Raw genomic sequence first — 57671 nt, 5'->3', positions numbered from 1 at the left:
GCTCTAGACCCCACTCATGCGTTTGCGTTAGGGGGGCGTGGAAAGGTTTATCAGTTACAAGGGAATTATGAAAAGTCTTTATGCGACTTTAACGCAGCTCTAGCTATAAATCCTGCTTACTGGTTTGTTTTACTGTCACGCGGTGAAATTTATTGGACACAAGGTAATTTCGACTTGGCTTTAAATGACTTGAACCACGCTCTTACTTTGAATACCAATAATTCGAATATCTGGTATTTATTAAGAGTACGCGGAGATATTTATCGTCAGCAAGGTGAGCTTAGTCTTGCATTAAACGACTTGAATCAAGCAATTAAAGAACAACCAAATGATCTTTTAATATTGGCCATGCGTGGCGATGTGTATTGCAAACAAAAGAAATTTAAGCGCGCTTTGGCTGATTTAAATCAAGTATTAAACACCCTACCACGAAATTACATGGCCTTAGAAGCGCGAGGAGATCTTTACCGCAAACAAGAAAAATTTGCTGAAGCACTCACTGACTATGAAAAAATTAAAGATCCCAGTCCTTCAGTCTTATTCAAAAAGGCTAAAATTTATCGTATGCAAGAACATTTTGATGAAGCTATTCTACTCGAATATCAAGCCCATCAATTGCAATTAAAGAAAGGAAAACGGAGCGACGTTCCTTCCTTACGTGCATTCTGCAAATGGGCCTTTTTTGCAAATGAAGCAACTCTATATGCTAATAAAAAAGTATTGAAACGAGATGATCCCCATCAAGTTGATCATGTTTTACAAGCAAATCATATTAACCGTCAGACCTTAACTACGATGCGTCGCACACTACATACTGCACCACCAGAGTTCCCAACGGTTTTCGACCAATTAGATTTGCGTACAAATCAATTAAAACCATAAGAACAGTCATTGCTTCAGTATGTTCAAAATGAATTTGAGGCCCATCTGAAATGCGGGCGACTAGAGCATGGATTTTTACGTGTTCAATGCGAATCTTGTCATAATGAGCAGCTGGTTGCATTGAATAAAATTCAGCTTATCGATGAAATTCAATCTACAGAGACCCTGATTTCACTGCAAAATCCTATCATGTGCTCAGTAGTGCCTTAATCCTAGACACGATGCATGCGATTCATATCCTATTTAAATGAAATCAGTTGTTCCTCATTTCATGATGTTCTTCTTTAACCGTTTGGGTTGACTCTTTATCGGTGGTAGTAGAAGTTGTGCCGATTTGCGGAATATCTATTCTTTTATGCGTTGATTTTGGAGCACCCATTGGGAGCATCTCAATCTCGGTATCTGATTTTTTACCTAGAGCCGTAGAAAATTTTTCCATAAAAGTAGAAAAACCTTTTTCTACCGCATTGACGTATTTTTCTTTTAAATTGCCCCCCTCAAAGCCCTTCATGAACGCCGTTATTCCATCTCCTGCTGCACTGACATAAGCTTTAGTCATAGTCCATAGTTTTGATGGCATACTTTTCGATGAATCATCAAGGATTTGATTTATATTTCTGGTGATATTTAACGTGTCTTTTCCTAATTTTTCTACTAACTTGGGATCTAATTTTTTGTCATCACCAAGGACAAGACGATGCAGGAATGATAAGCCAGTACTTTGCAGCGAAGTACCGGCATTGCTTAATTGCAATATTTCTAAGGAGCCCACTGTCTTTGAGAGTTTTTCACCTTCACTTGAATTTAAATCTCTTTCAAGCCCATCTAAATATTCGGCCTCCTTGTCGGCAATTGCTTTTCGTGCTTTTTTCATGGGATTATCAGGATCATCCTTTAACTCCTGCGCTACTTTTTTATGTGCATCTCTAAGATCGGCTATAATTTGCTGGCCTCTTTCTTTCTCGTCCAGCAAACTCGTAGCAAGTGATTTATTATATCCTCCTATGCCATGTTCGAAGGTTCCTGCTTACGGTATCAAAAAAACCTTTACCTTCATCAAATCCCTTAAGCGCTCCTTGACACATTCCAATAACTCCTTGCATACAAGCTTTTGCAAAGCCTGTCATTTTTTCTTTCATCGATTTGGAATCATCAAAAGCGAAGCTAGTGGCCAAATTCCATGCTATTCTTATCGAATCGAAAGCTGTTGCTTGCACTGCTTTTGGATCAATCTTCTCATCTTTAGTTCGATTATACGTCGAAATTACCGCATTACTCAGCAGTTGAGTTGACGTAACATTCCTATTCAACTCCTCTAGTTTTTTATGAACTTTTCCTACTTCTTCAGGAGAATCAGCCTGCCCGAGACGTTCTGCCAAATCATTAACATAGCCAAGCGAACCATTTGCAAGCCCATTATGCGCGCCCTGTAATTGAGGAGGCATTTCAGTTTTCTTCAAAACTTCAATTTTTTGACGTATGCTTCCAATTAAATTTTCAGATTCACGTTTGTCAATCATAATCAATATTTTCTACTCTATATTCCATACAAAAAGTATAGTTTAATAAACAAGCCATGTGTTCATAATAACACCTTAAAACGCGTAATACACAATAAAATGCCAAAAGTTAACAATCTTGGGAAAAGTCAGATTTGAGTGTAGGTTGGGTAAAATGGTTCTCAAAAAGCGCAGCATAGATAACTATGTACGCTAAGTTTATGTGTTAGGTTGTGGTACGCAATGGAAAGCGAAGCAAGCCATGCCCCAAATGGGCTATTGGCGCGCGCATCTATGGAATATGCACTTAGACCTAACATCCTGGTTGATATGGTTTGCAAACATTGCTTTAGAAGCGCAACAAAGCACTTATTTGTATATTGATTTTATTATTAAGAAATCTGTAATTTTAAAGGAAGCGGAAGGGAAAATTAATCCAAGACAAGAAAAGGTTCTATTAAGATTATTTCATGCTGGGCCTGAAGGATTTGTAGAGGGTTTAAGTGCTAAAAATTATATGAGCATAACAGGTACGTCCATCGCTACAACAACCAGAGATCTGAATGACTTGGTTAAAAAAAATATTCTCAAACGAACTGGCGAACTTAAAGCGACTCGTTATTTTTTAAATCTCGATAATACATAAATGAAGCTTGTTGAATTTGATATGCATTGAGCACTCAATGTAAGTGCCCAGCAGTTAGTTCCAAAAATGGAACTGCTTTTCCAACTGACGAAGGCTTTATCTAATATATATTTGTAGTTATCTAGAGTTTTGGTTTAAGTTTCTTTCTGGTTTTTATGTAGTCTTTAAAGACTTGATTGAGGGTTATCTCTTGAATTTCTGCTGCCTTTTCTCAGCAACCGGATCAATGCCCATGCAATTTGCCCTAAAAGATGCAGGATTTGTTCTTTGCCATTTCAGCGGTTAATCCTGGGTAATGCTCAAAATTAATTCGGCAGCGTTTCTTATTGATGAATTTTTCAACGAAAAAAGCTTTTGCTCCTCCTGAAGTAATACGTATGCCAAATCTCTTTAGGTTGTCATCGTAATATCTTTTTTGTGCTGTTTTCCTTTTGCCGTTGCTTGAGGAGGAAGGAGGTTTTCTACGCTTGTTTTGTTTATTTTCATAGTCGACTTTTATGTTCGTTTTTTTATGTGTCGCACTTCTAGTTAGAATTTTCCTGCAATAAACCCTATCTATTTGACATTAAATTGTTCGATATTTATACTGACTCAAGCAATTTGCAAGAGAGTTCCATGCCAATAATTATCCGTTCCTTTTTCTATGCCCTTTTTAGAGCGTTAAAGTTATCTAGTAAACAAGTGTTCTTTTTGGGAATAACGGCGGCAACGTTAACTCCAAATGCTCTTTTTGCAGACACAAACTATCCGCAGGAGCGTTTAGAACTTGAAAACTTCTACAAAGCAACCAATGGGGCTGATTGGATTAGACAAGACAATTGGCTTTCTGATTCTATTTCATACTGTGAATGGCACGGAGTAATATGTGATACAAATGGGCATGTAACGGAACTGCAACTTTATGATAATGGGCTGGAAGGATCGCTGCCGGATACACTATGTAATTTAACAGAGCTGAAAACACTTTACCTAAGCTTTAATCACATAGGAGGGCGTCTTCCCGCGACGATTGGTCAGTGCAAAAAACTTGAAAATATTTGGCTTAAATCCAATCGGATAGACGGCGAGATTCCGGATAGTATTGGTGACGTTGAAAATTTGAAATGGCTTGATTTGCATGTCAATAAATTATCGGGAGTTATTCCGCCCTCCATCGGGAATTTACACCGACTTGAAATATTACGACTTGATGATAATGAACTGAATGGGGTTCTTCCTGACTCGCTTTACATGCTTAAAAATTTAAAAGAAATTTATTTATTTAACAACCACTTTTCAGGCTCTATAAGCCCTAAAATAGAACGATTAATGCAATTGGAACATATTTATCTTGGACACAATCAGTTTAGTGGGATTCTTCCGGATACAATCACAAAACTCCGCTTTCTTAAAACATTGCGTGTTGAACACAATGTGTTGAAAGATATACTTCCTGTTGACATTGGCAACATCGCTAACCTGCAAGTATTACGCCTTGATCATAATCAATTCACAGGCAAAATTCCTGACAGTCTATTAAATCGAGAATACGAACTTCAAGTTGTCGATTATTCAAATAATAATTTTGAGTGATTTTTCCTGGATCGATATGGTAACCGGAGATCTAAATGACTTGGTTAAAAAAATACTATCAAACGAATAGGCGAACTTAAAACAACTCGTTATTTTTTAAATCTCGATAAGGCTTAAGTGGCGTTTGTTGAGTTAGGTTTTGAAGTGGATGCTATAAATCATTTTTCAAGGTAGTTGACTACCTATCCGGAGCTCACAAGGTCATTGCTGGAGGGGGGTGTAAATCATTTAAGCGGTTTATCACGTTATTAATCGAGTTTTCATCAGTAGGGACAATATCCGCTAAGATATCGTATAGTTCATTTGTAAAATCATCCCTTCCTCTCAGTTTGGAAATAAAAACATCGAAATTGGAATGGGCATGTGTCGCACTACATATTTTTTGTATGCGCTCTAATTTTTGACAGGATGTCATCTCTGCATTAAGAGCTTCTTCAATTTCCATGATGCTTTTTGGCTTACTTCCTAATAGTGTAAGGGAATCCCAATCTTTATTTTGAATAATTCTATCAATCACAATCAACAATTCATCCGCTTTTGATGCTGAATCAATCTCTCTGAGTTCCACCAATGTACTTTTAAAGTGTTTCGTTTTATGAGAATGATCGTGTTCCATTTTATTTTGTAATACGGGATCATTTAAACATTTTAAATAATCTTGAAAAGCATAAAAAACTTTTTTATTTATGGGACTTGAAGCTTTTCCATTAAAAAAATCCATATTATTTTCCTTTTCACACACAGATTTAAAATTTTGATGTGCTTTTATTAATGCATTGGGAATTTGATATTCTCCTGATGATGAAAGTTTCATCGCTTTTTTAAAAAGGTTATGCGCTTCATTGACCAGCTCTGGAAATACATCTTTATATATTTGCATTTGTCGTTTCATTTGCTCGTCAGGGACATCACCATAACCATCTGCACGGTAAATATCTGCGCCTGCAGAAATGAGAGTTTTTACAATTTCTATTTTCCTATCATTTAACGCTGCGGATAACGGGGTTTCCTTAGTAGAACTTTTCCCAAAAGAATTAGCATCTAAATAATTTAATAGAACTCTAACAACCTCAATGGAGTCGCTATTTCTTTGGGTGATCGCCTGAAATAGTAAATTTTCGGGAGCGTTAATATGATTAGCTAATAAAAAATTTAATACCTTAGCATCATTCAGAGAAACATAATTGACAAATGAGCTATTCTGATACTTTTCTAACACCTGTGTTGTCATTGTAAAATCGAATAACTTTGCTTTTGTTGAAGTGCCTAATTGTTGGAGGTAGGTAGAAAAATTAGAATAGAAACTCCGTAGTTCTTTTACGAAAGAAGGTGCTTTTCCTCCTAAAACCAATTGATTGATAAAATCATGAAACAAATTATGTTGGTATTCACAAAGCTTTCTGGCGTCACGATATAATAATCTATCTGTTCTGCGTATCGTATGTGTTTCTACTGGGCTAGGGCGACCATTATCCTGATCTTCAGGTTGGTGGGCAAACACCATTGTGAGAGGAGCTGTTGTGATTGCATCTTTTACTACATCAACCAGAGGCACATTTCTATCGGATTTAATTTTTTTAACATAGATATCAATAATATTTAGACTATCTTCAATCATGGTAGGTTCATCATTATCTGAAGATACAAAAAAGCTTGTGCCTTCTAAAAGCTCACGTTGTGTGCTTTCTCGTAGTTGATCTACTACTTTTCCACCAAAACAAGAAGTCAAAACTATATTTTTTGCTCCAGTCTGTTTCTGAACTTTTTTAATTACATCAAGTGAATCTTTATCTGGATGACCTCCAAGAGCAATTTCATGCCTATTGGCTGATGGATTTATATGGCCATGCCCTGCAATTGCAACATGTTTTGCTTTAGGAAGTTGTTGTATATCATCTAAATTAATTGGTGATTTTCCATCACCCAAAATGGCATATTTTAGATTGTTTCTGTCACAATAGTCTTTAAATTGCTTGAAAAATTGGTGGGATTTCTCCTCGGGGCCTAAAACAAGGACAATATCTACTTCTTCATTTGCTCTTATATTTTTACTAAAGGACATTTTATTCGTCTCTTGTCTTCTGCATTCTTAGATAAACATTAGAAAGATTGATTAGCGCTCGATTTGAATAATATTATAGCACTTTGGTTGTGAATGATTGAGTTTTTGCCTACTACTTGCCGCTACAACCAACGTTATTGATTCGTCATGTTGTTTTCTAATTGAGAGGTATAGTCGGTGTTTTTATCAGAGAAGTGGATTTAAAGATTTGCTACATCTCAGCTGCAGTCCCATATATTGAATTGTATGGCATCAATTTTTAATGGTAATAGCCATATCATTTAGAGCATATTGGTCAATATCGTAAGCATGAAGAAGCAATGCAAATTGGTTCCGGGCCTGATTTTACATTTCTGAAACTTGGTTTTTTGGGATTAAATAATAACAATTCGGTTTGATCTTTGTTAATTCAACAAAAGAATCGAACATATGTTTATATTTGATTTTTTCCTTTTCATCTATAAATAATAGAGGTTTAAAATAATTAGAAATAGCTTTTAATTGAAGACATAACCATAAGAGATTAATTATTCTTGAATTATTTTCAAAGTGGTTAAAATCAACCATGACCCTTTTTACCAGGATCACGGCCGGGGGTCTATATTAAGGGAAAGTTGAGGAAGAATCTTGAGTTATGCTATCGCTACCAAGGCTTGTCAGAGTGAGTTCGTCAGTTCAATTTCCTTGGCCTCGGGCTTTTTACTATCCGAGGAAAATAATTGAAAAAAGCGACCATATTGCTGCATGCTTGTTGCCATTCTATTGGAGGCTACATGACAAAGAAGAGCAGTCAATAGGCAGATAGCCAAGCTGAGGTTGACCTTGCGACTCATTAGAAAAGCAAAGAAGCCAGTGAACATTCCTAGGACAATACAAGTAGATGCGCTCGTTTTTTTAATAGATTTAGCGGCGATCTGCTCCTGCCTAACAAGACTTGATTCTGTAGACTGTTGTCCATGAGGCTGGCCAATTAAATAACTCAGGTTGATTGCCATTAATGGGCTAGGTACCGTTTTGATTTCCCAATCAAAGTTATTATCTTTTAATTTAAAAATAATTTTTCTTAAATCCTTCTCGGAATAAGTACGTAAATTGGAGACCAAACCGTCCCAAAAATAAATAATTGGCACCACAGGAATGGCATAGGTCCAAAATAATCGAGTTAAAGAAAAAGGTTTAATAAAGGGAGTAACTGCCAATAGATGTAAGGTACCTGGGAGCATACAAAATACCCTAAACCAAGTTCGCTCGGTAAACTCCAGGGCTGCGATCGGCTGATTATTATCCAAAGCATTTTGGAGAATTGCCTGTACTTGTTGCGGCTTGAAATGATGTAAGGACGCAAATAAAGTTCTTAACCCCTTTAAGTCCTGCGGAAGCTCAGTTGCATCAATGGATTTAGTTAAATATTTTACCTCAGCTAAGTTCTTATTAACCCTTTGAGCATTAGCTTGATGAGGAAATTTATCCGTTAAATCTAGAGGAATAGGATAACCTTGCTCTTCTAGATACTCCCTCAGCAAGAGCGCCGGCACCCCGCTTCCTGTGCAGAGATCGACGATTTTTTCGCATTGATGGGTCTCTATTACGTCCTTAATGACAGGAAAACTGGGATTATAAATACCCATCCTGGCAATAAAACCTAAATAATCTCGCATAAGATCATGAAAAATATCAGGAATCGCTAAATCGCCAAATTCGAATAAATCAAGACGTGGAATGGAGATAAAATCCTCAAATTTGCTTCGCATTTATTTTTTCTCTCTGAGATTTGGTATGGGAGAAAAAATACAAGAAATAAGCAGGGAGCAATTAGGGGAATTATCCCCCTATTTTAATTGAGGATTCAAAGATTTTTTCTTTCAGCTGAGCAAGTGAATGACAATCTAATTTTTCGCGAACAGCTTCAAGATAATGTTCAACAGTACGCGGAGAAAGCTGTAAAACCCGAGCGATTTGTTTGATAGATAGTCCCTTCGATAAATAAAAAAGACATTCTTTCTGACGCTTTGTAAGCTGGGAAATATGAATGGAATTAGTTAATGAATCCGTGGAAATTTCCATTTGATTAAACTCAATGGCGATGCCAATAATCCCTGTAACTTCATGGGTTGATGCTGAGCGCAAGGGTAATTTATAACTAATTGCTTTACCTAGATCGCCATTAAGTAACTTACCCGTTTCGATAATTATTTTAGGTTTTTCATATTTAATAACCTGTAAATCATTTAAGCGAAAATCAGGGGCAGAATCGGACCAACATAAATCAAAATCGGTGCATCCAAGAACCTTTTGACTCTTATCAAAACCTACACGCTCAGCGAAAGAATCATTACATCCTAAATATTCACCTTTTTTGTCCTTCCAAAAAAAGAGAGTAGAGAAATTGCTTAGCCCCTCATATTTCCACTCATAAAGTTGTTCTGGATCAACGACTGACATAAATTGTTGAAACAGCATTAACATGATCTCTACCTCCTTATAGCCAAGGTCTAAATTTTTAATTTAAGATTGACAAATTTGCAAGCGAATAGCTAAGCCTGATTTGTTGTCATCCCTGCTTCAATAGCATACTCAGCTTAAATTTTTCTTACTGCTCGAGTTGTAAATGGTTTTTTCTATTTGATTCAGATAAATAGAGAGTACCATTTGCCAGAGGGCGTCAATATCTTTACTCATGGGGTTATAGCCTCTTGAAATTAATGAGGCTATAGGCTAACTAATGGCGCTGTCATTAGTCACGCATGTTTGCCGAAAGTCCAGGGCCTGATTACGATCGAAAAATCTATTTTGAAGCACCTCCCTCATTATCTGTTTCGGCAGACGGTCTTGGCAAAAATATTATTAAAAAAGAGAAAGGAATATTATCAACAATTGGGTTTAGCAAGTAAAAGCTTAATCAGTAGCAAGTATGTTCAAAGAAAAATTATTAGAAAAAGACACAATGTTGGCTACCATAGACACCTTTATGAAACCCTGCGATTACTTGTTTATCTACCAAAATTTCGTAGATAGAATCCATAACCCATTCAAGAAAATGAGCATTAAAGGTGATATTCATTGTAGATAAGTGACTTTTTAAAATATCAGGTAATAATTTTTCATTCTGGTCATATTCAGATCTTTTGCTGAATGGAACAAAATCTCTTCCAAAAATACTTTTTCTTATATTTAGTAATGATTTTGTTTTTAAATTATTTTCTTTCGCAAGAGCATATTGACATCTTTTTTTATTAAAAGCTAAAGACTCTTTAACTGCAATAGGAAAAAATTTGAATTTTAATAGCTCGATATTTTGAACACTATTATTCGCGACAAATTCATGGTCATCATCAGTTGTCTTTGGTGAAAAGGTATCGGTTGAATCGTTATATTTATTTTTCAAAAGATTAATAATTTCTTCTTCTAGAACAGGATTTGTATCGATTAACACATTAGCATTATTTGCGGTGATGTTATGGTAGTGTAGAAATCGTGCATGGGCTCCATAAATTTTATCAAAAAAAACAAGCATTTTTTCTTGGATATTTTCCAGCTCTTTTCTTTTTTTTAAAATATTCTTATCAAATCTCTCTATTTGCGCAATGATTTGGTTTAAATGATAAGGGAAAAATATCACAGCTCGTTTCCATCGTTCAAAAATCTGTTCATTGTTTTCGCAACTCAGCTCACTCTCAGAGTTGATGTAAAGAGATTTGACATCAATGAGACCAATTTTTCCGTAACCATGATCCAAATAAAGAAGTGCATTATCATATCGTGGAATTGCTGTAGAGGATAAACTACTCCAATACCCCCCTAATAGATCAGTAAAAGAGACAATTAATAGTAGCCGAGTGAATTCTTCGGCAGCTGCAGTAAAATTATCAATATGTTTAGTGTAAAGTTCAATTTGTTCCCGGATATCAAAAGCATTAACGGGCAATTTATCTTCAATTAGGTAATCTTCTTCTACCTTTGTTTGGGGAACAACTATATACTTAAATTTTTCTCTTTTTATAAATTGTTTAATCTGTTGTTGATGATTATGTCGGAACAGAGGTGACCATCGAGCGCACACGCCAGGATGTTTAATTAGGATTTTTGGCATATCAGGATTTACAAATATTAAAGACTTACCATCTGTTTCTTTTATAAAAAACCCTTTTGTAATAAATTTTTCTTCTAATTTTTTTAATTCGGGTGATTTGTTATTACTAATATCATTAGTGTAATAATTTGTGTTTAACTGTCTTAAATAACGATTAATTACATAGTCAACTAAAACAACTAATCCTATGGCTCCAATTGCAATAGCAATAAATGATGGAAAAGAATCCGCATCTTTAGGCTCAGACTCTTTTCGTAAAAAATTAGATATAAAATCAAACAATGATGCGAGCTCAATGAACACTTGGGAATATAAATTTACAAATTTTTCTGAAAATTACCCTTTATTTTCAATAATGTCAAAGAATAATTTAAAGATACAAGAGCGAGCTTCTGTTGTCATTGTAAAATCGAATTACTGTATCGTTTGCATTTCAATTTAAAAAGCACAATTAAATCATCTCCAAATGCACTCGCGCTAGGTATAGAAAAAGCATACCCGGGGTTACGCTTCGCTGCACCCCGGCTACGTCAGCCTCTTTACGTTAAGCATCTTTATTAATGCTGTTCAAAATAATCGGGTGTTACACCATAAATAGAACAGGCCAGAGCCTTATTCGATTTTTTTTCCCAGTCAGGTTTTTTAAGAACTTCCATTGCATTTTTATAACCTGTTTTCATCCGATAATTAATTGCTGAACGAACAAAATTGTAATCTTTAAACGAATGGGAAAAAGGCGTGCCGCGATAAATGATATGTACCACACTGAAATGTTTGCTATGTCCCAGCTCCAGTATTTGCTGAACAATAGGATCTTTTTTGGCTTCCGGGCTTAATTTTTCACCTAAAAACTGTATCGCTCCCTGCAGGTTTTGGCGACTGGTGTAAATATTAGTGAGCCGGCGTGAATGGCTGGCATAACGAATGTCTTTTTGCCGTTCGTCAAGTTCCTCCATGGTTTGTGGTAATCGTCCTTGTAGGCTGAAACAATCCACCACAAAACATAAAGTATCTTGTTCAGGCAATGCATCTAGCACGGTCACCAGAGGCGTATTGGCATAGATGCCACCATCCCAATAATAATCATCACCAATTTTAACTGCTGGAAAGCCTGGAGGAAGCGCTCCACTTGCCATCACATGCTCTGGCGTAATGGTAATTTTTTGATTATTAAAAAATTCCATTTCGCCAGACGACAAATTGACCGCACCCAGACATAGGGTGGTTTTTTTGTCATTGATACGGTCAAAATCAATCAAACTTTCCAATGTTGTTTTGAGATGGGAGGTATCATAATAACTCAGTTTATCCGGTGTATCATAAGTCATGGGCGTGGGAGGAAATAGGCGGGGTTTAAAAAAACCGTCCAGACCGTAAAAGACTGCATGCATAGCGCCCATTTGATTATGTAAATGATGTAAAAAATTTGAAACGTCGCTATCAAAAAGTGTATCGTTCCATATTTTTGGTACGATGGTATCCCAAAAAGAGGTTAATTTTTCAATTTGTTTGTCTCTTGAATTACCGGCAATAATCGCACAGTTAATGGAGCCGATAGAGACTCCCGCGAGGAAATTGGGATTGTATCCTTTTTCATGAATTGCACGAAATGCGCCTACTTGGTATGCCCCCAATGCACCACCGCCCTGAAATACACATGCAATTCGTTCATAAGTTTGTTTGCCATGGGAATGATCTGCAGGTTTGTTAATACGGCATAAAGGATTTTTATGACAAGTTGATGATTTGCTAATTTTCTTACCCATTTGATGACTCCTACAGTCCTTTTTAATAATTATAATCTATAGCCGCAGAGTTTATGTAAGTAACTCGTTTGCTTGCAAACAGACACTTATAGACTCATTATTATTGATGTTAGATCACCTATGCAAGCAAATGGGGTATTTGCATACTAAGGGGCTAATTTTGGAAGACTATAAAAAATAATAACTGCTGTGATGTAGATTAAAGGAATAACATGCTTACAAAAATTGAGCGAATCAAACAGAACGAAGATGCAATAATAAGTGCAATTAAAGGATTAGAAAATGTAACTTACCATACAGTTTCAACCAGTTTACCAAGAAGGCTCGCAGAGGGCTCATTAAAACTAGATCATAGTGTTTATAATCCTGCTGATTTCAATACGGTGATGCCAAATGGTATTGGCCGGTATCTTATTTATGATCATACTGATACATCTAATCCTTTCTCAATATGGGTATTTGCATTTGCACCAAGACAAAAAACAACAATTCATGATCATAAATATAAGGGTACAGTTACAGTCTTAGAGGGACCAATATCTGAGAAATACTATCAACCAACAGGTGAGCATACTGCTCGGTTAGTAGAGCGTGTTAACCGTTATCGGTTTCATAGCAATCATGATGATTTAAATGGAGTTTTTGTTCATCAGCTCAAGCGAAGAAAAGTTTTAGGGGCAGGGGTTAGTGTGACTTTGCATATATACAATATGGAAGCTTATTTAGTAAATTTTCAAGGTGAAAAAACAGATCAAAGAAATTTAAATATCATCTATTCCAAGGATAAAACAATAGATAAGGAGAATATCCCACCTTATTCAGATGCTTATCCTGAGCGAACTTGTGGTATGTAGCCATTTTTACTGTAGTTTAACTTTTGAATCTAAGGGCTTTACTAATGACAACAATGATAATTGCCTATTTAATGTCTGGTATTGTAGCCGGTGTGTTAGCAACCATGTTTGGTTTCGGCGGCGGTTTTGTTGTTGTTCCATTATTATTCTGGTTACTTCCTCTCCATGGGGAGCATATTTGGTGCAAAAATTGGTATGTATTTCACAAACAAAGTACCTGACCAGATATACGGTAAAATTTATGCGTTGTTATTAGTCGTTGTGATTGTCAGTATGGCAGCAAATTAGACCGTTGCAAGCAAACAGGGCTACGCTAAATTAATTGCATTTTCATAGTTTATAGAATGGTACAATTTCGACTTTTTTTCTGGGGGATTCCTATTTCCACATCGTCATCACCACGATTTTTCTTCACTTCAAAAAATCGATGACCTCCGCCAGTTGAAAATGTATCTTCTATTAGGGAAAAACGCTCTGTTGCATCTTCAAACTCATAGGGATGAATGACTTCTTCTTGGTTCGTGCACGCACTTAAGTTATGCGCTAGTCCATTAATGTATTTAATACTGTCGCCGACTAATATAATTGGTTTATTTTTAAGGGACTTATAACAAACGACTACACCATAAGAAGCGATATGATCTTGAATTTGAATATTTATAGCTGGTTGTGGCAGCTTGTTATTTTGGAAGTATTTTATAACGTTTTCAGTGAAGGCTTTCACCTTTTTGGAGTTCAACTGATGCCCTTTTTCAAATAATTCGATTTCTACAAGATCATCTCTGTTGAGCAAACTTTCAACTTTTGATATGTCTGCAGAGTTCCCATGCAATAATCCTATGTCACCATTTCTAAATTTAAAAATAACTGGAAAACAAGATTGCAAATCCGCAGTCCAAAGGCAACTTGTATCCGCAGCCCTTAAAATTTCCACCGCACCTATTCCAACTCGGATGGAATCGTTGCGTGCTTTTTTACTAAGAGCGATAGCCGAAGAATAATAAGTTCCTGGTTTTTTCACACTTGATGTAGGAGCTCCAGCGGCAGATAATTTGATATGTGGCATACACTCCTCAACAACATAAGTTTCATTTCCCGGGATAATTTAAAAAATAACCACCCCGTGTAATTATAATACATGTAAGTTAAGCCAATATTAGATGTAGCTAGATAAAAGTTAATGCTGATATCAATTAATTTATATTGATTGAGTCAGAGGAAATCATTTAGCAAACGTGAGTCTGGTTTTGGTCTGACCATTTATTGAGAGTTACTTAGCTCGTATTAGACAAAGCCGTAATATGGGATTTAACTTCAATCAGCAAATGCTATGAGACTGTTCAAGTTCTTGTTTGCAAGCAAACAGGCTATACAGAACATCCTCTTGCTACGTTTCATCTCTTTGCCTGTATATTAGGTGTTTCCCAAGCTATTTTGAGTTTGCTCAGTTTCGGTTTTGTCGATTTTTATTCTTTTATTAGATGTATTAGTGGCCTCTGCTTTTCTTTTTGAAAATAAAGTATTTGCATTTTCAGAGGGATGTACAACAACATTTTCATCTATTTCCAAAGGTTGTTCAGTAACGTTTATATTCATTTCTTCTTCAGCAGGCGGGGGTACTAATTCAGTTTGCTCTGGCATATTGATTTGTGCGCAGTATTCTTTATAGTCCTTTAACGTATTGGCACATTGAGAAAAAAGTGCGATCTTATTTCTTAATCCGTTTAGAAGGATTTCTATTTTATCATTGTATTTTTTATCAATGCAGCTTCTCAAAATTAATTCATATTCTTCTAGCGGGGTATTAATAATTTTATAAATTATTGCGAACTTTTCTAGATTGGCTGCTTCGGTGCTCATAAAACCGTTTACTACATCCCAATTGCATTCATCAATTTCCTCTATGCAAAAATTATCTGTAAAATTATCTAAAAAATCACGTGAATGATTACGAGCTATATCATTAAATGCCATAACTATACTTGTTGCATCTTGAGAAAAGAACCAATGATTAAAGCAGCATTCTGGATCAAGCTTAATCATATAATAATCATTTCCATATTTGACCAAACCAAAGTTTCCTGGGTTTGTGTCAATATCATTCAAAAAGAAACTGACAATAGCTGTACTAACGATTCTCTTTATTTCGCCTTTTTGTCCTCCTAATTCAAAGGTATTTGTACCTGTAACTAATTTGTTGCCTAGTACAGTATACTGCTTTGTTGTGTCTTCGCTGTCATCTCCATCTGAATCTTCAATTTCGTGGGTTGTATTTATGGCTTCGCTTTCTTTAATACAATTACCCCAAGTGGTGAACTCAGGAACTTTTTTTGATAGGCGATAATAAACTCCGTTTTCATCAATCCCACTATAAAATTTCGGTTGAGGCTCACCTAATAACATATGGTAAATATTGCCGGCAGCTACTGCCAGCTCAATATTAAATTGCTGATCTTTAGGGAGGTCTGCATAACTAATATCCATCAGGCCTAAAACGCCTCCTCCAATTAAATTACACACTGAATCGCTGCAATACCATATATCACCACCAGTAGTAGCGGTTAATGGTGGAGGGCTTGTCTCTAATATTAATTCCTCTCCATTTTTATCATTAGGTTTCTCAATTTTAATACGCATAGTTAAACCAAAAACAATTGATTTGTGTATATATATTATACAAAATTTATTGCTGTGGTTCAAAAAATGAGCGGTCATTATGGTGCATTGTTTGGGTTTCGGTAGCCGTTTACAACTCTATTATGTAGTCCAAATTGAATATCATTGCATTACCTGAGCGAATCAAGTTATAAAATATAAAAACACAAGGAGCGTGTTATGCCTAAAAAAATTTCTGAAACCGAATTTGCAGTCTTTAGTGCTGCATTATCGTTATTGGAGCATCTTGATAATCAAGACTCAGAGCATTTTCATTCTGCACAAAAGAAATTAGTACAATTGTGTTGTCCAGGAAAACTGGAAGGCAATGAACAAGAAGCGAATAATAAGGTCAATCAATTGATTGAAAAGTTTCGTCGAAAAAGCTCAAAACGTTATGGCGAAGAAGGTTTTGACTTGCGTGTAATATCTGAATCATTGAGAGGTGAGACAGCGCGACGGAGCTACTTATTACATAGCCGAAAATTTACGTACTTGAATCAGCGCCAATTAATTAATATCGTTACCAAAGTGATTAATCATTTTCAATTAGAAGAGCTTGCTGCACTTTTTCGAGAAAAATATTTTTCTGAAGTTGATTGCATTGCGGTGACGCAGTTTCTTGATCCTGAATACAAAAAGGGCGAACCCCATTTTCCTGCAACACGTTATCCCTCTTTATTAACTACAATGCACGATATAAAAATAGAGCAGGATAGTCCTCAGCCAAGCGAAAAATTGTTTCATACGAAAAAGGGATTTCGTTTAGTGCCAAAAAACAAAATGAATCCAAGATTACCTTTACTTCTTTCCGAAATAAGCGAAGAAACGCCGGCAGAGCTGAAGTATCACATTGGGGAAGAGGAGCGATTAATTACCGAAGGCGAAATCATTGGAACAGAACTAACACTGAAAAAGAATAAAAGTAAACACGCAAGCCTAGTACCAGGACCTTTATATTTAAGCTCATTTCCTGTAGTTAGCTCCATTAATAAAAATGCTGATAAGACAGAGACGGTTGACGATTTAGTCTCTAAAGGTGTTTGCTCTGTTCTTACTATTGAGGCAAACAATGTGCCACAAAGAATTTATAATGAAGAAAAAAAAGCGCTTCCTAGTGATTGGATTCAGCGTGGCGTGAGTGTTGCTCTGATTCAATGTCCTGATTTACACGCTATGAGAACATTTCATACATTATTAGCGGCACAATATTTATTTAGTGAAGTGTTAGGCTGTCTACCAGGACGCAAAAATTCCGAATGTAAGAATCTAATCGATAAATTGATGGGTAAAAAATTTGAAAAAACGGATGTTACCCTTGCGATAAATGAAAAATCGAAGCTTAAAGTAGTATACGATAACGTTATTTCCTTTTTTGCTTCTAGCAAAGAACATGATGAGGCAAAATATTGCCGCAGTTTTATCAGTCAATGTCAATCTGATAAGCAAACAGATAGTTCAGGCAGTGCATCGGAACAGAATCAAGGTCGGGTACTCGTCCATTGCAAAGCAGGAATGAGTCGAAGTGCTACGGCATTACTTTCAATGTATATTGTTTTTATTGACGTTATTTTACGTTGGTATGCTAAAGATTTTATTCAATCGGAGCAGGATGAAACATTTTTTGGGGCGATCATTAAAGCCATATATCATCCTAGTAAAGACCCCATAGAGGATGTAAACAATATTGCGCATATTTTTTCTAAAAATTATAGACACATTACTCCTCTTAATGAGCAAATTTTGGTATTAGCACAGCTCATTGAATATAAGCGTCAAATGCTAAAAACTTCAGACTTTCACTATGATGGTGTGCTATTAAAAGATGAAGCACAGGAAACAAGAATTTTGTCACCTGTTCTTAGTTGATCAGATAATTTATAGGTCGAGCTAAAGCCCGACCTATAAATTATCTGTCTTCTTTTAAAAACGCACTTAAACTTTTTTTATGTTCTTTTTCCAGTAAGATTTTAAGAGTTTCGTCTGAGCCATAATTTGGAGCGAAGTTCTTGCCATATAGATTGCGCAATGTTTTGATTTTTGTATCACTACGCTTTTTTCTGATGACTCCGCTCTTATCTCGACTTCGATTATCTAATCCTTTGTCCATGATTTTTTGCCCATTTTTAAATAAAAATAGTTCTTTATATTATAGTACTTTGAATTGTACTTGATTAATTAATGATCAATTTTGTTTGCAAGTTTTTATTTACTTCAAAAATAAACTTAGAAAAATTCCTCACCCAAAAGGGATAGGGGGGCGATCGAGTTGGTAGGTCGGGCCTTCAGGGAGGGGGCTTGGTGCGACAATTTCTTAAGTGTTAACTTAAAAGCAAATGTTTATGGAAATAAAAGATAGGTATTATGCTAGTCTTTACAATAATCAATAGAAAGAAATGAGTGAGCTATTACTCAAAATAGGTTTGTAGGAGGTACGCATTATGGAATATAAAAGGTCAAATTTAGGTGATTTCGAGCAAGTAGTTGCTCTGCAAAATAAAAATTTAGTTACTGCTTTAACCCCCTCAGAAAAAGCGGATGGCTTTCTTTCTGAAGGTTTATCCATCGAACAATTCAAATCGATGGATAAAGATATTTGTGTCTTTATTTGTAAAGATGAACAGGGCGTTTGTGGCTATATTTGTGTCGGTTCCGTTGAATACAATAAAAATATACCCTTAGTCTCAGCCATGCTGGATTGTTTCCCAGATATTTCTTATCGAGGCAAGCAATTATCTAGGTATAATATTGCAATTTCTGGTCCAGTTTGTATTGATAGGAACCATAGAGGACAAGGATTATTTTTTAATCTTTATGAAAAACTCTCTGCGTTTTTATTGAATGAACGTCCAGAGTTAGATTTATATGTGGTCTTGGTTTCTACTCAAAATGAACGCTCTATAAATGCCCATAAAAAAGTTGGTATGGAAATTGTCGGAACATTTTCTTTTAATAATAATGATTTTTTAATCATGGTAGTTCCCATCAATAAACGTAAAGATGATAATTTATAATGTAGGTCGGGCCTTGGCCCGATGTCGATTGGCTATTCCTAAAATAATATTTTATCGCCAAGGCTTAATAATTAATCTGGCCGAAACATAAATAACCCGCTGTTAGCATCAATAACAGTCCCATAATGAAATTAAACTGTCGTAGACGCGTATGATCTTTTAATAAATAAGATACCTTATCACCCAAAACTGCCCAAATACCCAGCGAAAGATAACATACGATAAAATAAATAAGGGTAAACGTTAAAAACGGATCATGATTGTTTGCACTGGAAAAAATTGAGGCTCCAGATACGCAGGCAATCCATGCTTTAGGATTTATCCATTGTAGTAAAAAACCTTCATAAAATTTAGGGGTATCCTTTTTAGTTACTTCCAACTCTGGTTTAGAAAAAGCTATTTTATATCCCATATAAATAATATATGACGAGCCTGCAATTGCTAAATAGGTTAGAAAAAATGGGTATGCATTAATAAATTGCGCGAATCCAAAGCCAATGAATATCAATAAGAAGGTAAACCCTATAGTCGCTCCTGATACATAAGGAATCGTTCTCTTGACTCCATAATTAATGCCAGAGGAAAGTATAATCATATTCACAGGTCCTGGTGTAATGGACATGACCAAAGAAAATGAAAACATTGCTAATAAAAGTGTCATCGTTATTCTCCACTGAGAAAATTATCCTAATAATTCTATGTTGCCAGTCAATTTTATTACTTGTTTAATAGCTTACCATCTGTGTGATGATTTTATTAGATGATATAATTAGAATTTACTGTTTGACTTGATGGTACAATGATTGATGAATTAAGAGCCTTGGCAATCTTCGCAAAAGTGGTTGAGGCGGGCTCATTTCGTTCCGCAGCGAAGACGTTAAAACTTTCACCTTCGGTTGTTAGTCACCATGTGGCACAGCTGGAGGAGCGACTGGGAGTGGCTTTGCTTTATCGTTCCACACGACGACTTTCTCTTACTTATGAAGGTGATAAATTATTTATAAGTGCGAAAGCAATGTTATCGGCAGCAGAAAAAGGGCTTAATGGTATTGCATATCACGCTCCTGAACCAACTGGCAAATTAAATCTGACCCTCCCTGCAATGCTCACAAAAAGTCCGCTTGTTGATGATATTGCTGCATTTGCCAAGGCTTTTCCAAAAGTAGCGCTTTCAATCAGTTTTAGCGACATACAACTGGATTTAATTCGAGAAAGCATCGATTTGGCGATTCGAATCGGTAATTTGCAAGACAGCACTTTAAAATCTAAACGGCTTTTTACGATGAAACGTAAAATTGTTATTGCTCCATCGGTAATGAATCGTCATAAGTCTCCACGCAAGCTTAAGGACTTACTCAAATGGGATTGGATTGGGCTCAAAATGCGTCCCAATACTAAGACGTTAATCAATCAAAAAGGACAAACTTATATAATTGATTTCGAGCCAAGAATTATCGTCGATAGCATGGATGCTGCTTGTCAATTGGCAATTGCTGGGCTAGGACTAGTGACCCCTCCTGCGTTTTTTGTGGCAGAGGATATCAATCAGGGGCGTCTTGTCGAACCTCTACCTGAATGGCAAGCAGAATCTCTTCCTATTTATGCTGTATGGCCACCTAATGCATCTAAAGAATCTCTGACGTATCGATTAATCACATTCCTAGAGATGAGAAAAAAGGCATACTTTGAATGAGCTTGATGCGATTAAAATGATGGCAATGACATCAATATTGTCCTCCGTAGATCACATGTTGGACCTTGGCCGCTCTCTTCCTAACCCTCTCCCCTTAGGGGTGAGGAGAACAAAAAAGTGAGAATATCTGCCCATTCATTCTCGTAAAAAAATAGTAAAACTTTTCACCATGTAGGCAGGAAAATTAAATTTTCACATATAATTGTTCCATTATTTATAAATTTTAAATTGGTTATTTCTCATGAAAAAAGACAATCATCAGCCAGATTCTGAACCAACAGGTGAACCGATAACCTCTTCTATGAGATTGGTTTTACAACAATTAAATAAAGAAGCAGAAAAAAAAGAAGCTGCTGCTGAATCAGCAAAAATACGTTGTCGAATTTGTTTTAAAGAAACTGCTCCAACTCCTCGTTGTTTTGGACATGGAGGTGGTGGCGGTGGCGGTGACGGAAGTGGTTCTGATAACTCATCAGAGGACAAAGCTGGCCATGGCGATGATAAATCTCTGATTAAGACAGACCATTTAGTCGATGATTCTGAAGAGTTGATAGGGGAGTTCAGTTTCATGGAAGATAGTGAAGAACTCATCGAAGATGGTGAAGAGCTTGACCCAGAGTCTCAGTCTGAGGAAAGAAGCTTTGATCCAGACGTAATTGCTGAGCTAGTTGCTGAAGAACTATTGGTTATTAATAATGACCGCAAATCCATGACTCTGACGATTGATTTACAGTGTGAGCCTGATTCATTATCCGAAAAACAAAGAGAAGAGTTAGAAAAATTCATGCAGGCTATTCTCAAGGAGTTCAATACGCTTAAAGAAAAGCATCATTTATCCGATGATTGCCTCAGCATGACTCGAGATGAAAAAGGCAATATAGTGTCACTTCGCGTTAGTCTACCCACATTAAAGCTATATGATGAATTTATCCAGAGGTTAGCAAATAATTTACTGCCCACACCAACTCCGAAATTACAAACAGAGGATAAGGACACTAAAAATTTAGCCCCAACCCCTTTGTCAATGAAGCCAAAGCCGACTGCCAAAAACAAGCCTATTGAGCAAGATGTAACTACTCAAGACGAAGAACTTTCTAAGGAAACTGCAGCTGAAGATGAGCAAGGAATCTTTAAGCTATCTCCTTTTTCAATCAAAATGGACCCGTGGTAAGAATGGATGTAAATAAGTCATGTAACTCTTTTATTCATACACATTAAAAACACCCTTGTAGGTCGGGCTTTGGCCCGAAAACTCCCTCGAGAAGCTAACTTAAAAATGTACCCTGTACCATTCATTTTTTTTGATTTAACGCCTCTCTTTAATCAAATTACTTACTATTTGAAGCATAAAAATCAAGAAAAGCTCTTATCTTTGGTAATTCACAACCATAGGGCTGGTAAAAGGTAAAAATTTCATATCGCTTAAATTTTATTTCTGGAAGAACGTGTATTAGTGTTTCGTCCTTAAGTGCCTGTTCAACCAATCTATCACCAGTTAAAAAGAGACCTATTCCATTTTTACATGCTTGATTTAGCGCATTAAAATCATTCATAAAAAGTATTGGTTTGGGACATGGTAGAAATGTTCCATTTTCTAGTGGTAGTTCTGTAGCCGGTTTTCTTAGACTATGAGAAATAAAAGGAAATGACATGAGATCGGATGCTTGAGTAGGCATGCCGTATTGATTCATTAAGCTTGGTGCCCCACAAAGAATATTGGCCACAGAGGGCATCTTTCTATATTTTAATTGATCGGTAAAAGGTGGAACTTCAGGAAAGCCGACCATTACATCGATGTCTTTACGTGCCAAATCGTTATCATGTTCTGAGAATAAAAACTCACATTCAATCAATGGATATTGAGCAACAAAGTCAACAAGTCTATTTAAAATAAGTTCTCGAGCAAGAATGTTTGAAACCAAAATAGTGATTTGACCTTGAGGATGAATTTGTCTTGATTCAATAAATTGCTCGATTTGTTGTGTCTCATGGAATAAGTTTCGGCATTTTTCGAGCAACATGAAACCAAAAGCAGTCAGCTGAACTTTGCGTGTATCCCGAATAAAGAGTTGTTCACCAAATTGTTGTTCCAGATTTTTAATTTGTTTGCTTACTGCAGTTGCAGTAACACTCAATTCTTCTGCCGCACGATTGTAATTGAGAAGTTCAGCAACTTTTATAAAACATCTTAATTGAGAAAAATTCAACATAATAAAGTTCTGTTCATCAAAAATTTATTTAATTATAAACTAAAAGTTGATAATTAAGGAAATAATGTTGATTAATATCAGAGCAACCAGTAGGTACAATGTAAATAAATAAAAACATTTTTAAGGTCTATTATGAACTATCAATATCATCATGTTGGCATCCCGATAACAGAACCTCGCCCGGGTGAGCGTTATAGTCCTGTTATGGATATGTATACTTCAGAAGGGGAGCTACCTGGACGCATTCAATATCATCGATTTGGTCCTAATTGTCCACTACATCCTCTGATTCAAACTCAACCGCATATAGCCTATAAAGTGATCTGTATTGATGAAGCCATACAAGGAAAACATGTTCTTCTCGAACCTTATTTTCCTTTAAAAAACTTTAGAGTTGCTATCATTGAGGAATACGGTGCTGTAATCGAGTTTATAGAAACGAGTTTATCTGAAGATGAAATATGGAATGAATCAAAACATCAAGACTCAATGCTCTATCCTCAAAGTTAATTCCTTTTTTGCATGGTGTGAAAGTGTCTCAATGGGATACAACTGATATCAGTCAATGCTCAAAGAGATATCTGCTCCAATGGAATGGATCATTTTAATATCAGCTTGAGATATTAACGGCCTGTTTGTTTGTGTATAATTCGCACTTCATAAAATTTAAGATGAGGAAAAACCATGGCCGCATCTTCTCCTAACATGCAGTTTCTCTTATTAAGTGAGCATTTTAATGTGCTCCATCTAGCATTAGAGCGCTTAAGAACCTCACGGCTTAATACACAAGCAAACTTTACCCTCCTAATGCAACATCCCCAGCATGCGGATAAGCTGGCGCATGGGCTTGTGTGTTTAAGTGAACCGACAAGGCTTGATACACCAGAACATGTTAACCTACTAACGCAATATGCCGAATATGCAGATAAGCTGGCAGAGGGGATTAGGTGCTTAAGTCAAGCAGATCCACGGCTTGACACACCAGCAAATGTTGTTCTTCTCATGCAACAAGCCCAGTATGCGGATAAGCTTGCGTCGGGGCTTCGGTACTTAAGAAAAGCACAGCCACGTCTTGACATCCAAGCAAGCTTCACGCTTCTGACGCAACATGCTGAGCATGCGGATACACTGGTGCAGGGACTTCTGAGCTTAAAAGAGCAGCCACAGCTTGATACTCTAGAAAACGTTACGCTACTCACGCAACATGCCCAGTATGCGGATAAACTTGTCTGGGGACTTGAGAGTTTAAGCAAAGCAGTACCCCGGCTTGATACACCAGCAAATGTTATGCTACTGGTAGAGCATGTCGAGCATGCGGATAAGCTTGTGATGGGGCTTACGTCCTTAAGTCAAGCGAGTCCACGACTTGACACACAAGAAAATTTTAATTTGCTAACGCAACATGCCCAATATGCGTATGAGCTGGCGTATGGGCTGAAAATGTTAAGATTAGCGCTGCCAGAGTTTGACACACCAGGACATGTTACTCTATTGGCGCAGCATGCTGAGCATGCAGATAAGCTGATACAAGGGTTTGTGAGCTTAGGCCAAGCGGTGCCTCGACTTGATACACCAGAAAATATTGCGCTAATCACGCAACATGCTTTGTATGTGGATGCGTTGGCGCAGGGGCTTAAGATCTTAAGACAAGCGGAACCCCGGCTTGATACACAAGCAAACTTTATCCTACTCGCGCAACATGCGCAGCATGCGGATAAACTTGCGCTGGGGCTTGTACACTTAAGCACGACAGTGCCGCAGCTTGATTCGCCAGCAAATGTTAGACTATTGATACAACACGTTCAGTATGCAGATAAGCTTGCGCAGGGAATTAGGGAGTTAAGCAGAGCACTGCCACGACTTGACACGCAAGCAAATTTTACGCTACTGACACAACATATCCAACATATAGCTAAGCTGGTGGAGGGGCTAGAGAGCTTAAAACGAGCAGAGCCAAGGCTTGATACACAAGAAAACTTTACTCTCCTAATGCAACATCCCCAACATGCGGTTAAGCTTGCTCGGGGACTTGTACGCTTAAAAGCGCAACCACAGCTTGATACTCCAAAATATGTTACGCTTCTAACACAACATGCCCAGCATGCGGATGGGTTTGCGCTGGGGCTTTTGAGATTAACAGGGCTACCATCGTTTGATACGCCTAAACATGTTGCTCTGCTTGCACAACATGCCCGGTATGCAGATACACTGACGCAGGAGCTTTGGAGCTTAAGCCAAGCAATGCCAAGGCTTGATACACAAGAAAACTTTACTCTCCTAATGCAACATGCCGAATATGTGTATCAATTTGCGCAAGGGCGTATGCTCTTAAGCCAAGTGCAGCCACGGCTTGACACGCAAGCAAACTTTACGCTACTGATGCAACATGCCCAATATGCGGATAAGCTTGCGGAAGGTATAGTGCGCTTAAAGGATATACCACGACTCGACACGCCAGAACATGTTACTCTTCTAGCACAACATGTGCGGTATGCCGATACGTTGGCACAAGGACTTGTGTACTTGGGCAAGGCGGGGCTCGATACACCAGAAAATATTAAGACTTTAGTGAACTATCGCGACTTTATCCCAGAGATATTGAATTACTTCAAGTTGAATGAGTTAATAGCAGGTTCGCGTCTAGACCAGGCAAAATTTGATGAGCTGATCCAAATCATTAAGGTTATTTATCAAGATCGAAAAACGGCATTTATGACTGGCGATCATCCGAGAGTGGGAGCAAACAGTGCTTTGCGATTTTTCTTTTACGGTGAAAATGCCGACCCTAAAAACCTTTCTCAGGAAGTCTTGAGTTTTTTACCTACAGTGTACGCTACATAAAGATGGATTCCCGCCTGCGCGGGAATGGCATGAATTTAGAAAGGTATTATTAGTATTAATATGAAACTAAGGGTTACAGCCTCCAGTATTTGCTTGAGTATGTTGTAGGCTAGAAGGGCCTTTTTTCTCAACTTTCTGCTCGAAAAAGCCACTTTCTCTGCGTGCGGTTAAAGTTAAGCTTTCTTGTTCTTTATCTGTTGAAGCATGCTGTAGGCTAGAAGGAGCTGTTTTTCCGACTTGTTGCTCGAAAAAAACACTTTCTTTGCCTTGTTTTATTGAGGTTAAAATTAAGCTTTCTTGCTTTTTTTGTTCCAGTAACAGATGCACCACTTGTTCAAGACGCGCAACCATTTTATGTATATCAGTAAATTGGGTATATCCATAATGTGCAGTAACACGAATATTATTAGGAGGACGGACGTCTATTTCAAACGTTCCTAATTCATTTGCTGTTTTTAGTAAAGTTTCTATTTGTCTGACATCACTAATGCCCTTTACGCGAAAAACTAGCATGGCTCCTCGTTTCTTAGGATCGTCAGGGGTAATCCACTCAATTTTATCGCCTAAATGTTGCTGGATTAGAGCATGCATATAGCGAGTAAGACATTCTGATTTCGCGTTTAATTTATCCCAGCCTATCTGACTCATTGTTTTGATGTAGGTTTTTACTGGTGCAAGGGCAATAGGGGAGGGATTGCTGCATCTGAAAGCCCATGCTCCTTTTTGCATCATAATCTCAGAATCGTACCCATCAATTAAGTCAAAAACCTTGTCAGAAGCAGCTGCTTTCCAGCCTTGAATTGGTGGATATTTTTCCAAATCTGTATTCTTGTTAACATAAATACCAAAGCCGCTTCCTGCAGAACCACAAATGTGTTTATAGCCACAACCCACCGCGTAGGTGACGGGTAATTCACATAGATTTAAAGTTCTGTTTCCTACGGTATGCGCTAAATCCAAGCCAACAATAATATGGTATTGCTCTATTGTATCCTTTAATTCAGTTAAGATTCGCGTGATGTCAAGACGTTGTCCAGTACTAAATACAATGTCAGATAAGTGCAGGATTTGCATTTGCCCGGCATGTTTTTTGACAAAATCAATAATGGCTTCTTCACTATAGAGTCCTTTTTCATCAGGCAGGATTTTTAGGGTAAGGGAGGAGGGGCTAGGGGCTGGTTTCGACGCACTGAAAACACCAAAACCCTTGGCTGTTTGTATCCCTCTTTTTAATACAGACTCTATGACTGCTTGATCGGAAAAAAACTCTTTTCCTAAATGACAAAAACCAGTTTTTCCTGATTGCCAATCCATGAGTGTTGGTCGATAAAAGGTATCCACCAAACGCCCTAAATTTGAAGATAAGCCTTCTTGAGTATAGAGAAATTCACAAGGCTCAGAAAAGCCTAGCATTGCTTGCATGGCTTTGATGGCTTCTTCTTCAATATCACAATCAAACCAATTACCGCCATGTTCACGAGTTTCGGGGAAATGTCCTTCATGTAACTGCGATGCTTGTAACTCATTAATTCGCTCTATTTCTTTCACAGCAGGTTTGAATACAGGTCCTAAGGAATGGCCGGCAAAAGGAGTCAAACCCTTAAGTTCAAATAGCTCATATAAGCCTTTTAACGGATCAATAGAATCTAAAAAGGCGGCATATTCTTGGGAAAAACCATCAGATTTTTCTGAAATTAAGCGGATAAATTCATCTGGATTAGATGTCATTGCCTCAATCAGTTCTTTCATCGTTCCCTCTAAAGTCAATATGGTTAGGCGGCTATAGTAAGCCTTTCTCTGAGATGATTCTATGGCTGTTATTAAAGAATTTTTGGAGAAAAAAACCGCATTTTTATTCAAATAATTGTCGGGCCTAGACCCGACCTACCAATGCCATTAAATTCCCTCACTTTTTTGGGGAGAGGGGATTATTTGTATTGTAAGGCATAGGTCTTGTAAGTAATTAAATTGTCAGTAATCTCAAATAGTTTACAAAAAGGTAGAATAATTGTATTTTCCGTTGGGATTCTTACGATACTTAAATTGAATCGATTGTCCTATACGTTTCATGGAAAAGTTGACCGCAGAGCGTATCCTTTTATTTTACATTTCAAGAGGTTTTTAATATGAAATTGTTTCGAATGACGTTGCTTGGATTTTTATTTTCTACCACGCTGAGCGCCCAAGCTTTGGCTGCACCAGTAGCGGATACCGCTGCGGTTGTCCCGGTAGATGATTATGAGTTCCAACAAGAGCGAATGAAGCTTACTCCTGATTCTGTGATGGTTCTTTCAACATTTGATAGCGAAGATCATGTTACCGCGTACACATATGCTGGAGTACGTTTATGGAATGCGCCGTTCCATGCGAAAATATTATCATGGCAATTTGCAGGTGATTTTGTTTTTGTTTTTTCTAAAGACCGTAAAGGGACAAAAACATATATTACCTGTCTTAACAGACATACTGGGTCTCTGGTTTGGCAAAAACCTTAAGTGCTTTCATCGAACCGTCGTAGGTTGGACCTTGGGCCGACCTACGTCAAAATGTGTATCATCGTTCGCTATAGCTCACCCTGCCAAGAGTATTTCTTTAAATCAACACAACCCTTAATAATGGCAATGCCTTCTTTTTCTAATAGTTTTTTTTGTACTAAATACTGAGGGGTATCGGCAGGAAAAGAAAGTTTTCCTCCAGATTTTAACACCCGTTGCCAGGGAAGATTATGACTTCCAGTACAAGAGTGCAGAAGCCATCCGACACCACGTGCTCCTTGTGGGTGACCTGCTAGTCTGGCAATATCCCCATAGGTTGCAACTTTACCTCGTGGTATTGATTTAATTAACTTCAGCACTTCCTTTGAAAACTCAGTTTGTGTGTTCATTTTGCGAAAAGTCAGTTCGGTTATTTTTCTATTATAGGCCTTTTACTTAATGTCTCAATTTTCTTAAAATAAGCATTAAATTGATTAGTGTTGTTAGCGAAATATAGTTTTATGCAAAACTCTCGAACATTTATCCTAATTCACGGAGCTTGGCATGCCTCTTGGTGTTGGAAACGTATTGCAAAAGCGCTTTCCTTGAAAGGACATAAAGTGTATACGCCAGATTTGCCAGGCCATGGGAGCTTAAATAATCAAATCAGCGGGTCAATAGGTCTTGCTGATTATGTACATCGTGTTGCGGCATTAATTCAACAGCAACAAGAACAAGTGACACTGGTTGGCCATAGTATGGCAGGGTTAGTTATTTCAGGGGTTGCTGAAATAGTTCCTGATGCTATTCGCGAACTCATTTTTGTCGCGGGTTATGTGCCACAAGATCAGACGTCGTTGTTTTCATTAGCGCAAGAATCCGAATCACATAAACTCACACCTTTTTTAATTATTGATGAGCCTTTACAAGAAATTCGCCTGCAATGTTCACCTCTGTTAGTCGATATTCTTTTTAACTGCTGCAGTAGCGAGGATGTTGAAAAAGCGCTGACTCAATTGCAAGCGCAACCTTTGCGGCCATTTACTGAGTCAGTTCATCTTGGCGAACAATTTACTCGTATTACTAAACGCTCTTTGGTTTGCCGATACGATCACGCGCTATTCCTAAGTGATCAATTACGTATGAGTAGAGAAGTTACTGACAATATTATATATTTAGATGCCGACCATGCCGCCTATTATTCAGGTGCAGGGCAGATTGTAGATGAATTATTAAAATAAGAGAATCGCGTTTATGCAAGAAAAAATTTTAAAAGAGCATAATGTTGCTACTACTTCCTTATTAGCAAACTATTGGAAAAATCAGGCTAAATCTAAAGAGAATTGGCCCACATTAACACAAAAACAAGGCACAAGAGAAAAAGATTTATTTAAAGATCCCCTGATGCAAAATTTTGTTAGTGAACAGGTAAAAGAAGAAGCAGAACAAAGATTAGATAAAAGAATGTGGCTGCCTTTAGCGACGAGAACACGCTTTTTTAGACGAACCGTATCCGATGCGGTGAAAAACAAAGAAGTAAAGCAAGTCATCATTTTAGGCAGTGGCTTTGATACCTTACCTGCTCGCAAAATGAAATATACACAGCAATTGGGTGTGCGCTTTTTTGAAATTGACCAGCCGCAAATTTTAAAATGTAAAGAACAAATTTATGCGGAGCAACAGGTTAACAAAAATGCTACTTATATCGGGCTGGATTATGTTAAAGGCGATTTAATTGCAGAATTAACAAAAAATGATATTGATTTCACAAAACCAACGTTAATTTTATGGGAAGGCAATACATTCTATCTTGAAAAAGAAGAGGTCATTAGAATCTTACGTGATTTATCTAGTAAATTTAGCCACTTAATTATTACCTTCGACTATATGCATGCTTTGATGCAAACAGGAAAACAACAATTGGACTCATCTGCTAAAGAAAAAAGTCTAGAAACCACATTAGATGAGTTTGCCAGTAAAAAATCGCCCTTCAAAACATTTTTTGAACCCAATGAAATTGTTTCTCTTTGCAAAGAGCTGGGAATACAATGCGTGGATCATAAAACAGCCGCGGAGTTAGCTAAAGAATATCAAGTGGATCAAGCTCCATACTATACAGCTGAAACTTATTCGATGGTAACGTTTCAGGGCAAGTAGAAAAATGTAGCCTGGTTGCTTGCAACCAGGAGCTGCTAAATTCCATAAATTGATAAAGTCCAAATGAAGTCCTGGTCCCAGCTGCAAGCAGCCAGGCCAGGTTACTTATTTAATTCAACAAACATGCCTCTCATGAGACTATACTAATAATAAATCAGCGATGTTTTTAAAATGGAATATGCTATGAAAGTTTTTAATAATATGAAGATGTATACTTCTTATCTAGAAAGCCTCTACAAGCATATTTTTGCAAATACGCCTATCTATAGCTGGGGATATTTCTATTATGATTTAAACGGACGTTGTCTGCAGTTGATGTCAGATAATTCGCTTCTCGATGTGTTCCTTAAAAAGGAGTTATTTACTGATCAGATTATCAATTCGCTTCAAAGAGAGAGTGACTTTTATGCGTCAGATGTTATGAATGACGGGATGTTAGCAGATTCACTCAAAGAAACATTGGTTGAGCAACGATATGTTTATTTTTTTGATATGGTTCATGAGCATGCGGACTATACAGAAATTTATACTTTTGCATCAACTTCCAGTGCGCAAAAGTCGAATAATTTTATTCTTAATAACATCGATATTTTAAAGGTAATCAGTCAGGATCTTGCTACTCGTGGTAGGCGGTTATTAACTAAGGACAATACCCTAATTTTACCGAATGATTTTAATATTGAAATGAATGCCCTCGCAGAGTCATATGAACCCGACCATTCCCTAAATTTAAAAAAAATCATTTTGGGGCAAAAAGAGAATTCCCCAAAACTGCATGAAATGGTCAATGATACAGTGTTCGATTTTAATACTCTGCCGTTTAACTTTATGTCTGCAAGACAACTGACCTTAAAAGAAAAAGAGATTATTTACCTTTATTACTATGGTTTTAATGTGCAACGTATTGCAAATATTTTAGAAGTATCCAAACGCACTGTGGATAAGCACCTCGAAAATATCAAGAAAAAACTTGATTGTGACAGTACAGGTCAGATAATTCCTACCTTATTACGATCGAATATTTCTATCAATCAATTTATCCAAAAAGCCTAAGTTATTAGAGGAAGTGAGGTATCTCTTAGGTCTGAGGTGACTTAGGTGGTTTCGATGGATCAGGAGAGGCTTGGTTATCTTGGGGATCTGCTGGTTTACTAAAAAAACTATTCGCTGCATGAGACTTAGCGTGTCGTTCTATCCTTGGTTCCTCAAGAGGTGTGTTAGGAGGCGTCGCGTTGATGGGAGAATCAGAAAAACTATGTGAGTCTGGAGATATTGATCGTCTTATTACGGGAGATCTTGCTGCAATTCTGCGTAATCCTATATGCATAGCATCTTGGATAGAATATAACTCTTCAAGCAATTTTATATCATGGCGCAGGGCACTAAAGTCTCTTATCCACGCTGATGCATCTTTCGCTATCTGAGCACTACTTATTCTTATTTCTTTAAGATCAGCAATAATTTGATCAAGCTCAGCTGATGTTATTGATGCAGGAGTATCTCTTAACTTTTCAACAAGGTGAATGCTTTTAAAATCTTTTTTCTTTGGAAGCGCTTCGTTAAATGCATTGACTTCTATGAGTATCCAAGTCGCTGTTTGTTTGCAATTTTCTATATGTGCTTCTATAGATGCTTTGGCACATTGACAGGTAATATAATGTTTTGCCTGCTTCTTAAGTTCGACGATTCGTTCAGCACTGACTTCCGGTACGGTTGATTCGAGGAGTTTAATTAATTCATCCAATGTTGCGTTTAACCTTTTGCTGTCTGCCTTTTGATCTTTAATATTGGGGTCGGTCAGACATTTTAAAATAAAATTATCTTCTGTCATGAGTTTGGCCAAAAGACGTTTAAGAGAAGGCCTTTGTGTGATTAAATCCATAAAATGGGGGTCGTGATTAAAGACACATAAAGGCGTAACAAGAGGCACTCCCTTATTCTCTGGATGAGTTGCAAAGAATGCATTAGCTTCCATAAGTGTCTTTAGAATAGACAGAATTTCGGTATCTTCTTTAAAAACAGGAATGGAGGATTGAGGTGTCCCATGATGTGCTGCCCCTTCCATTAACGTTGCGATTATTGAGTATGAACGCAGCATATCTTCTATAGTACCTTTTTGATTTTTTGCAATCTCTCCGGCATCACTACGTTTTACTGTTTTCTTAAAACCATAGATGTTTTCATGTCCTTTGATTCCGCTAATTTTGGTAGCCAAAAATCGACGCAATTTATCTCCACCTTTATGCATTGCTTGATCAAAATGCCCCGTTCCAGTCAAAACTACGGGTTCAAATAACATTAATAATTTGGGCTCATGTTTTAAAAACTCTGGGAAATTTTTGATTTGTCCCTTTCTTTGCATTGGTTCGTAGCCATCATATTTGCTGCTTACATCTACAGGTTGATAGCCAAGCCTTAATGCGGAAGGTTTGCGATATTCTCGACTTAAAACGGAGCATATAAAATGTATTTGAAAATATTCATTAATAGGGCTCATTTTTTTATCAAATCTTTTTTCATAATCAGGCCCTTCTTCCAATGCGGCGAATTCAATGACTTTTTTGATAGGTTGCGATAATTGACTGTATTCCAATACAGCTATTTTTTCCCTTGCTTGCAAAGTTTTTAACTGCATTTCATGTCTTACTTCGCTTACAATAGAATCTAAATTATTGGGATTCATACTTAATAGCTTCGCTTGATTTGCAGCATCAAGTGCGCTCCGCCATTCTTCCGGCGTTAGTGTGGCAGTCCCAACTTTTTCTACTGCTTTAGTTATAGTTCCACAAGATCTGTTCTTTAGAATAGATAAATATTGTGTCATCTGATCTTGGAATTTTGAACTAATGCGGCTACTCGTGCTCTGTACCACTTTGTTCATATGGATCAACATTTCGTCGGTAATGGTGTCAAGTGTTTCTTGAGCAAACTCTTTAGCTAACTCCCTACGTATTTCTGCTAATGATATTTCTCCAGCAGCACCTGTTATCACCTCGACACTTTCAGGGTTTATATTTCGTAAAACTTGTCCAATGACATCGCCGACAGCCCCAGCCCCAACAACTCCCAGAGCAACTTTGAACAGGGCGGCGACTAATTCTGTTCTCGCCTCTTTGCTTTTACTGTCTTTTTCAAATTCTTCATTGATCGTGCTTACAGTAGAAGCTATAGAATGTTGAATCGAATCAAGTCCACTTACTAAGTTAATATGAGCGTTCGATAATTTAGATATGGCAACTGGGACGCCAGCAGCTGCCTCAGCATCTTTTTTTATATTTCTTTCTGTCTCTATTAGAGTAAGCTCGGTTAATAAATATTTTTTATATTCATCTAACATGTCAATTTGAGCTTTCAAAAACTCTCTTGCTGCAAGCTCTTTTTCACCAGCTCCAGTTTTGATTTGAGGATCTTCTCTAAGCAATTTCAAGAATTGTTCTAATTGACCAATATTGCGAAACTGACCATCCTCTACACCAAATAATCTGCCCATTTGTTTATGATTTTTTATACCAAGTTCAGAAATTATTTTGCGGAAATCATCTACTTTCCCTAAATTAGATGGGACTACTTCTTGATGTTCAGCAGCCATAATTCTACCTTCACCAACGTGATAGTTAGCTTCAAGTGTTGTTGTCTATATTATAGACAACTTATAAAAAAATAATTCAATTAAAAGGTCTGTGTAGCGCGAGTTGTCCGCGGTATCCAGTTGTTTAGGGATATGAATGAGCACCTTATGGATGACGCGGACAAGCACTGTCGAGTTTAAGGCTAACTGGAAGTTCCCGTTTGCGTAGGAATGACATATGTACCTACCAGCTTAGAGGTGATTTACGGAAATAATTAAAGGGCAGTATATACTTAATTTATCGATCTAAATTATTAGGCTAAATATATGCCATTGCCACCAAGAAAAGCTGTAATGAATCGGTTTGCATTGTTGGACAGGATATATAATGTGGGAGCACTTGATGCTCATTTTCAGTCATTAATTGCCCCTCCTACTCCTCCAGTTTTGCATGATTACTTCACATTACTTAGGGAAGGAAATAAAGATAAATTTAAGGGGTTTTTGGATAAATATGGAAAGGAAGAACCTTTAATGGCCAAAGTGTGTCAGGCCCATTTTCTGATCAATACTGAAGCGGATAGCCCCTTGATCTTGTCGTTAATTGACGAATTAAAACAGGCACATCTTGGCATAGGCTATAGGTTTGAAGCTGAAGTTTCCAAAGATGAGAATAAGAAACTTCAAGATTTACAAGCTGCACATGAACTAGGTGATGAATGGGCAGCTGGACTCATAGGCAACAAATATCTTAATTATTTGCACGAAAACTTAGTCAATAACAAATACTATAATTTTCCTAGGTTAGGTATTAATCCAGCGCGGGAACTGAAGTTAGCAGGAGAGAGAGGAGACCCACAGGCGATACAGCAATCATTATCATTTCTTGAAAATGTACCGCAAATGATTAAGGACTTAAATCCTGTCAATGCAGCTAAAACATCAGGCTATGAATTGAGTTTGTTGCCTGATGATGCAGCCAGAGAAAAAAATAAAATCTATCTAAAAATTACTGATGATGACTTGACTTATGAGTTACTTGATCAACAAGGTCAATTACAGACAGCGAAGATTCCATGGACAGATTTAAATTTCAGGATGAGGAACAATCTGTTCCAAGCTCAAAAAGATATTCTTTTACCCTTAGTATTAAAGGTTGTTGCAGATAAAGGCCATGTGTCTTTTGACCAATCATTTTTTGATGATAAATTAAACTCTGTATTGAAAGGTGCAAAAGAATTAGCGACAGATGATGAGGAATTATCTATGCATCTTGAACAGGCTCGCGATGCACTTGGTAGAAAAGATTATGTAGAGTTAACCAAACTTGGCGAACAAATGCATGGATATATCAATGCAACTTATAAAGAAAAACAAAATAATAAAATGAATGAGGCTTTAGTTCAAGCAAGGTCCTGGAGTCTACCTGTAGGTGTTTATCTTAGAAAGGATTTAAACATCCTTTTCGATCATTATCAGGAAGAAACGAGTAGAATACGTAATGGAAATGCTGGCAAGGTATCAAAAATTGACGAAATAAATATAGAGTCATTACAGCGAGCGCAAAAGGACTTATTGCGAATTAATGAAGAACCTGATGATGAAAAAATGCATGAGCTTTTAAATAGCCATATCCAATCTACAGATACAGAAATCTCCAAGCTTCCTCATCCTAATGCATTTGTACGAGGATTGGAGGCTCTAATTAATAAAATAAGATCAAATTCTTCAGAAGAAGGACGTTTTAGTTTTAATCATAAACAAAAATTTGACTTCATGAACCGCTTTGCGACGATTAAACAAAAACTGGAAGTTTTAAAACAAGCAGATCAACCAGAACCGAAAAATGACCCTTCGGACAGAAAAGGCTTAGGCTTAAATTAGTACCCTTAAAAGTGAAGAACTATCCCTGGCCATGTGTTTGCATAAGTATCATGATGGTATATATTTAATTAAAGTGCTTTTTTATAAGTCAATAATGTCTCAGCTCAAAATAGATGGCTATAATTTTTCAACAGAAGGTGATACCAAAAAACGCAATGGTCCTTCTATCGGGCTTGCAAAAATGCAAGGAGCATTTGGTGAACCTCCCAATATGATACTCATGCAACATCAAGAAGATGATGTGTCTGGAGAGATGATGCCTGGGTTTAATCTCTTATCCGAGGTGGAACAAGAGTTTGCGTTAAAAGAAACGGCTAGGCTCATGCAAGAAAAGTATGGAGACAAACAAGCCGTTGGTTCGACTCTAACTTCATTGGTTGCATGGAAGGATCCGCAGACCAATCAACTGCATGGGGTGACCAGTAATGTTGGCGATAGTCTTGCGATTTTTGTCATTGTTGGCGCCGATGGACAAGTGCGTGTCGCCAAGCAACTCAATGAATTGCATGAGAATAACGATAGAAATGCTACAGGAATAGATATAGGGGTTACTCGCTCCATAGGGGACAGGGCGCAAGAAAAAAATAAACTAAGGCATGATCCTGATATCACCCGTGATGTCATTCCGCTACAAGAAGGGGATAGGATATTTGCAATCGCAGCAACGGATGGGATTTCCTCATACAATAAGTTTTTCAAAACAGACGCGTTAACAACCGCTGAAATTGCGGAGACTGTAAGTCAATTTATCGCGCAACATCCTGGTTCAGGTCCAGACGATATTGCAGAAGCTTTAATATCCAGAGCTTATGCGGGAGGAAAGGGCTCAACAGATAATATTTCTTTAGTTGTCGCCGAAGTGGGTACCGAGCCTGTTTCACTTGTGGCCGCAGATGGGCATCAAGTTAAAATGGATGCTGTTAACCTTGGGGAAAAAGGAGACGATGTTTCCAAAGCTATTGCAGAAAACTTTCATTCCCAATTACAAAGCCAAATAAAATTCAAGCCACAAGATTATATTGATGCCTTAAGAGAGGGAAATTATCCATTGGCAGCAGGTTTGGGACGGTTTCTATATACGAAGTATATGCCATTAAATGATGGAGAGGTCTTAGGCGCTGACGAGGTTACTCCTTTAATGGCAAGTTTACTTGCGGAAACAGACATTACTTCTGCCGACATAGCAAATATTCAACATGGAGTCTTAAGCCTGCCTTTTGGGCTCGAGTCGCAGTATTATATGACTCAAATAATGTCTGGAGCTATAACGTTATTAAGCAATGAAGCAGCGTTAATGAAGCAAGAAGGGAATCAAGGCAAATCAGCAAAAGATATTCGCCAAATGGTCCGGGATGAAATTAATGTTGCAATTACAGGACCTACATATAAGGAAAAAAATAGAGCCCAAGAAGTAATAGCAAATATAACTAATGCAAAAAGCAGTAAAGAGCTGGAAGCTTTGCTGGCTAAAGAAATGACTATCCAGAAAGTATTTGCTTTTGTTGTTGACCATTTAATAAAAGAAAATGTTGGGCAAATACGAGCAAAGGGAACGCGACTTATTCATCATCTCAATAATATAGAAAATCATGTAGCAGAATTAAATAGGGAGGCAGATAAATTAGAAGCTGAGATAGAGGTCCTAAAAAAAGACTTGGAAAATCTGTATAATAAAATTGGCAAGCTTCCTAAAGATGACTTCATGGCGCAAAAAAAGGCATTAGATGACAATATTGCATTAAAGAAAGTCCATCTAAGAGAAACGATAAAATTAATAAGTATAGCCAACGGGCATAAGCATATGGCCGAGGATCAGCTTTTGATATTGTGTAATAAACCAGAAGAGTTTAATAACGACCATATTTTGCACCATTTAAAAGGAATCACGAACAAGCGTGGAGAGGTTTCAGCAAAAAAAGCTTTGGAAGGACTACCCGTTGAAGCGTTTTTGCAAGAAGTACAGCAACAAATCGAATCCTATTTAGACTTTTTAGATAAAAAACCTGTCGAAAATCCTGATAAAAATCCAAGGTTATTAGATGCTTATCATGCCCGTAAAAATGCTGCTGAAAATATGCTTATCTTTATTAAAACGGCTAGTTTAAGAACACCTCAAGAGACAATCATCAATTTACAACATCAGGCTAAAACTATTGAAAGTAACCGTCCTGGTATACGAGAATTAGGCTTTCTTGGTTGGTTGAAAGATTTTTTTATATTTTGGAAAAAATCGGAGATGACAAAAATAACCGATGACACGTTAAAAAATGTCAATTCAGTTTTAGCATCTAAAAAAACTGAATTCAAAGAGCAGCCAGAGAAGCAAGTCCCAGAGGAACCAGCGCCTGTGGAGCAAACGAGTTCCGGTCCTGAGCCTGACGAAGAGGATATCGAGCTAACTACGTTTAAAACCCATCATAATATGTAGCTGTTTGACGTTATCAACTATTTGCGACAAAAGTAAATAATTCATGATCTTCATTAGCCCTCATGTTTTGTAACTCTTCTTTGAGATGCGCTTGCTGATCGAATCGATGTAGCTCTTTAAGCTCAGCGTCGTTATACATACGAAATCCAATAAAGGGGGCGCGCAGCAGTCGTAGTATTACATTCATGATATTTTGAGGGGGATTTACTTTTAATACATTTTTATTCACGTTTTCCACAAAATAACCAACGGCTAACTGATATTCTGTAAGCAGGGTGTTTTTTTTAGTTGTTTCAGAAACCTGACTCAATTGTATTGCAAGGTCCTTTGTTCTTTGTAATTGCGCTATTAATTCTTTTACCGCATCAAATGGTTCTTGTAGCTGAGGAGGAAGCTTCGCATAAAGTTTGTGTTGCCTTTTAAGATATTTATTATTTTGTTGCTTTAATTCATTTAAACCAGCTTGAGCTAATTGGTAAAAATCTTCTATGTTCGCTAGGACATCTTTTAAAGTGAGTGTTGTTTCAAATTCTGCCTTTTCACCACGAAGTTTTTTTTGTAGCGCGAGAGCAAGGGTACGCAATTCTTTAATGCCCTTTTCACCTTGAGTCGCACTGATGCCAATGGTGTCGCCTGTAATTCCATGGTACTGCTTAAGCCACTGAATTTCTGCATCAGATACCTGCCATGGCAGTTCTTTATCCAATTGTGTCAAGGCAATAATAATGGGTGCTTTGGTATCCGTTTTGCGGATCTCTTTCGCATAGTACCAAGCCTCTTTATATGAGTCCCTCACAGATGGATCAATGCATATGATGTTGGTATCTGAGCCTTTTACAGTGCTAGGTATCATATTCTGTATAAATCCCATAAATTGATACCTTTTTTCTCCTGGAAGAGTGCACATTTCAAAATCAAGTCCAGACTGAAATTTTGAAACCTCCATGCCCATCGAAGGGAACGAATCTGGATGGTATTTTTTGCCTGCTAATACGGTACAGAGTTGCGTCTTACCAGAACCTGAGCTACCTAAAAGAGAAATTTTAATAGGTCGATTATTACTTTTCTCAATATTTTGTCGGGGCATAGTAAGTAAATTGATTCTTTATGATTTATTATTAGTATAATAATTTGCTTAAAAAAAAATCACAATGATTTTTGTTGTCCAATAAAACTTGAATGTGATTGTTGTGTTTTTTTGAAAAACATTGTTGCAATGGAGCAAATGAAACCAAACAGTTAAATTGATGAGGATTAGTACCTTCAAGGAGGAGTAAATGCCAACATTTACTGTCAAGCTATTAGACCGAGAAGAGGTCGCTGAAAATACAATGGCATTTACCTTTGAAAAACCGGAGGGTTTTATATTCAAAGCAGGGCAATGTGGCGACTTTACATTAAATAATCCTGCGGAGACTGATGCGGAAGGAAATACCCGCGCATTTTCGCTAACAAGCCCCCCTTATGGAAAAGAGTTAACGATAACGACCCGAGTGCGTGATACGGCATTCAAGCGTGTTTTGAAAACGCTTCCTTTAGGCTCTGTCCTGCAACTTGTTGGTCCTAGTGGCTCTTTTACCTTACATCATAACAAGTTGATTCCTGCAGTGTTTGTTACGGGCGGTATAGGGATTACTCCGGTTAGGAGCATTGTGATGCAGGCGGCTCAAGATCAGTTGCCTCAGCAAATTTTTCTGTTTTATTCAAATCGCAAGCCTGAAGAGGCTGCTTTTCTGGATGAATTGAAGTCTTTGGAGCACGACAATCCTAATTATTACTTTATTCCTACTATGACAAAAATGGCTGAATCAAGTAAAGAATGGGATGGTGAGCAAGGATATATCGATAAAAAAATGCTGCAAAAATACATCGATGATTTATCTAAGCCTATTTATTATCTATCAGGGCCTGCAGCCATGGTTACGGCAACGCGAAGTATGCTTAATGACGCAGGTGTTGATGACGACAATATTCGTGCAGAAGAGTTTCCTGGTTATTAATTGGAGCTCATTCTAGCCAGTGCTTAATAATTTATCTTTTGTCTCATCTTGTGGTATGATTGCCACTTTTTGTAGCGAGAGAACAACATGCCTTCGAGTCAATTGTCTTCTTTATGTGATCTGATTGAAAAGCAAAATACCGATCATTTCGCCAAATTTTATATGTATGCCAGTTTATTGAATACTCTGACAGCAAAAAATAAAACCTTTGCTGGTGGTTTACCTCAATATACTGGATTTTGGGGCGGAACTACGGAGTTGAATCTTGGAGGGCCTTTACCTGTTCAATTTACTAAACAGTTAGCCTTTTATGCTCGAGAGTTTGAAAATACACAACCACACTGGTCGAAAACCCTACATAATGTTGTTATGACCTATCTTCGTAAAGGAAAAATCTCCGATCTAGCCCATATTATTGATATGATGTTATTCCATCTTGCCGCGATACATGGGCGTCAAAGTCATAATAATGATATCTATAAGGACATTTCTTTTGATAAAAATAAGGAAGGGCTAACTCAATTTATTGAAAAGATTTCAGCATTGAATCACCAATTACTATCTACAGCTGATAGTGGCTGTAATACTGCACTTTCTTTATTGGCAGTTACCGCGGGATTCGTGTTGGTTTTAGCTTCTATTGCTTCTGTTTGGCCACTTGTTGTGGGTTTACCTCTCTTATTGGGTGGTGCCTATGCGACGTATCATTATGCGACTAAAGCGAAGGACCAATTCGAGCAATTGATAGCACAAGGCGATCAGATAGAAAAAATGGTGAAGGGACTAGCAGACGATGGAAAACTCAGCGTTGGTGATAAAAATCAGCTTACTTTTTTTGCTGCAGCGGTCAAACCATTACCTTACGCACTAGTGACTGCTGGTGATCAATTAGTGATGGATCAGTCTCAAAAGCAAAAAGTAACTGAGTATCGTGAAAAATTGGATAGAGCGTTTAGCATTCTCCCTAGCTAACTGCTCTCCATTTTAACGATCCTGTAAGTTGCTTGGATTACACAAACTCATTCAAAATGAGTTTGTGTATCTCCAGACAAAGTACTTTTATATTGTTCTGTTTGCCTATATTTCATTGTATGAATTAGGTATGATTGGTTTACTAATAAAAATAAATACCTGGGGCAATGATGAAAAAATTAGTTCTTATTATGGCATTATTTTCATTAAACGCATTTGCTGCTGATGAAGTAAATCCAAACTCTTATGCAAACAATAATTGTGAGCGCATAAAAGATCCTGCAGAGAGAAAAGATTGTTTGGATATTGAAAAGAACAATCAAGCACAAGAAAACTTTAGAAATTTCGAAGAAAACAGTCCAGAGTCTTACCAAGGAACGTTCTAAATTGAACGGGCAGTATTTCTCCTCTCCCGCGAAGAGTCTTCATCATATTTGTAAACTCCTTTTGCGGAAGAGGCTTGCTCTCCATTCAAATCCCTAAGTTTCCCAACTATCTAAAGAAATATTTCTTCAAATCCCTAACAAATGGTTAATTTATGAACTATATATACATATAGCAATCATTGTGTTCAGCTTCAAGGAGAGAAATATGAAACGAATAATAACATATTCAGCTTTGCTTATGTCTGTAAGCTTAGTTGGATGTAATACAATGAATAACGTCAGCCAGTACAGCAATCAAACCGTAGGAGCAGGTGTAAATTATGGTGCTCACGTAGTAGGTACTGGGGTTGGTTATGTAGCCAATACAGGGGCATTTATAGGTAATGGAGTTGGTAAGGTAGTTGATACTGGCGTTGGTGTTGTAACTGGTCATCGAGCTACTTATCACCAAGTAGGCTATACTAATAAGCATGTTGTTTATCATAATGGCCATCGCTATGTACTTAAAAATGGTCGCTATGTTCTCGTACGTTAACCCTCAATGGCTCTTTCTTAATTGATTTAAGGAGAGCCACCATTAAACCTTATAGTTTATTGAGGTTTAGACATCTAATTTCAGTTATTGTAAGGTAGTACCCTATTCTTAGGGACACTGCGTTAAGTTAAGCTTCTAATCTTTAACTGAATAGCAGTGGCTCTTAGGCAGGTCACTTCTTTTAAGTGATAAGTAAAGATTTCTCCCTTGTAATAAATTGGAAGAACATATGTCAGAGTTGAATCAGTGTTCAGTTAAGACATTATCACAATTAATTCGTGGCCGTGAATTGACGGTTTCTGAGTTACTTGATTCTTTTATTTGCGAAATAGAAAGGGTAAATCCTAAAATAAATGCTTTGATTCACACTGATTTTAGGGCTGCGCGTCAAGCTGCATTTGCTGCGGATCAGAAGCTTAAAGATTCTAATTTCGTACCTGGTGAATTATTTGGTATCCCATTTACGGCAAAGATTTATATGCTGTTCCAAACCATATTGTTACTTTTGGTACAAAAGGATTAATGAATACTTTGTGCCATCAGGAAACGACGGTTATTTCTCGTTTAATTCAGCAAGGAAGTATTTTTTTAGGTTTGACGAATACGCCGGAATTAGGACTCTCATTAGAAACCGATAATTTGGTTTATGGGCGTACCAATCATCCTATGAAACCTAATTATTCAAGTGGTGGCAGCAGTGGGGGAGAGGCTGCATTAATCGCAAGCCATGCTTCGCCAATGGGGTTGGCTGGAGATCATGGTGGTGGCGCCAGATATCCGGCTCATTGTTGTGGTGTATATACTTTACGTCCTTCATTAGGACGTTTACCTCAAACAGGGTGTGTGGTGCCGAAACGTGGTTGGGTGGCTTTAACCAGTCGCATTGCTCCCATGACCAATTGCATTGACGATTTAGACATTTTATTCCATGCGATTCAAGGAGGGGATGGTCTTGATCCTTATGCAGAACGACATGTGTCATCTAAAAAAATGAACTTTGCAAAGAATATGCGTATTGTGTATTTAGTCGACCAAAATTGTTCTGATCTGGATCCGGCAATGCCTATTGCATTCGCAGCAATATGCAGCAATTTGCCGCGGATGGAATGCAGATTGATACGATAGAAACAAAACTTTTTGAAGAGGGGATTGGTATTGCAACTCAATTGTTTCAGGCAGATGCAGGCGAAGGTTTAAATAATCTTCTGCAGACATTGGGAACAAAAGAAGTGTCTCATCAAGTACAAGCATGGTTGAATCAGCTGCCAGAAAGTCCAATGACGCTTGATCAATATTTAAAGCTTTGGGCAAAATGGGATGAATATAAGATCAAATTTTTGCAGCTGTTTCAAACGTACGATGTATTACTATGCCCCGTTTCACCCCAATGTGCGCTGCCGCATGGAGAAACACTTAAACCCAATGCGATTTGGCCGCTTATCCGTTATACAGCCAGTATTACTTTAACTGAGTGTCCAGTAGTTGTTATTCCTTGCGGCACGAATCAGCAACAGTTTCCTATAGGTATGCAAGTTGTAACCAGGCCGTGGGAAGATGAATTGGCGTTGGCAGTGGCCAAATATTGCTCATCATGGAAATAAGCTATAATAACCATTAACAATCATAGAGTGAGGAGTCTGTCATGGCTAATTATTCCCATGAGGTTATTGCTCGTATCGATACCATTTGTACTATGCCTGAGTTTTCACAAGCCGATCCCTTTATACAAGTTATTGCCACTGGAATACGCGAAAGCATTCATAATCATAAAGATATAGATACCAACACTACGATTCAAGAGTTACAACCCGGTTTAAAGCAACAGCATAAGCCATCAACAGTGATGATTGGCTCTCTTGTTGCACTGCTACAAAAAGTTAAGGATGAACGATTCCAACATGCTTTGTCTCAGCATAGTGTTTTTCATCACGAAGAGGAACAACCAAAGGAAAGACTCAGTAATGAGTCATTAAAAGTAATTACGGACAATCTAAGGACCCTGTTGGGAGATAAAGCTGAAATTACACTCATGCCCGGATATATGCATCAAATGGCTCGAAAACCACTATATTTTCTCAGTATTAATTCAAATGATGTGGATACCGTCAAAGGGCTTTTAGAACTTTATATTCCCCACTTTGATCAATCGAAAAATTTTGATGCTCAGAGCAATACTTTTTCTGTGGCATTTAAAGATAATGAGTTACTAGAATTTAATGCCGAGATGCAAAAGTTAGTCAATGCAGCGACACAAGGACCTAGATGACAAAGCATCCCACGGTATTGCAGCATCATCCGACAATTATTTCAAAGATTACGTTTTTAATGATGTGGCGGAGGTTAATGTTGCTCCCGAGCTCTCCTTTGTTTCAAAAAAGTCTTTAGACTGTTCTAAAGCAGCGAGCTGTTCTTTTAAGGCAGGCGTTAAATTATCTTCACTAATGATTGCAGGTAATTTGATGTCATATTCGCTTCCAGGACGATCCTTGGATAATGCATTATACAACTCCTGTGCTTCTTGAAATGATAAAACGTACGGATTTTTCGAACCGTCTTTTTTTTGCACAATAATCAAATATTCAGTGTCCCAATTTTGTTCATTAAAAGCACTTTCACATAACTGGCGCACCATAGAGCCTTTGACACCCATGCCTAAATATTGGATTAGTTTACGTTCTTTTTCATATTTGTCGTCCTGTGTTATTTTGTTGAATAGTTCCTGGAATTCTTTAAATAACTGTTCTGGAATTTGATTTAGTTTACTTAGGTGTTTGCTGGCTTTATAGGCTTCAATTTCTTTATATTTTTGCATTAATTCCTTGGGAATATCTCCATTAAATAAGGTATCAATAATTGCAACTTTCAATGAAAAACCAATAAATTGGTTGCAAGATACCCCTTTATTTTTACTTAAAGGAACATGCTCCTGGTTGCGCATAAAAGAACGAAATGCACGATAGAGTTCATGTTGTTCTGATAGTTTTTCAACTGCTGCCAATTCATCATCATCCAATAGATGTTGTTTGTCAGTTTCTTCTTCCATGAAAAACATCATTGCAGCGGTACTGTCAGTCTTTATCGAAGGCTCTTCCGCTTTTGCCAATTCCTCTTTAGCAGTTTCCTTTTGTTTTTTAATACGTGCATAATCTGATTGGCGTCGCTCATCAGCTAAAGTGGCATAAGGTGTTGGAAGTTTAACCTTATGTGTTTCAAACTGCTCTAAGAAGGGTGGTAATTCGATTTTAGGTAATTCAGTTTTACCTTGAGCCACCGCATCAAGTAACTGCATTATTTGCTTTTCTTGAGCAAGTAGTGCACGTAGCGCATTATTAATGGGATCGAATGTGGTTTTGTCTAAATTGGCTCTTTTTAGAATGTCTTCATATTGTTCCTTTATCATTTTGATGCTTTTGGAAATTGCTTGACTAGCCAATTGCTTATTCTCAGTGGTTTTGATATCCATTAAAAAATCGCGAGTATTATTAAACACAGAAATCAAGTGATTTAGCTCCATTTGTGCCCGGTACTCTACTGTTTTTTGTTTCAATTGAGCATATACAGTCGGATCTGCCGTTGGATCCCATTGTTGCAGCGCTTTGGCTAAATTCCTTGAGACTTTAGGGTGAGAACAATGAAACACTGCGGTTGTGCCTAAAACACCACGAGTACTCATATCCTTAATTAATTCGTGACTCCTCACTCCCTCTTGATTTTCGCCGGAGCTTGAATGATAAATTCTATTGTTATTGTAGGCCATTACATGCGAACCACTGCTATCTATGTGCTGCATGACAACTGCTCTTTGAGCTGTGTTAGTAATTTTTAAAGGATCGCTATTTTTCTTTAAACTTCCTTTATCAAGTTCTACTAATACATCACCATTTGATAAGGGCCGCATCATAAAATCCTAATGAAGAATGCTTCTAATAAGTATAGCATCTGCATGATTGATTAGGCTTTTGCGGCCGCTTAATTCCTTTTACCTGATGTTAGAATAACTTATAAAGAATATGTGCTTCTGTGCACAATTTCCTCTAGTTTTTGAGTGCTTCTAATTTCAGCGACAATGTATTCAATTAGCGATCCTTTGCATCCCAAAGGAATGTCTTTATGTACTTTTAAAACTCGATGAGTCTCATTGGTACGGTGACGTGCGTTTAATACCTCTAACTCTTCAGAATTGACTACACTACGTGCATCAGCAAGTGTTAGTAAGCGTTCATCATTTCCTATTAATCCTAATTTTCGAGCTCTGTCATTCATTTTGTCATAGTGTTTCGGAGCAGTTCCTTCCGAGAAGACCACTTCAAGGGACCAGACTCTTTTTTTGAATTCAGGATTTGTCCAGTCTTGGACATGCACGATTTCCTTTGAGGACATAAATTTACCCAGTAAGCGGCCTGGCCCCCTTACTTGAATTATTTTCGCGACATCCTCAGAAACTCTAAGTGCCCAATTATCTTCGTTGCTCGCGCCAACAATGACGGTTATTTCATTATTATTTGCCGCAGTTGCCTTAATCGGATGATATTTTTCTCCTTCCTCTAACTGCTGGATCTGTCTTCTTGTATAGCTATCAAACATTTCTTCATTTAAGAATAAATGTTTTTGCGGGACTGTATACACTTTAGGTAATCCTGTTACCCAAATGTACCCTTTACATGGAATAATCGATATTCCTGCAGCATAAGGTCTTACTGTGAACTTACAGGGAGAAGTAGAAAAAAAGAATCTACTGTTATTGCTCACGAGGTAATCCACCAAATCATGGCTTGATGCTTTTTTTCTTTGTACAGAAGACATTCCCAGAAAGTCGGTAGTCATTGCCTCATGTACTTCTTTAGTTCCTTCTGTTCCTCTAAAAATAAAGTCTGTTCCTGATGGGAGGCTTTCGTGTAATTGAGAAATACCCTCATTTATTTCTATTGCTGTTAACTTAGGATAAGTTGTATCTAACTTATCAGGATAAAAAAGCGAAGTATTCATTTTGTTCAAAGATGCTAAAACACTTCTATTAAAAGTTTTTAGCGGATTTAAGTGTGATAATCGTGCCAACATTGCTAGGTACCCCGATGTAATTCTATATTTTTAATTAAGCAGACTTATTGATGGTCTTAGTGTTTTAAAAAGGATCATACCAAATAAAGTTTGTTTTGTTGACTTAAAAATGGGATTTTTAAAGGCATTTTGTAGCTTTAATGCGATCCATGTTTCTTTTGAATGCATTTTTATTTTATAAATGAGCTTTTTGCGCAAGTTGTATGCGCTCATTGAAGCAGGGAAAATACACCCTTTAGTTAAAGGGTGTTGTTGTTAAATTGAAGGAGTCTGAGATAGCCCTTCGTTAGTTGTGGGTTTTGTGTCTCGTGGTGCATACAGGCCATAAGGAGATAATGCGGATTTACTGGCTCCAAGCTTTAGACCATCTAAATGCTTTTTGAATATTTCGAAGTTTGCTTCATGTTCTGTATCGATTATAGGAAAGACAATATGTTGAAAATTTCCTGCTCGCTTTTCAATTTCTTCACGATAGACCTGAGCAACAATATCAGGATAATTTTTAAAACTTCCACATCCCCATGCACCCAAAATAGCGTCAGTTTTTCCTTTAAGTATCAAGGTATCCAGTTGAGCGCCTACTCTACGACTCAAATCTTCAGCATATAGCTTATCACTGGGTTCGATTGTTTTTCCTATGAGCTCAGGAGCAGCTGATCTGAGTTCATAAAAAGGGAATATTCTGTTTTTGGGAAGGAATTGGTAGCTCAAATCAGCATCAGCAACAAATGCGTGTTTTGATGAGAATCCTTCTTCAGCTCCTGTTGGCACAAACACTTCTGCACCACGAAAACAAATCTGAGGTTGATCCCCCATAAAGACTTTATAGGCTTCCGGAACTTTTACTCCTCGTCGTATACCCAAAGCCTGCAGTTCTTCAGGCGTCATTTTTTCTTGTGCGCTTAAGAGTTTTCTGGTGTTCTCATCATAGAGGAAGCATTTTCGTGCTGCATCATAATAAACTCCCTTAGACAGTAATGTTTGGGCACAAGTTGAACGATGCCATATATTTTCTTCCTGAGCATCCCCTCCTTCTAGAACAGCACCACCAGGAAAGAAAGAACTAGCCATGTTCAGTACAGGATATATTTTTCCATGTTTCATGGTGGCATCTAGGGCAGCATCTCCGAAGTCTTGGTGAACCACCTCAACTTTTTGAGGAGGGGTTTCTTTACTTTTTTCCCATAGTTTTAAATTATCTGATGCATGGAGTTGCAGTTCAGCCAGTTTCTCTTGATCGATAATATGGTCCAATGTTAAGCCCATACTTTGATGACGCCAGCGAGATCCAGAAAGCGTGCCCACAATAAAACCCGGTTTGTTGTCGTAATGTGCTTCTTTTATTCTCATGAGTGGAAGGGGCTGGGGCTTGCCTGTATGACGTAATTCTCGTAATGCTCTCATAGATAGCTTCCTTTGTTTTTTGTCGCTTCCAGGTGTTTTGGAGACAGATAATCCTAAAATTGTGGATACAAATTAAACAATATGAGCTATATTTTACAGTATTTCTTTTTTTGTGTCATCATTTTTGTTTCAAATGTGATGTTATTGATTAAAATGCCTTTAGAAAAAAAGCAAGTAGAAGATGTAGAGCCCATTGGCATACTGTTGCTATGACACTCAAGTTTGTGTCATAGCAACATGATCGAATTTTAAAAACGCCTGTGTTTTTTCCTCTGTTTAATGCTGATTTAGCCTGTTTATTATCGATGATGCCGATAATAGCGATGATGCCTGTAATGATATTTTGCTGGGCGTACTTTATGATAATGCCGATAGTGATGACCGTAGTGTCTATAGTGGTGCCCATAATGATGACCATAATGATAGCCGTAGTGATATCCATTATTGGCTAGGGCAATGGTACTGGCACTCATTAATAATCCGCCTAAGAGGATTGTTCTTATTTTCGTCATGTAAAACCCCTTTTTAATAATCCATGTATTTATTTTAGCTTAATTTAAACTTTGTGCCTAAATATTGATCTCTTGAGGCGCTATTCATGAATTAAAAAAATGCATTGAATAAAACAACCAGCCATGTGAAAGGATTAAATGATGCAATTTGAGGGGGTAAAAATCCGTTCAAAAGGAAAATTGAATTAATTTATAAAACAACGATTATATGGTACTTTGGGACATCTCCAATTTTGAGATTTAATGGCGAGGGCCTCGTGACATTAAGATGTCTCATTTAAAAGGAATCTGATTTGGAAAAAATCCTTAGATGTGTTCCGCTTCTTTTATTACTGCTACCACTCATTTTTTGTGAGAGAGGATGGACTACCCAAAGAGCGCCGCTTTTGAGTGATTTTATGCGAATTAAGACAGTCAACGAACCTGATTTATCGCAAGATGGGAAATGGGTGGTTTACACAGTAGAGGAAAATGTTAGTAAAAAGGAGTCAATACGAAACATCTGGTTGGTGTCGTACGATGGGAATGTTTCAAAACAACTTACGAACAGCAAAAAAGAAAGTAATTATTTGCCTAAGTGGAGCCCTAATTGTCAATGGATTGCTTTTGTATCCGAGCAAGGTGATACAAAGAGCCTTAAATTATTCAATAGAAAAAGTGGCCAAATTATCCAATTAACAAATAACCAGTATGAGGTAAGTGATTTCACTTGGGCTCCCGACTCCCAAAATATTGCGTTTATTGGACATAAAATAGAAGGTGAAAAAGAATCTAAAACCAATCCTATAGTGATTACGCGATTTCTCTTTAAAAAAGATAGGGAGGGGTATCTGGGTGAAAAGCGAACACATCTTTATCGTATCGCAATCCAAAGTAAACACATTGAACTGTTGACTCCAGGTTCCTATGATGAATGGGCTCCAACTTGGTCTCCTGATGGAAATTATATTGCTTTTGCGTCGCAAAGAGCAGCGGAATCGGATAGAAGTTTTAGTTCGGATGTGTATGTGATCAATACAAAATCCAGAAGTAGCGCGGTGCAATTAACGCGTTCCCCTGGGGCTGAAATGGATCCGGAGTGGGAATCTGTGCCTTCATGGAGTCCTGATAGCAGTCAAATTGTTTATTTAAGTAATAGTAATCATTCCCATATTTATGCTCCGACACAATTAGCTGTTGTTGATTTAACGAATCATCGAGAGAAGATTGTTGCTCCTGAGGATCGTTGGTTTACCAAACCCAAATGGTCTGCAGATGGTAAAAAAATATATGCATTAGTTGAAATAAGTAGAAATACACATCTCAGTGAAATTGATGTGCGTACTGGTACTGTTAACGCATTAACTCATGGAGCGGGTGTGGATAGTAATTTTTCAGTGGCAAATCAACGCATCGTAGTCATTTCTTCGAATGATCAACATCCACCAGAACTTTTTGCTGTAGAAAATATCCTAAGGCCGCTTACTCACCATAATCAAAAACTTTTAGAGCAAGTAAAATTTTTGCCGGTAGATGATATTGAGTTTAAGAGTACTGATGGAACTGTGATTGAAGGGTTATTACTAAAGCCAGCACATTACAGAGCAGGCAATCAATATCCTGCAATTTTAAATTTACACGGAGGGCCAGTATATCAGTTCAGCCATGATTTTAATTTTGATTGGCAATGGCTCGCCGCTCAGGGATATGCAATTATAGCTCCAAATCCGCGAGGAAGTTCTGGAAGGGGATATGATTTTTCTAGAGCGATAAATGCAGATTGGGGTGACTTAGATGTCAAAGATGTTTTAGCTGCGGTTGATTATGTAATTAACAAAGGTATTGTGGACCCTAATAAATTGGCCGTAGGTGGTTGGAGTTATGGTGGTATGCTTACTGATTATGTTATTGCCAGTACATCACGTTTTAAGGCAGCAGTCAGTGGGGCAGGTACTGGCAATATCTTGGGAAATTATGGTGTAGATCAATATACGCTAGAATATGAAACGGAGCTGGGGAAACCTTGGCTAAATGCCCAAGCTTATTTAAAAGTAAGCTACCCATTGATGAAAGCAGATAAAATCAAAACACCTACTTTATTCATGTGTGCCAGTTTGGATTTTAATATGCCATGCATTGGTTCCGAACAATTGTATCAAGCCTTAAAATCACAAAATATACCAACCCAACTCATCATTTATCCCGATCAATATCACACCCTTGATAGGCCCGACTTTCAAATGGATCGTTTAAAACGATTTAAGGAGTGGATAGATACCTATCTTAAGAATGTAGAAAGATTCAAAACACACAGCAAATAAATTTTATAATGATGATTGTGATTGGCTTGAGTTTAATTAGTGCCAAAATTTTGAAGTTTATAAATGAGCACTATTAATCAATTCAAAGGAAAGAGCCTCACGCACCCTTATCTTTTAGTGCATTCGTGGCCTGTATGACTCCTCCTCTTGAAGATTGTCTAATATTTGTTCCGCCTGTTCTGCATTAATCAGTCCTTTCTGCTGTATTTCCTTAATAAATTCCATGGCTTGCTCAGTAGTATCAAATACAAAAATAACTAGATTTTTTCCCTTATATTGTTTTAGATGCTCTTTTTCTTCTTCAGACATGTCTTGATAATGTTGGCTTTTTTTAAACTCATCTAAACTATCATAAGCTTGAGGCTGAGCGTTTTGTTGCTCCATAAATTGGTTATAGAACTCGGCAAGCTTCTGTCTTTTTTCATCATCGTCAAGGCTAAGAACTATAGGTTTAGTCATAATAAAATCTCCAAGTTTAAATAGTATAAATATTAACTTCACCATGTATTAATAATACTCACAAAGAGTCAAATTTACTTGTTTTTTACGAAAATAATTCAAATACAAAAGAATATTTAAACCTCTTTATATCAACATCAAAACTGGTCAAAGTGATTCTCTATAGGCTATAAATATCTATAGGGCGTTTAATTTGTCTCTGAAAAAGAGAAAGAGTTCTTATGGGCAAAGAAAAACGGAATATTCTTTACGTTGATGATGAAGTGAATAATCTTACGGCCTTTGTCGCTACATTTCGCCGCAATTTCAACGTATACACTGCTACTTCTGGACGCGAAGGTATGGAGATTATGCGTCGCAATAACATTCAAATTGTTATTACTGACCAAAGAATGCCAGAAATGACGGGAGTGCAGTTTTTAGAGTCGATTATTCCTGAATATCCCAATACGATTCGGATGATTTTAACCGGTTTTACTGATATTGAGGCAATTATTAAAGCCATTAATACCGGTCGGGTATTTCGTTATATTACCAAGCCATGGGATCCGGTGGAATTAAAGATTAATATTGATACCGGTTTGAAAATGCTAAATCTGGAAGAAGAGCGCTTGTCTTTAATTGAACAATTGAATCAGGAAGTGTTATATCAAAAACGAATTATGGACTTATTTCAAAAATATGTGCCTAAAGATATAGTCAATGAAATTTTAAATGGTCAGGGGGAAGACTCCCTAACTCGTGGCGAATACCGTATTATTTCCGTCATGTTTGCCGACATTCGTCAATTTACCTCATTATCAGATAAATTGGGTTCAGTTAAAACCGTTGAACTTCTTAACGCTTATTTTGAATTAATGACCGAAAAAGTACGAGCGCATCATGGATGTGTTAATAAATTAATTGGCGATGGAATCTTAGCTTTATTCGGTGCACCGGTGTCTCATATTGATAATCAGCTCAATGCGGTCTTCGCAGGATTAGCAATGATTGATGCCTTAAAAGAGTTCAACGATACCTATCGTAGTGAAATAGGTCATGATATTACTATGGGAATCGGTATTAATACGGGCGAAGTAATCACTGGAAATATAGGCACTAGTGAGCATATGGAGTATACCGCTATTGGCGATACGGTGAATACTGCATCACGAATAGAGGCGCTGACTAAAGATAAACCCAATACTTTGTTGATTAGTGAAACGACGTATAAGCCCATTTCTAATGAAATTCTGGTTGAAGAGTTAGAGCTACAAGTGATACGAGGCAAGGATGAAAAAATCAAACTCTATAGAGTACTTGGAAAGAAAACATGAGCCTCAATACCATAAAAACTTGGCGGTTCTGGTACCAGAATATAATCACCGCTTTTCTTTATACATTAGGGGGGCTTGCAAGTAATATTTGGACTGTTCCAAACACCATGGTGACACCACTTTGGCTCCCTTCGGGTATCGCTCTAGCGATGGTGCTTTGGTATGGAAATCATGTTGTTCTTGGTATTGTGATCTCCGAGACCATCGTGACCGCCGTGTTAGGCAATATAGTGTCCTGGCAAAATTGGTCTGCATCGATCATCATCGGGTTTGGGGCAGGACTTCAGGCCATTTGGGCTGGCAAGTTCATTCAATACTATACCCATACCAAAACCCCATTCTATACCGTTCACGATATCCTGTTATTTATATTCGGGGCTAACTTTTTGATATCTCTTACGAGCAGTACTATAGGCTTAGCGGCGCTCTTTGTATTTGAGCTTATTAAACCAGATTTCGATTTAATTTTAGACAATTGGTTTGTTTGGTGGATTGGTGATGTTGTTGGTATTATTGTGATGACGCCACTTATCATGACGTGGTACCAAAAAAAATTCACATTTCATTTAAAACGCTTTATTGAATATATCATTTTAGTTATTTTGCTAGGTTGTACTATCAGCATGATTTATATGTTGCATTATCCTTTAGCCTATATCTTAATTCCTTTTAGCGTATGGTCTGCAGTACGGTTTAGTACACGGTATGCAACAATCATTGCTTTTTTAATATCAATTTCGATCATTTGGCTTGAAATACATGGTTATAAGGAGTTTCATACAGCGGACATTTCAACCAGCTTGTTATTTTTGCAAGCGTTTGTTGCGGTGATATTTTTTACTACTTTAGTTTTATCTGCGCTAATTACCGAACGTAGAAAAGCACAAAACGATCTCCTGCTGGCAAATATGGAGTTGGAATCACGTGTAGAACAACGCACCCAAGATTTAAATGAAAAAAACCTGCAGCTCAATCATGCGTTAGATACATTAAAGCAGGCAGAGTCTCAATTAATTCAAGCAGAAAAAATGTCTTCCTTAGGGGTGTTAACTGCAGGAATTGCACATGAAATTAACAACCCAGTTAATTTTATTTCCGCTAATATCGGTCCCTTAAAAAATGATATTGCAGAAATTATGCAACTATTAAATAAATATGCAGAAATTACCTCTGACACCTCAATAAAAGAGAAATTACGTGGGATTAATCAATATAAAGAGGAAATCGATCTACCATTTACCTTGCAAGAGACGCATGATTTACTTGATGGTATTGAGGAAGGTGCACGACGCACAGCAAATATCGTGAAAGATCTGCGTACTTTTTCTCGGCTTGATGAAGGTGCATTGAAGCGAGTTAATATTCACGAAAATATCGATTCCACTTTAACCTTGTTGCACAATCAATTTCGTGACCGAATCATTATCAAGAAAAACTATGGCGATATTCCTGAAATCGAATGTTTTTCTGGAAAAATTAATCAAGTATTTATGAATATTCTTATCAATGCGACACATGCAATTTCTGATCAAGGTGAAATTACAATTACCACGAGCCAAGAAAATGAGCATATTTTGATTCGAATTCGCGACACAGGTACTGGTATGAGTAAAGAAACAATAGCTAAGATTTTTGAACCTTTTTTTACGACTAAGCCTGTTGGAAAAGGGACTGGTTTAGGTTTATCCATTTCATATAGCATTATTCACGAACATCATGGAACTATTTCAATTAATAGTACTCTTGGAGAGGGAAGTGAATTTATTATCACTTTGCCTATAAAGCATACCCCTGGAGGTTAGTTAGGTAGTTTTTCCTGAAGGGAACGACCGAAATATTTTTGATAAAGAGTTAAATATGTTCCATCAGTTTCTATTGCTAATAGCGCCTTATTAATTTTATCAATTATGGCGGCATTTTTTTTAAGGGCAATGATTCCATATCCGTTTCCCAAAGTAATAGGTTTCCCCACCAGTTGAAAGCCTTTAAGCGTGTTGTTGAGTAGGTATTTGGCAACATTTTCATTTAACAAGGCTGCATCAATATCACGATTATTGAGTGCTAATATTAGTGTTGTAATTTTAGGATACACCTTAATATTTTTTTGGGAAGTATATTGTGGCAGAACATTATATTGCAGTAAGGTTGCTTGCATTACGCCAATTTTCTTGTTTTTAATATCATCGATTGAATTGATATTTGAGTTCTTTAGTGACACAAATTGTCCATTGCTTGTTATATAAGGCATACTGAACTGATATTGTTCTGAGACATCAGGAGGTATTGGGCTTGCCAAAAAAGTAACGTCAATAGTACCTGTCTGCAAATCATTTAATTGTGTTTCAAAATCAGTTGCTTTGTAGACACATGGTTCATTAATGCGTTTGCATATCTCATTCATCAGGTCAACAGCAAAACCAAAATAATGATTATTAGTATCGACTGATGAAAAAGGTGGGGCAAATTTTAAAATACCTATGGTGAATGGATTGGCGTAAGTAAAGAGGCTCGTCACTAAGAGGGTTATAAAAACAAGATACTTAATAAGCTTCATGTTGTGTGCCCATCCCTTTATTTATTTAAACTCTAGATGGTTAGAATCGGGTTGTCAATCAAGTAGTTAATGGATTCCCATTTATTCACAAGAACATTTTATGTGCAATAATTGTACTATAATCAAATCATCAAGAGCATTATCAGATAAAGATTGTTTATCTGAACTTCTCATGCGTCTTGTAGAACGGTGCTGGCTGATTGAGAAGCACGTATAAATTTTTCAATTGAACGATATCGAAATATTAATCCAACGGGCATTATGGCCGTTTTTATTTCGTTGTAACTCAGTTACTCTATGAGAATTTTTCCTGATGATTGATTTATCAGAAAAATCTTGATTTTTGCCTTCACACTCATCATAGTGCCTACGTCCTGTACTTGAGACTTGAATATGAGGTTGGGTCCTTGGCCCAACAGAGCCAGTATCATGTGACTCAGTGGTGTTGGCCAAAGTCTAAGTTACCTGCAGACAACTCTAATCCAATAGATAACTAATACATTCTGACAAGGAGTATCATAAATGGGTTACAAATTTCGCCTAAGTTGTGTGTTGTTATTGAGTGTGCCATCACTCTTATTTGCAGATGATACACTTGTTTTTGCGGTTGATATCATTCGCCATGGTGATAGAACACCAATTATTCCACTTCCAGCATCAAATTATCACTGGCGGGAAGGTCTAGGCCAGCTAACTGCTGAAGGCATGCAGCAAGAATATAAGATGGGGATGGAGTTCCGTAAAAAATACGTGGAACAAGCCCATTTGTTACCTGAGCACTATGAACAAGGAAGTATGTATGTTCGCTCTACGGATTATGAACGGACGTTGATGAGCGCCGAGTCTTTATTAATGGGATTATATCCATTGGGTACAGGACCGAATACTACAGGATCTTCCTCTCCCGCTTTACCTAATGCATTTCAACCTATCCCAATTTTTAGTGCACCATCCAAATATGATGAGGTGATTATCCAGCAAGTAAACCCTGCAGAACGCGCAAGACTAATGGAACAATATGTGTACTCAACGAAAGAGTGGCAGCAAAAAAATGCAGAACTCCAAGATAAGTATCCAGTTTGGAGCGCACTTTTAGGCGCACACATTAGGAGCTTGAATGATCTCCAATTACTTGGTGATACTTTGTATATTCATCAAATACATAATGCACCAATGCCGGTTGGCTTGAGTGCTCAAGACGTTGAAACAATTATCAATGCCAGTAACTGGGCTTTTATGGCACAAGAAAAACCACAACAAGTAGCAACGGCTTATAGTACGAAGCTCATGACTAATATTGCTAATTATCTCAATAGCGGTAGTCAGAAAAAAACGAAGCTTAAGTATGTTTTATTATCTGCTCATGATACAACCATTGCTGGTGCCTTGAGCTTTATGGGGGCTCCTTTGGAAATCGCTCCGCCGTATGCTTCAAATCTTAATTTCTCGCTTTATGAACGTGATGCCAATTATTACCTTGTAAAAATTACGTATAATGGACAGCCTGTTTCTATTCCTGCTTGTGGGGGAGATACGTGTGAACTACAACAATTTATAAATTTGGTGAACAGTCCTAGAAATACTTCCATTTAATTTCAGGCTAGCTTGGGTTGCGCTTCGCGAAGGATCTCCTCTCGTAACATGGTGCTACAAATGGGGATCCTGCGCTTTACTCGGGATGACGGTAGGCTGGGCTGTTAAGCCCAGCGTTTGTTGAGTTCAATGTCCATCATGAAAACCATCACTGTACTCTCAATTAACAAGTAACAACTTTCATGCATTAGCATTGTTACATGCTGGGCTTATGCAGTGTATAGACCGGGGACATCCCTGACATATGTTCGGGGACATAGTTGACACTTTACAATGGCATATTGATT

51 protein-coding genes and 1 pseudogene (1 of these 52 running past the window's edge) are annotated in these 57671 nt (G+C 37.4%); 29 read left to right on the top strand and 23 right to left on the bottom strand.

Features of this window, described 5'->3' with window-relative positions; all coding sequences use genetic code 11:
* Positions 1–882: the 3' end of a tetratricopeptide repeat protein gene (locus tag BGO44_RS10670; RefSeq protein WP_273200193.1), read on the top strand. The gene continues 1164 nt to the left of window position 1, outside the view; 882 of the gene's 2046 nt are visible here — the last part of the coding sequence; the start codon falls outside the window, past its left edge; the stop codon is at positions 880–882.
* 253 nt (positions 883–1135) lie between these two features.
* Here the strand turns inward: BGO44_RS10670 and BGO44_RS10660 are convergent, their stop codons facing one another.
* Both BGO44_RS10660 and BGO44_RS10655 read right to left on the bottom strand, forming a co-directional pair.
* Entirely contained in the window at positions 1136–1756 is a 621-nt protein-coding gene (locus tag BGO44_RS10660) for a hypothetical protein (RefSeq protein ID WP_273200187.1), read from the bottom strand.
* 118 nt (positions 1757–1874) lie between these two features.
* On the bottom strand, positions 1875–2402 hold the full coding sequence (locus BGO44_RS10655; RefSeq protein ID WP_286823135.1) for a hypothetical protein: 528 nt from the start codon (positions 2400–2402) through the stop codon (positions 1875–1877).
* Positions 2403–2682: 280 nt separating this feature from the next.
* On the opposite strand from BGO44_RS10655, the gene BGO44_RS10650 reads away from it, so the two are divergent.
* A complete protein-coding gene (locus BGO44_RS10650) occupies positions 2683–3027 on the top strand; it encodes a Fic family protein (RefSeq protein WP_273200181.1) in 345 nt (114 codons plus the stop codon).
* Positions 3028–3101: 74 nt separating this feature from the next.
* Here BGO44_RS10650 and BGO44_RS18595 read toward each other — a convergent pair.
* Positions 3102–3513, bottom strand: a pseudogene (locus BGO44_RS18595) (Arm DNA-binding domain-containing protein); the annotation flags it as partial.
* A gap of 129 nt (positions 3514–3642) precedes the next feature.
* Between BGO44_RS18595 and BGO44_RS10645 the strand changes: the two are divergent.
* Positions 3643–4599: a leucine-rich repeat domain-containing protein gene (locus tag BGO44_RS10645; protein ID WP_273200179.1), complete on the top strand. Its 957-nt coding sequence runs from the start codon at positions 3643–3645 to the stop codon at positions 4597–4599.
* A 193-nt stretch (positions 4600–4792) separates the two neighbouring features.
* On the opposite strand, the gene BGO44_RS10640 is transcribed toward BGO44_RS10645, so the two are convergent.
* From BGO44_RS10640 to BGO44_RS10620, 5 genes are all read right to left on the bottom strand, one after another.
* A complete protein-coding gene (locus BGO44_RS10640) occupies positions 4793–6661 on the bottom strand; it encodes an ankyrin repeat domain-containing protein (protein WP_273200178.1) in 1869 nt (622 codons plus the stop codon).
* A 656-nt stretch (positions 6662–7317) separates the two neighbouring features.
* Entirely contained in the window at positions 7318–8412 is a 1095-nt protein-coding gene (locus BGO44_RS10635; RefSeq protein WP_273200177.1) for a hypothetical protein, read from the bottom strand.
* Positions 8413–8482: 70 nt separating this feature from the next.
* Positions 8483–9127, bottom strand: coding sequence for a helix-turn-helix transcriptional regulator (locus BGO44_RS10630; RefSeq protein ID WP_273200175.1), 645 nt, complete (start codon positions 9125–9127; stop codon positions 8483–8485).
* Between the two features lie 463 nt (positions 9128–9590).
* Positions 9591–11033, bottom strand: a complete 1443-nt coding sequence (locus BGO44_RS10625) for a hypothetical protein (RefSeq protein ID WP_273200174.1) — start codon at positions 11031–11033, stop codon at positions 9591–9593.
* A 275-nt stretch (positions 11034–11308) separates the two neighbouring features.
* Positions 11309–12517: a patatin-like phospholipase family protein gene (locus BGO44_RS10620; RefSeq protein ID WP_273200173.1), complete on the bottom strand. Its 1209-nt coding sequence runs from the start codon at positions 12515–12517 to the stop codon at positions 11309–11311.
* A gap of 212 nt (positions 12518–12729) precedes the next feature.
* Here BGO44_RS10620 and BGO44_RS10615 point away from each other — a divergent pair, with 212 nt between their 5' ends.
* The gene (locus BGO44_RS10615; protein WP_273200171.1) at positions 12730–13371 is read left to right on the top strand and encodes a cupin domain-containing protein; all 642 of its coding nucleotides are present in this window, start codon (positions 12730–12732) and stop codon (positions 13369–13371) included.
* A 44-nt stretch (positions 13372–13415) separates the two neighbouring features.
* Positions 13416–13592 (top strand): hypothetical protein, encoded by a 177-nt coding sequence (locus BGO44_RS10610; RefSeq protein ID WP_237760521.1) that lies wholly within the window; start codon positions 13416–13418, stop codon positions 13590–13592.
* A 116-nt stretch (positions 13593–13708) separates the two neighbouring features.
* Here the strand turns inward: BGO44_RS10610 and BGO44_RS10605 are convergent, their stop codons facing one another.
* Both BGO44_RS10605 and BGO44_RS10600 read right to left on the bottom strand, forming a co-directional pair.
* A complete protein-coding gene (locus tag BGO44_RS10605) occupies positions 13709–14437 on the bottom strand; it encodes a hypothetical protein (RefSeq protein WP_273200170.1) in 729 nt (242 codons plus the stop codon).
* Between the two features lie 347 nt (positions 14438–14784).
* Complete coding sequence (locus BGO44_RS10600; RefSeq protein ID WP_273200169.1) at positions 14785–16008, bottom strand: hypothetical protein; 1224 nt, start codon at positions 16006–16008, stop codon at positions 14785–14787.
* 198 nt (positions 16009–16206) lie between these two features.
* Here BGO44_RS10600 and BGO44_RS10595 point away from each other — a divergent pair, with 198 nt between their 5' ends.
* Positions 16207–17895 (top strand): hypothetical protein, encoded by a 1689-nt coding sequence (locus tag BGO44_RS10595; RefSeq protein ID WP_273200168.1) that lies wholly within the window; start codon positions 16207–16209, stop codon positions 17893–17895.
* A 40-nt stretch (positions 17896–17935) separates the two neighbouring features.
* On the opposite strand, the gene BGO44_RS10590 is transcribed toward BGO44_RS10595, so the two are convergent.
* Complete coding sequence (locus tag BGO44_RS10590) at positions 17936–18136, bottom strand: hypothetical protein (protein ID WP_273200166.1); 201 nt, start codon at positions 18134–18136, stop codon at positions 17936–17938.
* A gap of 331 nt (positions 18137–18467) precedes the next feature.
* Between BGO44_RS10590 and BGO44_RS10585 the strand changes: the two genes are divergently transcribed.
* A complete protein-coding gene (locus tag BGO44_RS10585; protein ID WP_273200163.1) occupies positions 18468–19040 on the top strand; it encodes a GNAT family N-acetyltransferase in 573 nt (190 codons plus the stop codon).
* Between the two features lie 64 nt (positions 19041–19104).
* Here BGO44_RS10585 and BGO44_RS10580 read toward each other — a convergent pair whose 3' ends face one another.
* Positions 19105–19701 (bottom strand): LysE family translocator, encoded by a 597-nt coding sequence (locus BGO44_RS10580; protein ID WP_273200161.1) that lies wholly within the window; start codon positions 19699–19701, stop codon positions 19105–19107.
* A gap of 138 nt (positions 19702–19839) precedes the next feature.
* On the opposite strand from BGO44_RS10580, the gene BGO44_RS10575 reads away from it, so the two are divergent.
* Both BGO44_RS10575 and BGO44_RS10570 read left to right on the top strand, forming a co-directional pair.
* Positions 19840–20733, top strand: coding sequence for a LysR family transcriptional regulator (locus BGO44_RS10575; protein WP_273200159.1), 894 nt, complete (start codon positions 19840–19842; stop codon positions 20731–20733).
* Between the two features lie 241 nt (positions 20734–20974).
* Entirely contained in the window at positions 20975–21904 is a 930-nt protein-coding gene (locus BGO44_RS10570; RefSeq protein WP_273200157.1) for a hypothetical protein, read from the top strand.
* Between the two features lie 157 nt (positions 21905–22061).
* On the opposite strand, the gene BGO44_RS10565 is transcribed toward BGO44_RS10570, so the two are convergent.
* On the bottom strand, positions 22062–22943 hold the full coding sequence (locus tag BGO44_RS10565; protein ID WP_273200155.1) for a LysR family transcriptional regulator: 882 nt from the start codon (positions 22941–22943) through the stop codon (positions 22062–22064).
* A 132-nt stretch (positions 22944–23075) separates the two neighbouring features.
* On the opposite strand from BGO44_RS10565, the gene BGO44_RS10560 reads away from it, so the two are divergent.
* On the top strand, positions 23076–23453 hold the full coding sequence (locus BGO44_RS10560) for a helicase (RefSeq protein ID WP_273200153.1): 378 nt from the start codon (positions 23076–23078) through the stop codon (positions 23451–23453).
* 174 nt (positions 23454–23627) lie between these two features.
* Positions 23628–25784 (top strand): hypothetical protein, encoded by a 2157-nt coding sequence (locus tag BGO44_RS10555; protein ID WP_273200151.1) that lies wholly within the window; start codon positions 23628–23630, stop codon positions 25782–25784.
* 66 nt (positions 25785–25850) lie between these two features.
* On the opposite strand, the gene BGO44_RS10550 is transcribed toward BGO44_RS10555, so the two are convergent.
* Positions 25851–27533 carry an aminotransferase class V-fold PLP-dependent enzyme gene (locus BGO44_RS10550; RefSeq protein ID WP_273200149.1) on the bottom strand — a complete coding sequence of 561 codons (1683 nt, stop codon included), beginning with the start codon at positions 27531–27533 and terminating at the stop codon, positions 25851–25853.
* 377 nt (positions 27534–27910) lie between these two features.
* Between BGO44_RS10550 and BGO44_RS10545 the strand changes: the two genes are divergently transcribed.
* Entirely contained in the window at positions 27911–28279 is a 369-nt protein-coding gene (locus tag BGO44_RS10545) for a hypothetical protein (protein ID WP_273200146.1), read from the top strand.
* A gap of 68 nt (positions 28280–28347) precedes the next feature.
* On the opposite strand, the gene BGO44_RS10540 is transcribed toward BGO44_RS10545, so the two are convergent.
* Entirely contained in the window at positions 28348–28668 is a 321-nt protein-coding gene (locus BGO44_RS10540; RefSeq protein ID WP_273200143.1) for an MGMT family protein, read from the bottom strand.
* 111 nt (positions 28669–28779) lie between these two features.
* Here BGO44_RS10540 and BGO44_RS10535 point away from each other — a divergent pair, with 111 nt between their 5' ends.
* The 3 genes from BGO44_RS10535 (at position 28780) to BGO44_RS10525 (ending at position 31468) form a co-directional block, all read left to right on the top strand.
* Complete coding sequence (locus BGO44_RS10535; RefSeq protein WP_273200141.1) at positions 28780–29499, top strand: alpha/beta hydrolase; 720 nt, start codon at positions 28780–28782, stop codon at positions 29497–29499.
* Positions 29500–29512: 13 nt separating this feature from the next.
* Complete coding sequence (locus BGO44_RS10530; RefSeq protein ID WP_273200140.1) at positions 29513–30415, top strand: class I SAM-dependent methyltransferase; 903 nt, start codon at positions 29513–29515, stop codon at positions 30413–30415.
* Between the two features lie 183 nt (positions 30416–30598).
* Entirely contained in the window at positions 30599–31468 is an 870-nt protein-coding gene (locus BGO44_RS10525) for a helix-turn-helix transcriptional regulator (protein WP_058512220.1), read from the top strand.
* A 25-nt stretch (positions 31469–31493) separates the two neighbouring features.
* Here BGO44_RS10525 and BGO44_RS10520 read toward each other — a convergent pair whose 3' ends face one another.
* A complete protein-coding gene (locus tag BGO44_RS10520) occupies positions 31494–34004 on the bottom strand; it encodes a hypothetical protein (RefSeq protein ID WP_273200138.1) in 2511 nt (836 codons plus the stop codon).
* Positions 34005–34337: 333 nt separating this feature from the next.
* Between BGO44_RS10520 and BGO44_RS10515 the strand changes: the two genes are divergently transcribed.
* Together BGO44_RS10515 and BGO44_RS10510 are read left to right on the top strand one after the other, a co-directional pair.
* A complete protein-coding gene (locus tag BGO44_RS10515) occupies positions 34338–35867 on the top strand; it encodes a hypothetical protein (RefSeq protein WP_157070787.1) in 1530 nt (509 codons plus the stop codon).
* A gap of 94 nt (positions 35868–35961) precedes the next feature.
* Positions 35962–38295, top strand: coding sequence for a PP2C family serine/threonine-protein phosphatase (locus BGO44_RS10510; protein WP_058512223.1), 2334 nt, complete (start codon positions 35962–35964; stop codon positions 38293–38295).
* Positions 38296–38308: 13 nt separating this feature from the next.
* Here the strand turns inward: BGO44_RS10510 and BGO44_RS10505 are convergent, their stop codons facing one another.
* Positions 38309–39382, bottom strand: a complete 1074-nt coding sequence (locus BGO44_RS10505; protein ID WP_058512224.1) for a P-loop NTPase family protein — start codon at positions 39380–39382, stop codon at positions 38309–38311.
* A gap of 190 nt (positions 39383–39572) precedes the next feature.
* Between BGO44_RS10505 and BGO44_RS10500 the strand changes: the two genes are divergently transcribed.
* The 8 genes from BGO44_RS10500 to BGO44_RS10465 all read left to right on the top strand — a co-directional run bounded on the left by BGO44_RS10500 (position 39573) and on the right by BGO44_RS10465 (position 44454).
* Complete coding sequence (locus BGO44_RS10500; RefSeq protein ID WP_058512225.1) at positions 39573–40295, top strand: ferredoxin--NADP reductase; 723 nt, start codon at positions 39573–39575, stop codon at positions 40293–40295.
* 87 nt (positions 40296–40382) lie between these two features.
* Positions 40383–41267 carry a hypothetical protein gene (locus BGO44_RS10495; protein ID WP_058512226.1) on the top strand — a complete coding sequence of 295 codons (885 nt, stop codon included), beginning with the start codon at positions 40383–40385 and terminating at the stop codon, positions 41265–41267.
* Positions 41268–41434: 167 nt separating this feature from the next.
* Complete coding sequence (locus BGO44_RS10490; RefSeq protein WP_273200135.1) at positions 41435–41653, top strand: hypothetical protein; 219 nt, start codon at positions 41435–41437, stop codon at positions 41651–41653.
* A 205-nt stretch (positions 41654–41858) separates the two neighbouring features.
* Positions 41859–42188, top strand: a complete 330-nt coding sequence (locus tag BGO44_RS10485) for a hypothetical protein (RefSeq protein ID WP_058512227.1) — start codon at positions 41859–41861, stop codon at positions 42186–42188.
* Between the two features lie 229 nt (positions 42189–42417).
* Entirely contained in the window at positions 42418–42711 is a 294-nt protein-coding gene (locus BGO44_RS18675) for an amidase family protein (protein ID WP_273200131.1), read from the top strand.
* Entirely contained in the window at positions 42633–43313 is a 681-nt protein-coding gene (locus BGO44_RS18670) for an amidase family protein (protein WP_333663585.1), read from the top strand. The genes BGO44_RS18675 and BGO44_RS18670 overlap by 79 nt, the downstream gene beginning before the upstream one ends.
* Positions 43295–43789, top strand: a complete 495-nt coding sequence (locus tag BGO44_RS18665) for an amidase family protein (protein WP_273200128.1) — start codon at positions 43295–43297, stop codon at positions 43787–43789. The genes BGO44_RS18670 and BGO44_RS18665 overlap by 19 nt, the downstream gene beginning before the upstream one ends.
* Positions 43790–43830: 41 nt before the next feature.
* The gene (locus BGO44_RS10465; protein WP_273200127.1) at positions 43831–44454 is read left to right on the top strand and encodes a hypothetical protein; all 624 of its coding nucleotides are present in this window, start codon (positions 43831–43833) and stop codon (positions 44452–44454) included.
* Between the two features lie 48 nt (positions 44455–44502).
* Here BGO44_RS10465 and BGO44_RS10460 read toward each other — a convergent pair whose 3' ends face one another.
* From BGO44_RS10460 to BGO44_RS10445, 4 genes are all read right to left on the bottom strand, one after another.
* Positions 44503–46089: a hypothetical protein gene (locus BGO44_RS10460; RefSeq protein WP_273200124.1), complete on the bottom strand. Its 1587-nt coding sequence runs from the start codon at positions 46087–46089 to the stop codon at positions 44503–44505.
* A 98-nt stretch (positions 46090–46187) separates the two neighbouring features.
* Entirely contained in the window at positions 46188–47174 is a 987-nt protein-coding gene (locus tag BGO44_RS10455; RefSeq protein ID WP_157070789.1) for a hypothetical protein, read from the bottom strand.
* Between the two features lie 327 nt (positions 47175–47501).
* Positions 47502–48650: a poly(ADP-ribose) glycohydrolase domain-containing protein gene (locus BGO44_RS10450; RefSeq protein WP_058512233.1), complete on the bottom strand. Its 1149-nt coding sequence runs from the start codon at positions 48648–48650 to the stop codon at positions 47502–47504.
* Positions 48651–48949: 299 nt separating this feature from the next.
* A complete protein-coding gene (locus tag BGO44_RS10445; protein ID WP_157070790.1) occupies positions 48950–49162 on the bottom strand; it encodes a hypothetical protein in 213 nt (70 codons plus the stop codon).
* Between the two features lie 398 nt (positions 49163–49560).
* Here BGO44_RS10445 and BGO44_RS10440 point away from each other — a divergent pair, with 398 nt between their 5' ends.
* Entirely contained in the window at positions 49561–51462 is a 1902-nt protein-coding gene (locus BGO44_RS10440; protein WP_273200121.1) for a S9 family peptidase, read from the top strand.
* A gap of 114 nt (positions 51463–51576) precedes the next feature.
* Here the strand turns inward: BGO44_RS10440 and BGO44_RS10435 are convergent, their stop codons facing one another.
* Positions 51577–51921: a hypothetical protein gene (locus BGO44_RS10435; RefSeq protein WP_273200118.1), complete on the bottom strand. Its 345-nt coding sequence runs from the start codon at positions 51919–51921 to the stop codon at positions 51577–51579.
* A 221-nt stretch (positions 51922–52142) separates the two neighbouring features.
* Here BGO44_RS10435 and BGO44_RS10430 point away from each other — a divergent pair, with 221 nt between their 5' ends.
* On the top strand, positions 52143–53237 hold the full coding sequence (locus BGO44_RS10430; protein ID WP_058512236.1) for an adenylate/guanylate cyclase domain-containing protein: 1095 nt from the start codon (positions 52143–52145) through the stop codon (positions 53235–53237).
* Positions 53234–55039: a sensor histidine kinase gene (locus tag BGO44_RS10425; RefSeq protein ID WP_273200115.1), complete on the top strand. Its 1806-nt coding sequence runs from the start codon at positions 53234–53236 to the stop codon at positions 55037–55039. Before BGO44_RS10430 ends, BGO44_RS10425 begins: the two co-directional genes overlap by 4 nt.
* On the opposite strand, the gene BGO44_RS10420 is transcribed toward BGO44_RS10425, so the two are convergent.
* Complete coding sequence (locus BGO44_RS10420; protein ID WP_058512238.1) at positions 55036–55791, bottom strand: transporter substrate-binding domain-containing protein; 756 nt, start codon at positions 55789–55791, stop codon at positions 55036–55038. The genes BGO44_RS10425 and BGO44_RS10420 overlap by 4 nt on opposite strands.
* Before the next feature lie 522 nt (positions 55792–56313).
* Here BGO44_RS10420 and BGO44_RS10415 point away from each other — a divergent pair.
* A complete protein-coding gene (locus tag BGO44_RS10415) occupies positions 56314–57384 on the top strand; it encodes a histidine phosphatase family protein (RefSeq protein WP_058512239.1) in 1071 nt (356 codons plus the stop codon).
* The last annotated feature ends 287 nt before the right edge of the window (positions 57385–57671 follow it).

Source organism: Legionella sp. 39-23 (genome assembly GCF_001897665.1).
GTDB lineage: Bacteria > Pseudomonadota > Gammaproteobacteria > Legionellales > Legionellaceae > Legionella > Legionella steelei.
Note: the sequence above shows the minus strand (reverse complement) of the source record. Positions and strands in the feature narration are given on the sequence as shown.

What these genes read in the sequence shown, in the direction of transcription:
- BGO44_RS10660 (WP_273200187.1), bottom strand. Translation starts at nt 1,756, where the DNA reads ATGAAAAAAGCACGAAAAGCAATTGCCGACAAGGAGGCCGAATATTTA.
- BGO44_RS10655 (WP_286823135.1), bottom strand. Translation starts at nt 2,402, where the DNA reads ATGATTGACAAACGTGAATCTGAAAATTTAATTGGAAGCATACGTCAA.
- BGO44_RS10650 (WP_273200181.1), top strand. Translation starts at nt 2,683, where the DNA reads ATGCACTTAGACCTAACATCCTGGTTGATATGGTTTGCAAACATTGCT.
- BGO44_RS10645 (WP_273200179.1), top strand. Translation starts at nt 3,643, where the DNA reads ATGCCAATAATTATCCGTTCCTTTTTCTATGCCCTTTTTAGAGCGTTA.
- BGO44_RS10640 (WP_273200178.1), bottom strand. Translation starts at nt 6,661, where the DNA reads ATGTCCTTTAGTAAAAATATAAGAGCAAATGAAGAAGTAGATATTGTC.
- BGO44_RS10635 (WP_273200177.1), bottom strand. Translation starts at nt 8,412, where the DNA reads ATGCGAAGCAAATTTGAGGATTTTATCTCCATTCCACGTCTTGATTTA.
- BGO44_RS10630 (WP_273200175.1), bottom strand. Translation starts at nt 9,127, where the DNA reads ATGTTAATGCTGTTTCAACAATTTATGTCAGTCGTTGATCCAGAACAA.
- BGO44_RS10620 (WP_273200173.1), bottom strand. Translation starts at nt 12,517, where the DNA reads ATGGGTAAGAAAATTAGCAAATCATCAACTTGTCATAAAAATCCTTTA.
- BGO44_RS10615 (WP_273200171.1), top strand. Translation starts at nt 12,730, where the DNA reads ATGCTTACAAAAATTGAGCGAATCAAACAGAACGAAGATGCAATAATA.
- BGO44_RS10610 (WP_237760521.1), top strand. Translation starts at nt 13,416, where the DNA reads ATGACAACAATGATAATTGCCTATTTAATGTCTGGTATTGTAGCCGGT.
- BGO44_RS10605 (WP_273200170.1), bottom strand. Translation starts at nt 14,437, where the DNA reads ATGCCACATATCAAATTATCTGCCGCTGGAGCTCCTACATCAAGTGTG.
- BGO44_RS10600 (WP_273200169.1), bottom strand. Translation starts at nt 16,008, where the DNA reads ATGCGTATTAAAATTGAGAAACCTAATGATAAAAATGGAGAGGAATTA.
- BGO44_RS10595 (WP_273200168.1), top strand. Translation starts at nt 16,207, where the DNA reads ATGCCTAAAAAAATTTCTGAAACCGAATTTGCAGTCTTTAGTGCTGCA.
- BGO44_RS10590 (WP_273200166.1), bottom strand. Translation starts at nt 18,136, where the DNA reads ATGGACAAAGGATTAGATAATCGAAGTCGAGATAAGAGCGGAGTCATC.
- BGO44_RS10585 (WP_273200163.1), top strand. Translation starts at nt 18,468, where the DNA reads ATGGAATATAAAAGGTCAAATTTAGGTGATTTCGAGCAAGTAGTTGCT.
- BGO44_RS10580 (WP_273200161.1), bottom strand. Translation starts at nt 19,701, where the DNA reads ATGACACTTTTATTAGCAATGTTTTCATTTTCTTTGGTCATGTCCATT.
- BGO44_RS10575 (WP_273200159.1), top strand. Translation starts at nt 19,840, where the DNA reads ATGATTGATGAATTAAGAGCCTTGGCAATCTTCGCAAAAGTGGTTGAG.
- BGO44_RS10570 (WP_273200157.1), top strand. Translation starts at nt 20,975, where the DNA reads ATGAAAAAAGACAATCATCAGCCAGATTCTGAACCAACAGGTGAACCG.
- BGO44_RS10565 (WP_273200155.1), bottom strand. Translation starts at nt 22,943, where the DNA reads ATGTTGAATTTTTCTCAATTAAGATGTTTTATAAAAGTTGCTGAACTT.
- BGO44_RS10560 (WP_273200153.1), top strand. Translation starts at nt 23,076, where the DNA reads ATGAACTATCAATATCATCATGTTGGCATCCCGATAACAGAACCTCGC.
- BGO44_RS10555 (WP_273200151.1), top strand. Translation starts at nt 23,628, where the DNA reads ATGGCCGCATCTTCTCCTAACATGCAGTTTCTCTTATTAAGTGAGCAT.
- BGO44_RS10550 (WP_273200149.1), bottom strand. Translation starts at nt 27,533, where the DNA reads ATGAAAGAACTGATTGAGGCAATGACATCTAATCCAGATGAATTTATC.
- BGO44_RS10545 (WP_273200146.1), top strand. Translation starts at nt 27,911, where the DNA reads ATGAAATTGTTTCGAATGACGTTGCTTGGATTTTTATTTTCTACCACG.
- BGO44_RS10540 (WP_273200143.1), bottom strand. Translation starts at nt 28,668, where the DNA reads ATGAACACACAAACTGAGTTTTCAAAGGAAGTGCTGAAGTTAATTAAA.
- BGO44_RS10535 (WP_273200141.1), top strand. Translation starts at nt 28,780, where the DNA reads ATGCAAAACTCTCGAACATTTATCCTAATTCACGGAGCTTGGCATGCC.
- BGO44_RS10530 (WP_273200140.1), top strand. Translation starts at nt 29,513, where the DNA reads ATGCAAGAAAAAATTTTAAAAGAGCATAATGTTGCTACTACTTCCTTA.
- BGO44_RS10525 (WP_058512220.1), top strand. Translation starts at nt 30,599, where the DNA reads ATGAAAGTTTTTAATAATATGAAGATGTATACTTCTTATCTAGAAAGC.
- BGO44_RS10520 (WP_273200138.1), bottom strand. Translation starts at nt 34,004, where the DNA reads ATGGCTGCTGAACATCAAGAAGTAGTCCCATCTAATTTAGGGAAAGTA.
- BGO44_RS10515 (WP_157070787.1), top strand. Translation starts at nt 34,338, where the DNA reads ATGAATCGGTTTGCATTGTTGGACAGGATATATAATGTGGGAGCACTT.
- BGO44_RS10510 (WP_058512223.1), top strand. Translation starts at nt 35,962, where the DNA reads ATGTCTCAGCTCAAAATAGATGGCTATAATTTTTCAACAGAAGGTGAT.
- BGO44_RS10505 (WP_058512224.1), bottom strand. Translation starts at nt 39,382, where the DNA reads ATGCCCCGACAAAATATTGAGAAAAGTAATAATCGACCTATTAAAATT.
- BGO44_RS10500 (WP_058512225.1), top strand. Translation starts at nt 39,573, where the DNA reads ATGCCAACATTTACTGTCAAGCTATTAGACCGAGAAGAGGTCGCTGAA.
- BGO44_RS10495 (WP_058512226.1), top strand. Translation starts at nt 40,383, where the DNA reads ATGCCTTCGAGTCAATTGTCTTCTTTATGTGATCTGATTGAAAAGCAA.
- BGO44_RS10490 (WP_273200135.1), top strand. Translation starts at nt 41,435, where the DNA reads ATGATGAAAAAATTAGTTCTTATTATGGCATTATTTTCATTAAACGCA.
- BGO44_RS10485 (WP_058512227.1), top strand. Translation starts at nt 41,859, where the DNA reads ATGAAACGAATAATAACATATTCAGCTTTGCTTATGTCTGTAAGCTTA.
- BGO44_RS18675 (WP_273200131.1), top strand. Translation starts at nt 42,418, where the DNA reads ATGTCAGAGTTGAATCAGTGTTCAGTTAAGACATTATCACAATTAATT.
- BGO44_RS18665 (WP_273200128.1), top strand. Translation starts at nt 43,295, where the DNA reads ATGCAGATTGATACGATAGAAACAAAACTTTTTGAAGAGGGGATTGGT.
- BGO44_RS10465 (WP_273200127.1), top strand. Translation starts at nt 43,831, where the DNA reads ATGGCTAATTATTCCCATGAGGTTATTGCTCGTATCGATACCATTTGT.
- BGO44_RS10460 (WP_273200124.1), bottom strand. Translation starts at nt 46,089, where the DNA reads ATGATGCGGCCCTTATCAAATGGTGATGTATTAGTAGAACTTGATAAA.
- BGO44_RS10455 (WP_157070789.1), bottom strand. Translation starts at nt 47,174, where the DNA reads ATGAATACTTCGCTTTTTTATCCTGATAAGTTAGATACAACTTATCCT.
- BGO44_RS10450 (WP_058512233.1), bottom strand. Translation starts at nt 48,650, where the DNA reads ATGAGAGCATTACGAGAATTACGTCATACAGGCAAGCCCCAGCCCCTT.
- BGO44_RS10445 (WP_157070790.1), bottom strand. Translation starts at nt 49,162, where the DNA reads ATGACGAAAATAAGAACAATCCTCTTAGGCGGATTATTAATGAGTGCC.
- BGO44_RS10440 (WP_273200121.1), top strand. Translation starts at nt 49,561, where the DNA reads ATGCGAATTAAGACAGTCAACGAACCTGATTTATCGCAAGATGGGAAA.
- BGO44_RS10435 (WP_273200118.1), bottom strand. Translation starts at nt 51,921, where the DNA reads ATGACTAAACCTATAGTTCTTAGCCTTGACGATGATGAAAAAAGACAG.
- BGO44_RS10430 (WP_058512236.1), top strand. Translation starts at nt 52,143, where the DNA reads ATGGGCAAAGAAAAACGGAATATTCTTTACGTTGATGATGAAGTGAAT.
- BGO44_RS10425 (WP_273200115.1), top strand. Translation starts at nt 53,234, where the DNA reads ATGAGCCTCAATACCATAAAAACTTGGCGGTTCTGGTACCAGAATATA.
- BGO44_RS10420 (WP_058512238.1), bottom strand. Translation starts at nt 55,791, where the DNA reads ATGAAGCTTATTAAGTATCTTGTTTTTATAACCCTCTTAGTGACGAGC.
- BGO44_RS10415 (WP_058512239.1), top strand. Translation starts at nt 56,314, where the DNA reads ATGGGTTACAAATTTCGCCTAAGTTGTGTGTTGTTATTGAGTGTGCCA.